The sequence below is a fragment of the Isoptericola sp. NPDC056134 genome (assembly GCF_042264825.1).
GTDB classification, from domain to species: domain Bacteria; phylum Actinomycetota; class Actinomycetes; order Actinomycetales; family Cellulomonadaceae; genus Isoptericola; species Isoptericola nanjingensis.
This window is the reverse complement of record NZ_JBHJVM010000007.1, coordinates 1-55,965: the sequence shown is the minus strand read 5'-3', so window position 1 is coordinate 55,965 and position 55,965 is coordinate 1. Positions and strand designations below refer to the sequence as shown.

Here is a 55,965-nt window from a genome sequence, read left to right as displayed (position 1 = left end):
ACTACCTCGGGTGGGTGGACTCGGTGGTGTCCCGCACCATCGAGGTCTTCCTCGTCATCCCGCTGCTGCTCGCCGCGCTGCTGCTCCTCACGCTGTTCCGCAAGGTGAGCGTGGGCGGCGGCACGTTCGACGTCATCCTGCTGCCGGCGGTGGTGCTCACCATGTTCGGCTGGATGGCGTACGCGCGGTACGTCCGCGCGGCCACGCTCGAGGCCAAGAACCTCGACTACGTGACGGCGGCCCGCGCGCTCGGCGCGTCCGACCTGCGCGTCATGGTGCGGCACGTGCTGCCCAACGCGATCGGCCCGGTCACGGCGCTCGTGCCGACGGCGATCGCCGGCGTGATCAGCACGGAGGCGGTGCTGGCGTTCCTCGGCATCGGCGTCCGGCCGCCCGCGATCAGCTGGGGCATCATGATCACGAACGGCGCGGACTGGGTGACCGGCGGGTACGCGTACCTGCTCCTGTACCCGCTCGGGTGCCTGGTCCTCACGGTCCTGGCGCTCGTCGCCCTCGGCGACGCCCTGCGCGACGCCCTCGACCCGAGGCTCCGGTGATCCCCGTGACCGAGACCCTGATCCCCCCGGCCGACGCCGAACGCTCCGCCGGCGACGTCCTGCTCGAGGTGGAGGACCTGGCGGTCGAGTTCCGGTCCGACGACGGCGCGGTGCGCGCCGTCGACGGCCTGAGCTACCGCGTGGAGGCGGGCCGCACCCTGGCCCTGGTCGGCGAGTCCGGCTGCGGCAAGTCGGTGAGCTCGCTGGCCGTGATGGGGCTGCTGCCCCCGACGGCGCGCGTCGTGCGAGGCACCGCGCGCTACCGCGGCACCGACCTGCTCGCACTGTCGCCGACCCGGCACCGCGCGCACTGCGGCACCCACGTCGCGATGGTCTTCCAGGACGCGCTCGCCGCGCTCAACCCGGTGCACACCGTGGGCTACCAGCTCACCGAGTCCCTGCGGTCGCGCACCGGGACGTCGCGGCGCGAGGCGCGACGACGCGCCGTCGAGCTGCTCGATCTGGTGAAGGTGCCGAACGCGGCGCAGCGGGTGGACGAGTACCCGCACCAGTTCTCCGGCGGCATGCGGCAGCGGGTGATGATCGCGTCCGCCCTGGCCCTCGACCCGGACGTGCTCATCGCGGACGAGCCGACGACGGCGCTCGACGTCACCGTGCAGGCGCAGGTGCTGCGGCTGCTCGCCGAGATCCAGGCGGAGCGGCAGATGGGGCTCGTGCTGATCACCCACGACCTCGGGGTCGTCGCGGGCGTCGCCGACGACGTCACCGTGATGTACGCCGGCCGCGCCGTGGAGCACGCTCCCGTGCGCGACCTGTACGCCGCGCCCGCGCACCCTTACACCAGGGCCCTGCTGCGCTCGGTGCCGCGGCTCGACTCCGGCGCAGAGGTGGCCGGCGGTCGGCTGCCCGTCGTGCCCGGCCGGCCCCCGGCGCCCGGCCGCGTCCCGTCGGGCTGCTCGTTCCATCCGCGCTGCGACATGGCCCAGGACCTGTGCCGCACCGTCGAGCCGCCGCTCGACGACGTCGCCCCGGGCCGGTCGTCGGCCTGCCACTTCGCCGCCGAGCTGCTGGGAGGCGCCCGTGCCTGAGACCGCCACCGGCCCCGCCGTCGCACCCACGTCGTCCGACGACGTCGTCCTCGAGGTGCGCGACCTGGCCAAGTCCTACCCGGTGCGCCAAGGCGTCGTCCTCAAGCGCACGGTGGGGCAGGTGCAGGCCGTCGACGGCGTCTCGCTGGCGCTGCGCCGCGGGCGCACGCTCGGCCTCGTGGGGGAGTCCGGGTCCGGCAAGTCCACGCTCGCGCGCGTGCTGGTCGGGATCGAGAAGCCGACGCGCGGGCAGGTGCTCGTCGACGGCGAGGACGTGTCCACGATGTCGCGTGGCGCCCGCCGCGAGCTGCGCCGGAACGTGCAGATGGTGTTCCAGGACCCGTACACGTCGCTCAACCCGCGCATGTCGGTGGGGGAGATCGTCGCGGAGCCGTTCCGCATCCACCGCGACGCGGTCCCCGCCGGCGGCCGGCGACGAGCCGTGGCCGAGCTGCTCGAGCTGGTCGGCCTCGACCCCGACCACGCGCACCGCTACCCGCACCAGTTCTCCGGCGGGCAGCGGCAGCGCGTCGGGATCGCCCGGGCGCTCGCGGTCAAGCCCCGGGTGCTGGTGTGCGACGAGCCCGTCTCCGCCCTCGACGTGTCCGTGCAGGGCCAGGTCATCAACCTGCTGGAGGACCTGCAGGACGAGCTGGGCCTGGCGTACCTCTTCATCGCGCACGACCTCGCCGTGGTCCAGCACATCGCCGACGAGGTCGCCGTCATGTACCTGGGCCGCGTCGTCGAGGAGGGCGACCGGCCCGCGGTGTACGACGACGCGCACCACCCGTACACCAAGGCGCTGCTGTCCGCCGTGCCCGTGCCCGACCCCACCGCCCACCGCGACGACGAGCTGATGCTCGAGGGCGACCCGCCGTCGCCCGCCGACCCGCCGTCCGGCTGCCGTTTTCACACCCGCTGCTGGCTCGCCCACCGGCTCGCGGCGGAGGAAGGGCTCGCTGGCGACGGCGCCGTGCCCGCCCGGTGCCGCACCGACGACCCGGTGCTCGTGCCGCTCGGCCGGTCCGACGGCGCTCGCGGGGGCGCGGCGACCGTGCCGCACGCCGCCGCGTGCCACTTCGCCCGGGAGGCCGCCGCGTTCGGCGGGCACCCGGCGGCGGGCTCCACCGCGGCGACCGACGGCCCGGCCGCGGTCGTCGAGCACGACGCCCAGCACGACGCCGCACCGGACGCCGACGACCGCCACCCGGGGGACGGCGGCGGCCCCGAGCCCGAGACCGTCCCCGACCGCCCCGTCCTCGAGAGCAGGGAGCGCTGACCGTGACCGACCGCCGACCGACCGTCGTCCTCGTCCAGAACTCCCCGCACAGCGGCCCGGGCCGGCTGCCCGGCTGGCTGGAGGCGGACGGCGCGGCCGCCGCCGTCGTGCAGGGCGCGGACCTCGTGGAGCAGGTCCCGTCGCTCGCCGCCGGCGGGGCCGCGGCGCCCGACGGCGTGACCGGCCTCGTGCTGCTGGGCGGCGGCCTGCTGCCCGACGAGGACGAGCGGGCGCCCTGGCTGCCGCACGAGCGCGCGCTCGTCGCGGAGGCGCTCGACGCCGGCGTCCCGGTGCTGGGCATCTGCCTGGGCGGGCAGGTGCTCGCGCACGTCACGGGCGGCACGGTGACGGGCCGGTCGGGCGAGACGGAGAAGGGGCTCTGCCCCGTGCGCCTGCTCGACGACGCGGCCGATGACGCCCTGCTCGGCCCGCTCGGGGCGCTCGCCGAGGGCGGCGAGGTCCGCATGGTCGAGAGCCACGTCGACTCGATCACGGGGCTGCCGCCTGAGGCCGTGCACCTCGCGACGAGCGATGCGTGCGGCGTCCAGGCCTTCCGCGTGGGCGACGTCGCGTGGGGGCTGCAGTTCCACCCCGAGGCGGCGCCGGAGCGCATCGGCACCTGGGACGCGGACGAGCTCGCCGAGCTCGGCTTCGACCGCGACGCACTGCTCGCCGCCGCCCTCGAGCGGGCACCTGAGAACGAGAAGCAGGCCCGCGCCCTCGCGTCCGCGTTCGCCGCCGTCGTCCACGCCCGCTGTGAGCGCGATCTCGGGGACCGTTCGCCGAGCGATAGTCCCCGAAATCGCGCCCACAACGATGCGGGGGTGCGGTGATGGTGAGCACGGGCACGCACTCGGACGGCGTCCCGGTCGTCGCGTACCAGGTGCGGCGGGCGGGCGGCGAGGTGCTCGCCGAGCGCGACGCGGACGCGCCGTTCTACGCCGCGTCGACCGTCAAGCTGGCCGTGCTGGTCGCGGCGGCCCGGGCGCTGGACGCCGGCGAGCTCACGCTCGACGAGGAGGTGGCCAGCACCGACACGTTCCGCTCCCAGGTGCCGGGCGAGCCCGACTACCGCATCGAGCCCGACGACCTCGACCCGGGCATGCCGCCGCCGGGCACCTTCATGCCCGTGGGGCTGGTGGTCGAGCGGATGATCGTCGTGTCGTCCAACGAGGCCACCAACATGGTGATCGACCTCGTCGGCCTCGACGCGTGCAACCGCGCCCTGGCCGACGTCGGCGCCGCCGGCAGCGTCGTCGGGCGCAAGTACAGCGACCTGGCGGCCGAGGCCCGCGGCGACTCGCACCGCACGACGCCCGCCGACCTGGCGGCGCTGATGTCCGGCGTCGTCACCGGGGAGCTCGCCGGGCCGGAGCGCACCCTCTGGATGATCGACCTGCTCGCGCGCCAGACCGACCGGCAGCTCACGGCCGCCGTGCCCGAGGGCGTGCCGTACGGATCCAAGTCGGGCTGGGTGGACGGCATCCGGCACGACGTCGCGTTCGTCGGGACGCCCGGGCCGGGCGCCCTGGTGATCGCCGTGTGCACCCGCGGCTACGACGAGGCGCATGCGGAGGAGGCGCTGCGGGCGCTGGGCTCCCTCGCGATCACCCTGGCGGAGGACCGCTAGGCGCCGTCGGCGGCGGGCCGGGCCGACGCCACCCACATCGCCGCGGCCATCGTGGCGAGCACGCCCGCGACGAGGGCCAGCGGCACCGTCCACCCGAGGGACGCCTCGTGCACGGCGCCCATCACGGTCGGGGCGAGCACCGCGCACCCGTAGCCCGCCGTCTGCACCACCGCCGACGACCGTCGCGCGACCGCGACGCCGGGGCTGCGCTGCGCCACGAGCGTGAAGATCACGGTGAAGTTGCCGCCCTGGGCGGCGCCCGCCAGCCCCACCCACAGCCACCACAGGCCGGGCGCCAGCAGCAGCCCGAGCGGCAGCGAGATCCACATCGCCGCCATCGCGACCGCGACCGAGCGGGCCGAGAGCCCGCGCGAGAACGCCGCCGGCACGGGGAACGACCCCAGCACCGCGCACAGCTGGAACGGGGCCGCCGCGCTGCCCGCGCCGGCGGCGCTCATGCCGAGCCGGTCGTGGAGGATCTCGGGCAGCCACGCCGTCACCGCGTAGTAGCCGAAGGCCTGCCCCGCGAACGCCACCGACAGCAGCACGACGAGGCGCCGGACGGCGGACCTGGCCTTCGGGTCGAGGGCGTCGAGCTCCGCGCGCGCCGACGGGGGCCGGACGCGGACACCGCCCTCCCCGCGCGGTGCCGCGGCCCGGCCCCGGGCGGCGAGCCGCCGCCCGGCGGGCACCCAGGCCGCGATCGCGACCACGGCGAGCACTCCCCACCCCGCGAGCGCCCACTGCCAGCCGAACGCCGTCGCGAGGGGCACGGTGAGCATGGTGGTGAACGTCGACCCGAGGTTCATCGTCGCGCTGTACGCGCCCGTGACCGCGGCAGCACGGCGGCGGAAGTCGCGGGTGATGACCACCGGCACCGCGACGTTGCCGATCGTGATCGCGACGCCCAGCACCGCGCTGCCGGCGAGGGCCGCCGGTACGGAGCCCCCCGAGCGCAGCAGCGTCCCGGCGAGGATCCCCGCCATCGAGACGCCGAGCGACAGCTCCGGGCCCGCCCGCGCGACCAGCACCGACGCCAGCGGCGTGCACAGCGCGAAGCAGAGCACCGGGACCGAGGTGAGCAGGCCCGCGCCCGCGGACGTGAGGCCGAGCGACGCCGCGACGTCGTCGACCACGGGGGGCAGCGACGTGATGGGGGCGCGCAGGTTGAGCGCGACGAGCAGCAGCGCCGCCAGCAGCAGGCCGGCGCGGGCGCCGTCGTCGCGGGCGGAGGGGGAGGGATAGGACGTCACGCGGCGGGCATCTCCGGGATCATTCGTCGAACTGTGCGACGACGGTGCGCAGCAGCGCGGCGAGCTGGGGGCGCACGGCGGCGGGCAGCGCGTCGAGCACGCGCGCCTCGACGTCGAGCAGGTCGCTCATCGCCGCGTCGACCCGCTGCCGGCCCGCGGCGGTGAGCTGCACGAGCACGCCGCGGCGGTCGGACGGCGCGCGGTGGCGCTCCACCAGCCCGCGCTCCTCGAGCCGGTCGATGCGGTTGGTCATGGTGCCGCTCGTCACGAGGGTCTGGGCGACGAGGACGCCGGGGGACAGGCGGTACGGCTCGCCGGCGCGGCGCAGCGCGGACAGCACGTCGAACTCCCACGTCTCCAGGTCGTGCCGGGCGAACGCCCCGCGCCGCGCGCGGTCCAGGTGCCGCGCGAGCCGGCTGACCCGCGAGAACACGGTCAGCGGCTCGACGTCCAGGTCCGGGCGCTCGCGGCGCCACGCGTCGACGATCCGGTCGACCTCGTCGGACCGTGCCTCCACATCCATGCGCCGAGACTACTCCCGGTCTCTCGACGTCAAGAATCTTGATGGGTGTGATCTCGTGCCGAGGATCGAACTACCTCGGCCCGGGCTTCGGGCGCAGGGTGAGGGCCGCGACGACGGCGACGACGACGGCGACGGCGGCGGCGACCAGGAACGCGGTGTGCACGCCCGAGACGTAGGCGCCCTCCGCGGCGCGGGCCGCGACGGCGTCCAGGCCCGTGGGCACGGACCCCTGCGCCAGGCCCTGGAGCGCACGGTCGTCGAGACCGAGCCCGGCGGTGCCGGCGTGGACGTTCGCGGCGACGACCGCGGACATCACGGCGGTGCCGAGCGCGCCGCCGATCTGGATGCACGTGGACTGGAAGCCACCCGCGACCCCCGCCAGGTGCACGGGCGCGGACCCGACGATCGCCTCCGCTCCGGCGGTGATCGTCATCCCGGTGCCCATCGCGAGGACGACGAACGCGACCGCCATGACGCCGTACGGCGAGCCGGCCGACGAGGTCAGCAGCACCAGCAGGCCCACGGCGGTGAGTCCGAGGCTCAGCGTGCCGGTCGCGCGCGTGCCGATCCGTGCGACGAGCAGGGCGCCGGCCGGGGCGGACACGATCGAGACGGCGGACATCGGCAGCAGCATCAGTCCGGCGTCCAGCGCGGTGGCCCCGCGCAGGTTGATGAAGAACATCGGCAGGATGAACGTCGAGCCCATCAGCACGAAGAAGTTCGCGGCGATCATCAGCCCGCCGGTGCCGACCGTCGTCCCGCGGAAGAGCGACAGCGGCAGCAGGGCGTCGCCGGTGCGCGCCTCGGTGCGGGCCTCCAGGGCGACGAACCCGACGATGACGAGGACGCCGAGCGCGAGCAGGCCGAGGATGCGCGCGTCGCCCCACCCCCAGGTCTCGGACTGCACGATGGCGAAGACCGTGGCGACCAGCCCGAGCGCCAGCACGACGACGCCGCGCAGGTCGAAGCGGCCCGTGACGGGGAAGCTCGTGCGCGGGAGCAGGCACAGCCCGTACCCCAGGCCGATGACGGCGACGGGAACGTTGACGAAGAACACCGACTGCCAGCCGAGCGACGCCTCGAGCGCGCCGGCGAGCGTCGGGCCCACGGCGATCGCGATCGAGGAGACGCCGCCCCAGATCCCCACGGCCATGCCGAACCTCTCGCGCGGGAAGGTGGCGCGCAGCATCGCGAGGGTCTGCGGCATGAGGATGCCGGCCGCGACGCCCTGCACGACGCGGAACGTGATGAGCCCCGCCGCGGTGGTCGAGAGGCCGATGGCGACCGAGGCCAGCGTGAAGAGCACGAGGCCGCTCAGGTACAGCGTGCGGTGGCCGTACCTGTCGCCGAGCTTGCCAGCCAGGATCAGGGTGACGGCCAGCCCGAGGAGGTAGCTGTGCGTCACCCACTGCAGCTGGACGAACGTGGTGCCGACGTCGGCGGCGATCGCGGGGTTGACGATCGAGACGACGGTCGCGTCCAGGCCGACCAGGAACAGCCCGAAGGCGACGCCGACGAGCGTCAGCGCGGGGCGTCCGCGCAGCGCTCGTCGCTCGGGCGGGGACGCGGTGGCGTCGGGGGCGAGGGCGGGGGCGCTGCTCACGGGAGCTCCTTGGGGTGGGTGCGTGCGCGGTCGGGGGCCGGACGGCGCGGGCAGAGGAACGCCCGGGGCGCGGCCCGGGCGACAAGTGATTATGAAACTATAACTATGTCGCCAGCCTAGGATCGGACCATGCCCGACGAGACGATCGTCACGCCCGACCTCGCCGACCTCGCCGACGTCCTCGTCGAGCTGGCCCGCCACCTGGACGTCCGTGCCCCGGAGCTGCGCGACATCGTGCCGCTCACCGGGACGGAGGTGGCCGTGATCCGCGAGGTCCACCGCACGCCGCGTCCGACGCCGTCGCGCATCGCCCTCGCGACCGGGCTCGCCCGCAGCAACGTCAGCGCCGCCCTGCGCACGCTCGAGGCGCGCGGGCTCGTGCTGCGCGAGCACACCGAGGGCGACGGGCGCACGGTCCGGCTGGTCGCGACCCCGCTGGCCGACGAGCACCTCGCCCGCATCAACGCGTTCTGGGCCCGCCGACTCGGAGCCGTGCCGGACGACGTCCGTGACGCCGCTCTCCGCGCGTTGCCGGCCCTCGGCGCGCTCGCCGAGGCCCTCGTCGAGCCTCGCGCGCAGGAAGCCTGAACTACCTCGGCAGGGCTGGTACTACCTCGGCACGGTTCGTACTACCTCGGCGTCAGGCGGGCTCGAGCCGGACGACGACGGCCTTGGACACGGGCGTCCGGCTCGTCTCGGCCGTCGCGCCCAGCGGGACGAGGACGTTCGCCTCCGGGAAGTAGGCCGCGGCGCACCCGCGCGCCGTCGGGTAGGCGACGACGCGTTGCCCGCGCAGCACGCGGTCGACGCCGTCGTGGTACTCGCCGTGCACGTCGACGGTGGTGCCGTCCGCGATCCCGAGCGCCGCGAGGTCGTCGGGGTTGACCAGCACGACGGAGCGCCCGCCCTTGATGCCGCGGTAGCGGTCGTCGCGGCGGTAGATCGTGGTGTTGAACTGGTCGTGCGAGCGGATGGTCTGCAGCAGCAGGCGCCCGGGCGGGCACTCGACGGGCGCGAGCTCGTTGACGGTGAGGTGGGCGCGGCCGTCGTCGGTGGGGAAGGTGCGCGAGTCGCGCGGGCCGTGCGGCAGGCGGAAGCCGTTCGGCCGCCGCAGCTGGGCGTTGTAGTTCTCGCAGCCCGGGACGACGCGGGCGATGTGCTCGCGGATCACGTCGTAGTCGCGCTCCATCGCCGCCCAGTCCACGGGGCGGTCCGGCGAGCCCTGCCCGCCGGGGCGGGCGCCGAGGACGGCGCGCGCCAGCCGCGTGACGATCGAGACCTCCGACAGCAGTCCCGGCGCGACCGGCTCGACCTTGCCGCGCGACGCGTGCACCGCGCAGACCGTGTCCTCCACCGACACGAACTGTTCCCCCGACGCCTGCCGGTCGACGTCGGTGCGCCCCAGGGTGGGGAGGATGAGCGCCTCCCGGCCGACGACGGCGTGGGACCGGTTGAGCTTCGTCGAGATCTGGACGGTGAGGTCGGCTCTGCGGACCGCCGCCTCTGCGGCGCCGGTGTCGGAGATCGCCCCGACCAGGTTGCCGCCGAGGGCGACGAGCGCCTTCACACGCCCGGCCGCCATCGCCTCCACCGTGCCGACGGCGTCGAGGCCGTGCTCACGGGGAGACGAGATGCCGAACTCGGAGTCGAGCGCGTCGAGGAAGGTGTCCGGCATCTGCTCCCAGATGCCCATCGTGCGGTCGCCCTGCACGTTGGAGTGGCCGCGGATGGGGGAGGCGCCCGCGCCGGGGCGGCCGATGTTCCCGCGCAGGAGCAGCAGGTTGACGATCTCCTTGATGGTGGGGACGGCCTTGGTGTGCTGGGTCAGGCCCATCGCCCACGTGACGATGACGCGCTCGGCGCGGAGGTACCGCTCGGCGAGCTCGTCGATCTCGGCGCTGGTGAGGCCCGTCGCCGCCAGCACGGCGTCCTCGTCGAGGTCGGCCAGGTGCGCGGTGAGCGCCTCGAGGCCGGAGGTGTGCTCGGCGAGGAACTCGTGGTCCAGGACCGTGCCGGGGGCGGCGGCCTCGGCGTCGAGCACCCGCTTCGACACCGCCTGGAGCAGGGCCATGTCGCCGCCGAGCCGGATCTGGAGGAACTGGTCGGCCAGCCCGGTGCCCCGGCCCGCCAGCCCGCGCACGGTCTGCGGGTTCTTGTACCGCTTGAGCCCCGCCTCGGGCAGCGGGTTCACGGCGACGATGGCGGCGCCGTTCTCCTTGGCCTCCTCCAGCGCGGTGAGCATGCGCGGGTGGTTCGTGCCGGGGTTCTGCCCCATGATCACGATGAGGTCGGCCTGGGCGAAGTCGTCGTAGGTGATCGTCGCCTTCCCGACGCCGATCGTCTCGCCCAGCGCGGCGCCCGTGGACTCGTGGCACATGTTGGAGCAGTCGGGCAGGTTGTTGGTCCCGAAGGCGCGCACGAACAGCTGGTAGACGAACGCGGCCTCGTTGGACGTGCGCCCGCTGGTGTAGAACGACGCCTGGTCGGGGGAGTCGAGGGCGTTCAGCCGGTCCGCGACGATCGCGAACGCCTCGTCCCAGGAGACGGGCACGTAGTGGTCGGACCCGGCGGCCTTGTGCACCGGCTCGACCAGCCGCCCCTGCTGGCCCAACCAGTGCTCGGTGCGGGTGAGCAGGTCGGAGACCGGGTGCTCGGCCCAGAACGACGGCTCGACGACGAGCGGCGTCGCCTCCCACGTGACCGCCTTCGCGCCGTTCTCGCAGAACTCGGCGGGCTTGCGCCGGTCCGGGTCCGGCCAGGCGCAGCTCATGCAGTCGAAGCCCTCGCGGTGGTTCATCGACAGCAGCAGGCGCGCCGTCCGCGTGGGCCCCATGTCGCGCAGCGCCGGGACCAGCGCGTGCACGATGCCGGGCACCCCGGCCGCCCAGGTCTTCGGCGGGCGGACCTCCTCGGGCTGCGGCTCCCGCGGCTCGCCCCCGTCCCGGACGTCCTCCGGCTGCGGTGTGGTCATGCGGCGTCCCCTCTCCGGTCGCGGCGCGCGCGAGCCTCGTCGTGCCCGTCGCCGGGCCCTGCCCTCCCTGCGTCCCCGTCCTGCTCGGCCCTGTCCTGCTCGACCACGCGGTGCTCGCCGGCGTAGACCACGAGCGTCGGGTCGCGCACGAAGCCGACGAGCGTCAGCCCCGCGGAGTCCGCGAGCTCCGCGGCGAGCGACGACGGCGCCGAGACGGCGGCGAGCACCGGCACCCCGGCCATGACGGCCTTCTGCGTGAGCTCGAAGCTCGCCCGCCCGGACACCACGAGCACCGTGCCGCGCAGCGGCAGCATCCCGGCCGCGGCGGCCCAGCCGACCACCTTGTCGACGGCGTTGTGCCGGCCGACGTCCTCCCGCACGACCAGGGCCTCTCCGGTCGCGGCGTCGAACAGCCCCGCCGCGTGCAGCCCACCCGTGCGGGCGAAGACGTCCTGCGCGGCGCGCAGCCGGCCGGGCAGGGCGGCCAGCAGGGCCGCGTCCACTCGGACCGGGTCGTCGGCGACGCCGAACGCGCTGCGGGTGAACACCGCGTCGATCGACGCCTTGCCGCACAGGCCGCAGGCGCTGGAGGTGAAGAACTCCCGGGCGAGCGCCGGGTCGGGCGGGGCGACGCCCGCGGCCAGCGCGACGTCGAGCACGTTGTACGGGTTCTCGACCGCGGCCGCCGGGCCGGGCGCGCAGTAGCGCGCGCCGGCGACCTGCGCGCCGTCGGTCACGACGCCCTCCGAGACGAGGAAGCCGGTCGCGAGCTCGACGTCGTGCCCCGGGGTGCGCATCGTCACCGCGTACGAGCGCCCTCCCACACGGATCTCCAGCGGCTCCTCGCCGGCGAGCAGGTCCTCGCGGCGCGCGGCGCGGCCGCCGATGGTGACGCGCCTGACGCGGCGTCGGACGGTGACGCGGGTCATACCCGCAGGCCTAGCAGACCCCCGCGCCGGGCACAACGGCAGCCGGGCGACGCGGCCCGTGCTCGACCTGCCGGGGACGCGCGACGCGCCTACGGTCGGGGGACCGGCTCAGACCGGGCCGGCCGTGTTCAAGGAGGAGCACCATGGCAGACACGAATCGCGCGGTCGCGTACAAGGGGCCCGGCGAGGTCGACGTCATCGACATCGACTACCCGACGTTCGAGCTCAAGGACGGCCCCGGGGTGAACCCGGCCAACGTCGGCCGGCAGGTGCCGCACGGCGTGATCCTGAAGACCGTCGCGACGAACATCTGCGGCTCGGACCAGCACATGGTCCGCGGGCGCACGACGGCGCCGAAGGACCTCGTGCTGGGCCACGAGATCACCGGCGAGGTCGTCGAGGTGGGCCGGGACGTCGAGTTCGTCCAGGTGGGCGACCTGGTCTCCGTGCCGTTCAACATCGCGTGCGGACGCTGCAAGAACTGCAAGGAGCGCAAGACCGGCATCTGTCTCAACGTGAACCCCGACCGCCCGGGCAGCGCGTACGGGTACGTCGACATGGGCGGCTGGGTCGGCGGGCAGGCCAACTACGTGCTGGTGCCGTACGCCGACTGGAACGTCCTGAGGTTCCCGGACAAGGACCAGGCGCTCGAGAAGATCATGGACCTGACGATGCTGTCCGACATCTTCCCGACGGGGTTCCACGGGGCGGTGACCGCGGGCGTGGAGGTCGGCTCCACCGTGTACGTCGCGGGGGCCGGGCCGGTGGGGCTCGCCGCCGCCACGGGGGCGCTGCTGCTGGGCGCCGCCGTCGTGATCGTCGGCGACATGAACGCCGACCGGCTGGCCCAGGCGCGCTCGTTCGGCTGCGAGACCGTGGACCTCACGAAGGGCGGGCCGGTCGAGCAGATCGAGCAGCTCCTCGGCGTGCCCGAGGTGGACTGCGGCATCGACGCCGTCGGCTTCGAGGCCAAGGGGCACGGGGCGGACTCGGACCACGAGGCCCCGGCCACCGTGCTCAACTCGCTCATGGACCTCACAGCCGCGGGCGGGGCGCTGGGCATCCCCGGCCTGTACGTGACCGGCGACCCGGGGGGCATCGACGAGGCCGCGCAGAAGGGCTCGCTCTCGCTCAGCCTGGGCACGGGATGGGCCAAGTCGCTCGCGTTCACCACCGGCCAGTGCCCGGTGATGAAGTACCACCGCGGGCTGATGCAGGCGATCCTGCACGACCGGGTGCAGATCGCGAAGAACGTCAACGCGAAGGCGATCACCCTCGACCAGGCCCCGCAGGGGTACGCCGAGTTCGACGCCGGCGCCGCGACGAAGTACGTCATCAACGCGAACGGCTACCTCGACGGCAAGTGACCTGTCAGGGCCAGAGCCACGTCTCCAGGGCTCTGGTCCTGACAGCTCGTCGGTCAGGCGTCGTCGTGGGCGCGCAGGAAGCCGTCGACCAACGGAGGAGCTGCGTGGCGCCCCGCGGGCGCTCGTCGACCTCGTCGCGGCGCTGTTGCGTGAACGGGGTGACGGCGCGGGGCCGGGGTCAGCGGGACTTCGTCAGCTCCGGCTTCTTCACCATCCCGGACAGCCCGTTCCAGGCGAGGTTGGTCAGGTGTGCGGCGACCTCGGCCTTGTCGGGGCTGCGTGCGTCGAGCCAGTACTGCCCGGTGAGGGCGACCATGCCGACGAGCATCTGCGCGTAGAGCGGCGCGGCCTTGCGGTCGAGGCCGTTCGCCTTGAACTGGTCGCCGAGGATGTGCTCCACCAGGGTGGCGACGTCGCCGATGAGGCTGGAGAACGTGCCGGTGGCCTGGGCGACGGGGGAGTCGCGCACCAGGATGCGGAAGCCGTCCTCCGACGCCTCGATGTAGCCGAGCAGGGCCAGCGCCGTGCGCTCCACCAGGACCTTCGGGTGGCCGCCCTCCTCGAGCGCGCCGGTCAGCGCGGACGTCAGGGCGCGCACCTCGCGGTCGACGACGACGGCGTAGACGCCCTCCTTGCCGCCGAAGTGCTCGTAGACCACCGGCTTGGAGACCTCCGCGCGCGCCGCGATCTCCTCGACGCTGGTGCCGTCGAAGCCCTTCTCGGCGAACAGGCCGCGGCTGACCGCGAGCAGCTGCTCGCGCCGCTGGCTCGCCGTCATCCGGGCGCGCGGCGGACGCTTGGACGCGCGGGAGTCGGTGGGCATGGGGTCATTGTGCCTGGGCGTGCCGCCGGGACGCGAGGACGGCGCGCACCGCCGGCACCGACCACGCGGCGGCGGCCGCCGGGAACGCCAGCACGACGGCGGACAGCAGCACCATCACCGGGTACTGCCAGACCAGCAGGTCGGCGAGCCAGTACGTCGCCAGCGCGACGACCGACGCCCAGGCGGCAGGGACCGTGAGCACGCCGAGGACCAGCGCGACGCCCAGGAGCGACTCCAGCAGCGGCATCACCACCCCGAACAGCCCGGGAGCCGCACCCAGGACCAGGTCCGTGAAGGCCTGGAAGAAGCCGGGCACCCGGGGGTTGCTCGCGGCGCCGTCGACGACGAACCCGATGTCGGCCGCGCCGAACCCGGCCCGGTACTTGACGAACCCCTCGTGCAGCCACAGCAGGCCGAGGGCCACGCGGGCCGCCCCGGCGAGGGCCGGGGCGACGCGCGCCGAGGTGGTGGTCGCCTCGCGGGGCACGGCGGCCGTCACATCAACGTCGCCGCGCCGAACACGGCCTTGGCCTTGTCGCAGTGCACGACGACGTCGGTGTAGCCGTCCATGCCGTCCATGCCGTCCCCGCCGTCCATGCCGTCGATCGTGAACGTCTGGTCGGCCTCGTCGAACGTGACCTCTCCCAGCTCCGTGCCGGCCTCGACGGCCGCCTCGTCCGTGCCCTTCGCGAGGTAGAGGTGCAGGTCGGGGCCCTCGTCGGAGGAGAAGTCGGAGAGGGTGACCGTGTCGCCCTCGACCGTGACCGTGCCCTCGACGCTCTTGTCGTTCATCCCGGCGAACGTCCCGTGCTGCGCCATGGCGCCGTCGGACTGCATGTCGTCGGACTGCATGTCGTCGGACTGCATGGAGTCGGTGGCGGCGGGCGTCATGTCGTCGCCGGAGCCGGCGCCGTCGTCGGCGCCGCACGCGGTGAGGGTGAGGGCCAGGGCGACGAGCCCGGTGGTCGCGAGTGCCTTCGCACGCATGAGGGTGTCCTGTCGTCTCGGGGATGGAACACCCCGAGACAAGCACCGCGACCCCGGCCGCGGGCCGTTTCTTTCAGAGGTGTAAGGACAGCCCGCGCGGTGCGGTGCCGTGCGTAGGGTCGGTCCATGAGCAGCGGCAGGGCGCGGGTGATGGTCGTGGAGGACGACGCGGCGGTGCGGACCGTCGTCGGTGACTACCTGCGGGCCGGTGGGTACGACGTCGACCTGTACAGCGAGGGCGAGAGCGCGCGCGAGGCGCTGCGGGCCGACCTCCCGGACGTGCTGGTCGTGGACCGCATGCTGCCCGGGGTCACCGGCGACGACCTGTGCCGCGAGGTGCGCCGCACCTCGGACCTGCCGGTGATCATGCTCACCGCGCTCGGCGCCGTCGAGCAGCGGATCGCCGGGCTGGAGCGCGGGGCGGACGACTACGTCACCAAGCCGTTCGCGCTCAAGGAGCTGCGGCTGCGTGTCGACGCGCAGCTGCGGCGCCGGGCGCCGGCCGCCCCGGCGGACGCGTTCACCGTCGGGGACTTCCGCATCGATCCCGGCCACCGCCGGGCGTGGCGGGGCGGCGAGGAGATCGCGCTCACGACCCGCGAGTACGAGCTCCTGCTGTACTGCGTGCAGCGCCCCGACCAGGTGCTCGCGCGCGACGACGTCCTGGGCGAGGTGTGGGGGTGGAGCTTCGGCGACGCGTCCACGGTCACGGTGCACGTGCGGCGGCTGCGGGAGAAGATCGAGCCCGAGCCCCGCTACCCCGTGTACCTGCGCACCGAGTGGGGCGCGGGGTACCGGTTCACGCCGCGAGGGGGACGCCCGATGACCGCCGGGCCAGGGGAGCGCTGATGTTCGACGGCATGCTCGGGCTCGCCGACGTCGGGCTGATCGTCCTGACCACGGTGGTGTGCACGGCCCTGGTGACCGCCCTCGCCCTGGTCGTGCTGCGCTGGAACCGGCGCGGGCCGGTCGCGTCCCAGATGGCCGTCGTCGTGGGAGCGGCGGTCGCCTCGATCGTCGCGTCGGTCGTGGCGGTCATGGTGGAGATGTTCATCTCGGCGCACGACCTGGTCGTGCTGACGGCGGTGATCGTCGTGGCCACCGTCCTGAGCCTTGCCGCGGCGTGGCTGACCACGAGCCGGGCCGTGCGCCGGTCGGTGGGGACGCTCACGCGGTCGGCGCGGCGGATCGCGGACGGCGACGTCGTCGCGCCCGCCGCGGCCGGCTGGAAGGAGTTCGACGACCTGCACGCCCAGCTCGTCGACACCTCCGAGCGGCTGGCCCAGGCGCGCGCCGAGATCGACCGGCTCGACGTCGCCCGCCGCCAGTTCTTCGCCTGGATCTCCCACGACCTGCGCACCCCGCTCGCGGGGATCCGCGCCATGACCGAGGCGCTCGACGACGACGTCGCGCCCGACCGGGACGCGTACGTCCGGGCCATCCGCGGCAAGGTCGACACCGTCACCGCGATGGTCGACGACCTCTTCGAGCTGTCGACCCTGCAGAGCGGCACGCTGCGACTGCAGCGCGAGCTCGTCGTCCTGCTCGACCTCGTCTCCGACGCCGTCGTCGACGTGCAGGCCGCCGCCGCGGGCCGCGGCGTGCGCATCGCGCAGTCCGGGATCGAGGGACACCTCCTGTGGGCCGACCCGCGCGAGCTGACGCGCGCGATCGGGAACCTGCTCGCCAACGCCGTCCGGCACGCCCCCGCGGGCACCGAGATCCTCGTCTCCGCGCACACGAGGGACGACGACCACCTGGTGGTCAGCGTGCTCGACCACGGCAGCGGCGTGGACGTCGCGGACCTGGGCCACCTGTTCGACGTCGGCTGGCGGGCGAACGACGCCCGGACCGCCGACGCCCCCGAGGGCGGAACAGTCGACGGGCAGGTCGGCGGCCACGGCGCCGGTCTCGGCCTCGCGATCGTGCGCGGCATCGTCGAGGCGCACGGCGGGTCGGTCACCGCGGCGCACGTGCCCGACGGCTTCGAGCTCGCCGTGACGTTGCCGCGCGGCGAGGCCCCCGCCGGGGCCCGCGCCTGAGCTCCTGCGCGTGCCGGGTGTGGCGCGTGCCACGGCGCCCGGGGACGCCGAGGGGCGGGACGCGTGCCGGGGCGGTGGTGCGGACCTGGCAGACTGAGGACGGACGCCCGACGGTGCCGCGCCTGCTGGGGCGTGAACCCGGCCCGGGGGCCCGATCCGCCTTGGTGTAATCGGCAGCACAGAGGTTTTTGGTGCCTTTGGTCCAGGTTCGAGTCCTGGGGGCGGAGCTCGGCACCATCGACAGAGCACACCCGAGAAGAGACGGAGCACTCGTGGTCTCGACAGGACCGGACGCCGCAGGTTCGACCGGCGCAGCACCCTCCCACCCCAGTCCGGCGGCCGTCGTCGTCCTCGCCGCGGGGCAGGGGACGCGGATGAGGTCCGCGACGCCGAAGGTGCTGCACGCCCTGGGCGGGCGGACCATGCTCGGCCACGCGATGACCGCGGCCCGCGAGCTCGACCCGCAGCAGGTGGCGGTCGTCGTCCGCCACGAGCGCGACCTCGTGGCCGCCGCCGCGGCGCAGATCGACGCCGCGGCCCTCGTCGTCGACCAGGACGAGATCCCCGGCACCGGCCGCGCCGTGCAGTGCGCGCTCGACGCGCTCGACGCCCGCGCGCACGCCGGGCGTGCCGCGCAGCTCGTGCACGACGACGCCGTCGACGACGAGCTGCACGCCGACCACGCCAACGGCGGCGACCACCCGCTGGGCGACGGGCTGGACGGCGCCGTCGTCGTCCTCGCCGGGGACATCCCCCTCCTCGACGGCGCCACGCTGGGCCAGCTGCTCGCCGCGCACCACGAGGACGGCAACGCCGTCACGATCCTCACGACCGAGGTCGCGGACGCCACCGGCTACGGCCGCATCGTGCGCGAGGCGGGCACGGGCGACGTGCTGGCGATCGTCGAGCACAAGGACGCGACGCCCGAGCAGCGCGAGATCCGCGAGATCAACAGCTCCGTCTACGTCTTCGACGCCGCGGTGCTGCGCCGCGGGCTCGGCGGCCTGGACCGCGACAACGCGCAGGGCGAGGTCTACCTCACCGATGTCGTCGCCTCCGCGCGGGCCGAGGGCGGTGCCGTGCGCGCCGTGCTCAGCGACGACCCGATGCTCGTCGAGGGCGTCAACGACCGCGTGGCGCTCGCGACCCTGGGCGCCGAGCTCAACCGCCGCGTGCTCACGGAGTGGATGCAGGCCGGCGTCACCGTCGTCGACCCGGCGACCACCTGGGTGGACGTCGACGTCGAGCTCGCCCCCGACGTCACGCTCCTGCCCGGCACGCAGCTGCACGGCGCCACCAAGGTGGAGTCCGGCGCGACGATCGGCCCGGACACCACGCTGACCGACGTCGAGGTCGGCCCCGGCGCGACCGTCGTGCGCACGCACGGCTCGCTGTCCGTCATCGGGGAGGACGCGTCCGTCGGCCCGTTCGCCTACCTGCGCCCCGGCACCGAGCTGGGCACGAAGGGCAAGATCGGCACCTTCGTCGAGACGAAGAACGCGCAGATCGGCGAGGGCTCGAAGGTGCCGCACCTGTCGTACGTCGGCGACGCGACGATCGGCGAGCACACCAACATCGGCGCCGCGTCGGTCACGGTGAACTACGACGGCCAGAAGAAGCACCGCACCGTGATCGGCTCCTACGCGAAGACGGGCGCCGACAATATGTTCGTCGCGCCGGTGACCGTGGGCGACGGCGCGTACACGGCCGCGGGCTCCGTCATCGTCAAGGACGTGCCGGCGGGCGCGCTCGGCGTCGCCCGCGCCCAGCAGCGCAACGTCGACGACTGGGTGGAGCGCCGCTGGTCGGGCTCGCCGGCCGCCGAGGCGGCCGCCCGGGCCCGCGCCGAGGGCTCGGGCGGGCAGCTCGGTGCCCAGGCGCAGCGTCAGCTCGCCGCGCACAATGCCCTCACCGGCGCCATCCCGGTGGTGCCCCCCGCCGACAGTTCCGACCCGACCGAAGGAAGCACGCAGCGATGAACAACTTCATCCCCGGCACCGGTGAGCGCACGCTCGTCCTCGCCACCGGTCGGGCGCACCCGGAGCTCGCGGAGGCCGTGGCGAAGGAGCTCGGCATCGAGCTGCTGCCCGTGTCCGCGTACGACTTCGCGAACAGCGAGACCTACGTGCGGTTCAGCGAGTCGGTGCGCGGCTCGGACATCTTCCTGCTGCAGAGCCACACCGCCCCGGTGAACCAGTGGCTCATGGAGCAGCTGCTCATGGTCGACGCGGCGAAGCGCGGCTCCGCACGCTCGATCACCGCCGTGGCGCCGTTCTACGCGTACGCGCGCCAGGACAAGAAGAGCCGCGGCCGCGAGCCCATCTCGGCCCGCCTCGTCGCCGACATGCTCAGGACGGCGGGCGCGGACCGCATCCTCAGCATCGACCTGCACACGCCGCAGATCCAGGGCTTCTTCGACGGCCCGGTCGACCACCTGTGGGCCATGCCCGTCCTGGTCGACTACGTCCGCACCCGCGTGGACGTGTCCAACGCCGCCGTCGTCTCGCCCGACGCCGGCCGCATCCGCGTCGCCGAGCAGTGGGCCGCCAAGCTGGGCGGCTGCCCGCTGGCCTTCGTCCACAAGACGCGCGACGTCACCCGCCCCAACCAGGCCGTCGCCAACCGCGTGGTCGGCGAGGTCGAGGGGCGCGACTGCGTGCTCGTCGACGACCTCATCGACACCGGCGGCACGATCGCCGAGGCCGTCAAGGTGGTCATGGACGCGGGCGCCCGCTCCGTCACCGTGGCCGCCACGCACGGCGTGCTGTCCGACCCCGCCGCGCAGCGCCTGCAGGAGTGCGGCGCCGCCGAGGTCGTCGTCACCGACACGCTGCCGATCACGGCCGACAAGCGGTTCGAGAAGCTCACCGTGCTGTCCGTCGCCCCGCTCGTGGCCCGCGCCATCCGTGAGGTCTTCGACGACGGCTCGGTGACGAGCCTGTTCGACGGCAACGCCTGAGCGACGCCGGAGGCCCGGGACGCGCGCCGTCCCGGGCCGCGGCGTCCCCGAGGGAGGCACGGTGACATGACGGTGGACGTGACCGTGGTGGTCCCCACCTACAACGAGGGACCGAACGTCGCCGAGCTGGTCCGTCGTCTCGCCGCCGTGCTCGGCCCCGACGGCGAGGGGCGCCGCGTCGCGCCCGGCGGCGTCGAGATCCTGTTCGTCGACGACTCGAAGGACGACACCCCCGCCGTCATCGAGCGGGTCGCCGCCACCGCCGCGCTGCCCGTGCGCATGATCCACCGCGAGGTGCCCGACGGCGGGCTCTCGGGCGCCGTCGTCGCCGGCCTGCGCGCCGCGACCGGCGAGCGCGTCGTCGTGATGGACGGCGACCTGCAGCACCCGCCCGAGATGGTGCCCGTGCTGCTCACCACCGCGCGCGAGACCGGCGCCGACGTCGTCGTCGCCTCCCGGTACACCGGCCGCGGCGACGCCGGCGGCCTCGACGGGCGGTACCGCCGCTGGGTCTCCAAGGCGTCCGGGCTGCTGGCCCGGTCCATGTTCCCCGTCAAGCTGCGCGACGTCTCCGACCCGATGACCGGGTTCTTCGTCGTCCGCCCCGGTGCCGTCGACCTGACCGGGCTGCGCCCGCGCGGCTTCAAGATCCTGCTCGAGATCCTCGCCCGGCAGCGGCTCGTCGTGGTCGAGGAGCCGTTCGTCTTCGGGGAGCGGTTCGCGGGCCGGTCCAAGGCCACCGTCGCCAACGGGCTGCGGTACGTGCAGCAGCTCACCCTCCTGCGGTTCGGGCGGCTGTCCCCGTTCGCGCTGATCGGTGCGCTCGGCGCGGTGCTCAACCTCGCGATCCTCGCAGGGCTCCAGGGGCTCGGGGTGCACTACCTGCCCGCCGTCGTCTGGGCCAACGCCGTGACGATCGTCATCAACTTCCTGCTGCAGGAGCGGTTCGTCTTCGCCGACCTGCGCGACGGCGCGCACGGCTTCTGGGGCCGTTTCGTGCGGTCCTTCGCCTTCAACGGGACGGAGGCCGCGGTCCGCACGCTGCTGCTGTGGTGGATCGTCGAGCGCGCCGTGCCGCACCCCGAGCTGGTGCAGGCGGTGCTCATCCTCGTCGCGTTCGTCGTGCGGTTCGTCTTCCAGGCGCAGGTGGTCTACCGCCCCCGCAGCGCGTCGCGGGCCCGGGCTCGCACGGGCGAGCACGCCCAACCCTGAGCCCGGGCCTGACACGCCCTGCCCCGAGGGGGCTATACTCGTCCGGTTGCCTCGGCGAGGGACGTCTGACGGGCGCCGGTCACCCAGGTCGTACAGGTCACGCACCTGCGACCCGGCCGCCACCCTCAGCGCAGGATCCGTCGGATTTCCGTGATCGACTGGGCGGCTGTCGGTGCACCGCGTTCTGCGGGTGCTCCCACGGCGCGCTCTCGATCGCGTCCGTCACGTGTCCCACGCCGACGCAACCGCAGTTCGCGGGGACCACACCCTCGTGGACAGCCGACGGCTCCCTCTGGCCGTCGGCACGCACAGACATCCCAGGAGTGATCCACGTGTCCGACATCAAGCTCGCCGCCGAGGCCCGCACCGAGTTCGGCAAGGGCGCCGCCCGCCGCATCCGTCGCGAGAACAAGATCCCCGCCGTCCTGTACGGGCACGGCGCGGACCCGCTGCACATCACCCTCCCGGGCCACCAGACGATGCTGGCGATGCGTCACAGCAACGCCCTGTTCTCGATCGAGCTGGACGGCAAGACCGAGCTCGCCGTCGCCAAGGACGTGCAGCGCACGCCGGTGAACAGCACCATCGAGCACATCGACTTCCTGATCGTGCGCCGCGGCGAGAAGATCGCCGTCGACGTCACCGTGAACGTCGTGGGCGAGTCGGCCCCGGGCACCATCCACTTCGTCGAGGCCCAGACCCTGTCGGTCGAGGCCGAGGCCACCCACCTGCCCGAGTCGGTCGAGGTCTCCATCGAGGGCCTCGAGGCCGGCCAGCACGTCACCGCCGGCGAGGTCGAGCTGCCGAAGGGCGCCACGCTGCTCACCGACCCCGAGGCCGCCGTCGTCCAGATCGCCGAGCCGCGCGCCGAGGCCGCCGCCGAGGACGAGGAGGCCGAGGAGGGCGAGGCCGCCGAGGAGACCACCGAGGCCGCCGAGTCCACCGAGGGCTGACACCACCTCACGCCCAGGGCGCCCGGTACCGTTCGGTTCCGGGCGCCCTTCGCGCGTCCGCGCCCTGTGACGTGCGCACCCGCCGCCGAACCCTGGAGAGAGAACGCCGATGACCGAGACCCCCTGGCTGGTGGTCGGGCTGGGCAACCCCGGCCCGAAGTACGCGGGCAACCGGCACAACGTCGGGCAGATGGTGCTCGACCTGCTCGCCGAGCGCACCGGCGCGCGCTTCTCGCGGCACGCCCGCGCCCAGGCGGCCGTCGCCGAGACGCGGCTCGGCGTCCTGCCCGGCGGGCGCCCCGGCCCCCGCGTGGTGCTGGCCAAGCCCACCACGTACATGAACACGTCCGGCGGGCCCGTCGCCGGGCTCGTGAAGTACTACGGCGTCGACCCGGCCCAGGTCGTCGTCGTGCACGACGAGGTCGACATCCCGTTCGACACCATCAAGCTCAAGTCCGGCGGCGGCGAGGGCGGGCACAACGGCCTGCGCGACATCACCAAGGCCCTCGGCACCAAGGACTACGTCCGCGTCCGCGTCGGCGTCGGCCGCCCCCCGGGGCGCATGGACACTGCCGACCACGTGCTCAAGGACTTCTCCGCCACCGAGCGCAAGGACCTGCCGATCCTCGTCGACGACGCCGCCGACGCCGTGGAGATGGTCTTCGCCGAGGGGCTCCTCGCCGCGCAGGGGAAGTTCCACACGAGGGTCTGACGCCGTGCGGATCCCGGCCTGACCGGGCTCTTCACCCGGGTGGAAAGGCCGCCACGGGGTCCTTTCCATGCCCCGGTCTCCTTACGCTCGACGGGCGGTCTCGACCGTCCGCACGAGGAGGAACCATGGGCCCGACGGTGGCACTGGCGCACGACTACCTGACGCAGCGCGGGGGCGCCGAGCGGGTGGCGCTGACGATGGCCCGGGCCTTCCCGTCGGCGCCGCTCTACACGACGCTGTACCACCCCGACGGGACGTTCCCCGAGTTCGCGGACGTGGACGTGCGCCCGTCGCGCCTGGACCGTGTCGGCGCGCTGCGGCGCCACCACCGCCTGGCGCTGCCGCTGCTCCGCGGTGCGGTCGAGAGCGAGCCCGTCGAGGCCGACGTGCTGCTCGCCAGCTCCAGCGGGTGGGCGCACCGCTACCGCGGCGCGCGGCGCACCGTCGTGTACTGCTACGCGCCCGCCCGCTGGCTCTACCAGCGCGACCGGTACCTCTCCGGGGCCTCGGGCCGGGCCTGGAAGGAGCGGTGGCGCACCGGCCTCGCCGGCGCCGCGCTCGACCTGCTCGGCCCCGGGCTGCGCGAGTCCGACGCGGCGGCCGCCGCCCGCGCCGACGTCTACCTGGCCGTCTCGACCGTCGCCCGGCGCGCCGTGCGCGAGGCCTACGGCATCGACGCCGAGGTCGTGGCGCCCCCGCCGGCGATGGAGCCGGAGGGCCCCGCGACCCCGATTCCGGGGATCGCCCCCGGCTACCTGCTCTGCGTGGCCCGGCTGCTGCCGTACAAGAACGTCGACGTCGTCGTCGCGGCCGCGCGGCGGCTCCGCCTGCCCCTCGTCGTCGTCGGGGACGGCCCCGACCGCGAGCGGCTCGAGCGTCTCGCGGACGAGCGGGTGCGGTTCGTCGGGAAGGTCGACGACGCCCAGCTGCGCTGGCTGTACGGCCACGCGTCGTTGCTGGTGGCCACGTCGTACGAGGACTACGGGCTCACGCCGCTGGAGGCGGCCGCGTTCGGCGTCCCGGCGGTGACGCTCGGCACGGGCGGGTACCTGGACACCGTGGTCGACGGCGTGACCGGGCTGTACGTGGACAGCCCGGACGCGGCGCCGGTCGCCGAGGGGATCGAGGCCGCGCTCGCCCGGTCCTGGGACCAGGAGGCCATCGGCGTGCACGTGAAGGGGTTCTCCAAGGACGCGTTCGTCGCCCGGCTGCAGGCCGTGGTGGCGCAGGAGGCCGTGGCGGCCGGGGTGCCGGGGACACAGGGGGAGGTAGGGGGCCGATGACCGTCCGGGAGTTCCTGCGGGTGATGTGGGAGGGCAAGTACCTCCTGATCGGGTCGGTCGTGCTCGCGCTGGCCGCCGCGTGGGTGTACGCCGACCGCAAGCCCGAGGTGTTCGAGGCGACCGCGACGGTCCAGATCAACGCCGTCGAGCTGGGCGACAGCACGTCGCCGGCGGCCACCACCACGAGCGTCGACACCGACCCTGGGCTCGTCGAGGCGCCCGGTGTGCTCCAGGTGGTCGCCAAGGGTGTGGCCGCGGGAACGGACCCGAAGGCGCTCGCCGCCCAGGTCTCGGGAGCGTTCGACGCCTCCACGCAGGTCATGGCGGTCACCACCACGGCGGGCGCCCCGGGCGACGCGGTCGGGCTGGCGAACGCGGTGGCGTCCGCCTACGTCGACAGCATGCCCGGGGTCATCGACGACCAGATCGCCGAGATCGACGCCCGCCGCGACGCGCTGCGCGGCCAGCTCGACGCGGTCGACAAGCAGGTGAAGGACAAGCCCAAGGACCCCCTGGCGGGCGCGGAGCGCTCCACCATCATCGACCAGTTCCAGACCCTGTCGGCCAGCAGGAGCACGCTCGAGTCGATCGTGACGCCCGCCCAGATCCTCACTCCCGCCACCGGCTCGTCCGCCGTGGTGGTGGGGCTGCCGCGGGCCAGCATCGTCCTCCTCGGCGCGCTCGCCGGGCTCGCGATCGGGGTCGGCCTCGCCCTCGCCCGACGGGCCCTCGACTCCCGGCTGCGTGGCCGTGCCGACGCCGCGGCCGCGGCCGGCGTACCGGTCCTCGCAGAGCTCTACGGGGTGACCCGGGCCGCCAAGTCGTACCGCCGCACCCCGGTGCTGCCGATCTCGAGCCGGGTCGCCTCCCCGTTCACCGAGTCGATCCGGGAGCTGCGCACCGCCCTGCACGTGGCGATGCAGGACCGCGAGCACGCCGTGGTCGTCGTGACGGCCACCGACCCGCACGCGCCGCGGCCGTTCATCGCCGCCAACCTCGCGGCGTCGTGGGCCATGAGCGGCCGAGCCACCGTCGCGGTGTCGGGCGACCTGCGTCGTCCGGACCTGGAGGACCTGCTGCCTCGCCCGAACGGTCCGGGCACCGATCCGGACGGGCTGCGTCCCACCCAGGTGCCCAACCTCCGCTTCCTCGCCCTCCACGACCCGACGATGGACCCCGCGGACTACCTCGCGACGGACCGGGTCCGTGCGACCGTGGAGGCGGCGCGGGACGCCGGCGAGGTGCTCGTCATCGACGCTCCGCCCGTGCTGGCGGCGGCGGACGCCACGATCCTCGGCGCCTACGCGGACTGCGTCGTCCTCGTCGCCACCGCCGGCCGGACCGCGCGGAGCGTCCTCGCCGAGGCGGCCGAGCGGCTGCGCATCAACGGCGTACCGCTCACCGGCGTCGCGCTGGCCGGGGTGAAGGGCGACAGCCGGATGGTCTACGCGTCGACCTACGGCGAGCCCGTCGAGTCGGACCCGTCCGACGCTCCGTCCGCTGCGGTGCCCGACCCGGCCGACGAGACGGCGGACCGCACCCCGAGCGGTCCGCAGGGCACGCCGGACCACGGTGCGCCCACCAGCTCGGACGACGACGCGGCCCCGGCCCCGGCGCGCGACGAGGCGAGCCCGGCGGGGGCCGTCACGCCGCCGACGCCGGTCCGTCCCCCGGCGTTCCCGCCCACGGGGGTCCGGGTCGCGACCGTGGCCGCCCCGCCGGCCGCGGAGCAGGAGCCGCCGACGCCGGCGCAGGTCGCGCCCACGATCGGTCGGCTGCTGCGGACCGCGCGCTCGTCGTGACCGTGCCCTCGGGCGGGGCCGAGCGGCCGCTCCGGGTCGTGGCCGTCGACCACACGGCGGCGCTGGGCGGCGGGGAGCTGGCCCTGCTCCGGCTGGCCGCGGAGCTCGACCCGAGCCGTGTCGAGCTCCGCGCGATCGTGCTGGACGAGGGCCCGCTCGTGGAGCGGCTGCGGGCAGCCGGAGTACGGACGGTGGTGGTCCGCGCCGGGGCGCGGTCGCGAGGCATGGACCGGCACGCGCTCGGCGGCTCCTGGCGCGCGGTGCTCGCGCTGGGCGAGACCCTCCGGCTCGGGGTCCGGGTGGCCGGCGTGCTCCGGCGGGCGGACGCCGACGTCGTGCACACCAACTCGCTGCGCGCCGACGTCGTGGGGCTCCTCGCGGCCCGGTGGTGTCGGCTCCCGGCGGTGTGGCACGTCCACGACCGGATCGCCGACGACTACCTCCCGACGCTCGCGGTCCGGCTCCTGCGCGCGCTGGCCCGCCGGGGCCCGCGCGCGGTCGTCGCGAACTCGGAGGCGACGGCCCGGACGCTCCCCGGGGTGCACGACCTCACCGTCGTCCACCCGGGCTACGCGCCCGACCAGGCGGTGCCGGCCTATGACGCGCGGGTGCCGCCGGAGCGCCCGGTGGTGGGCCTGGTCGGCCGCCTCAGCCCGACGAAGGGCCAGCTGGAGCTCGTGCGCGCCGCGCGGACCGTGCTCGACGACCACCCCGACGTGCGGTTCCGCCTGGTCGGAGGGGCGCTGTTCGGCGCGGAGGCCTACGCGGACGCCGTCGACGCGGAGATCGACCGGCTCGGGCTGCGCGGCGCGGTGGACGTGGTCGGGTTCAGCGACGACCCCGCCGGCGAGCTGGACCGGCTGTCGGTGTGCGTGCACGCCTCGCCGGTGCCGGAGCCGTTCGGTCAGGTGGTCGTGGAGGCGATGGTGCGCGGCGTCCCCGTGGTCGCGACGGACGCCGGGGGCGTGCCGGAGATCGTCCGGCCGGCAGGGGAGGAGCTGGGCGTGCTCGTGCCGCCCGGAGACCCGGATGCTCTCGCCGCGGGGCTCCTGGCGGTGCTGGACGACCCGGGGGCGGCCGACCGGCGCGCCCGGGCGGCCTACGACGACGCGACCCGGCGGTTCCCCGCCCGCGGGACCGCGGACGCCGTCACCGGGGTGTGGGAGCGGGTCGCCGGACGGCGTCGACGACGTCGGACATGAGGGCGACCTGGTGCGCCCAGGTGGGGATGGGCTCGAGGTCCGTGCCGGGTCGCCCCGCCGGCCCGCGCGTCGGCTCCGCGAGCGCGTCCCGGACAGCAGCGGCGAAGCCCTCCGGCGGGGTGACGGCGACCCGCGGGTCGGAGGTGTCCCGGAAGCCGGCGACGGGCGTCGAGACGACGGGGCGCCCCACGGCCCGGTACTCGTAGAGCTTGAGCGGGTCGAGGCTGTCCGTGAAGTCGTCGACGACGTGCGGGACGACGAGCGCGTCGGCGTGCTGGAGGTACGCCGGCACCGCGTCGAACGGTCGGGCACCGAGCACGACCACGCCCGCCCGGCGCAGCCGGTCGACGTCGGGCCGCTCCAGTGCGACCGGGCCCACCAGCACCAGGGAGCCCACACCCGCCAGAGCGCGGGCGGTGGCCTCGCACAGCCCGACGTCGAGCCGGTCGGAGTGCAGAGTACCGACGTAGACGGCCGTCGTTGCACCGTGCGGGAGGTCCGCCGGCCGGGCCGCGGGGCGCCGGTACCGCTCGACGTCCACGCCGTTGGTGACCAGCACGACCGACCGGGCGTCGGCCTTGCGGGACGCCAGGGTGGGGGAGCAGACGGTGACGGCCGCAGCGTGCTCCACCAGGTACCGGTCCGACTCGGCGACGCGACGTGACTCGGCCGGGCCGCGCGTGGCCGCCGTCCAGTCGTCGGTGACGTCGTACAGCGTGGGCCAGCCGCTGACGCGGGCGAGCGTGGCGCCGTACGGGTCGTTGACCCACAGCACCGGCCGCGCGAGCCCGAGGCGCCGGGCAGCCCGCAGGACGACGGCCGCGCGACGCTCGTCGCCGTGCGGCGCGACCCGCCGCGGCAGCAGCTTGGTCGGCTCGAGCAGCCACAGGCGGCGCGGGCCGACGCCCTCGACGTCCGGGGCGGGCCGCAGCCCTCGACCGGGCCGCGGCCAGGCGCCACGGGTCACTGCGTGCACAGGGTCGCTGACCGGCTCGACGAAGAGCACCCGGGCCGACGGGCGTTCGCGCAGGAGACCGGCGACGAGGTACTGGTTGCGCCGCCAGACGTCGTCCCACGGCTCGAGCGACATCACGACGAGGTCGGGGCCGGTGACGGTCTCGCGGTCCGGCGTCACGACAGCACCTGCCGGTACACGCGCTCGGTGGCGGCCGCCTGGCGTGCGACGGAGAACTCGGCCTGCTGCCGCGTCTGCAGGGCGGCGCCGTAGCGGTCGCGCCGACGGGGGTCGTCCGCGAGGGCGCGCAGCCGCCGCCCCGCGTCGTCGACGTCCCCGGTGGCGTACAGGCCGGGGCCGCCGGCGGGGCCGAGAGACTCGACGTGCCCGCCGGAGCCGTCGGCCACGACCGGGACGCCGCTCGCCATGGCCTCGAGCACGCTCAGCCCGAAGCCGTCGCCGGGGGTCGGGGCGAGGAAGAGCCCCGCGTCGGCCAGGAGCGCGGGCACGTCGTCGCGGTGGCCGAGGAGATCGACGGCCCCGTCAAGCCCGAGCTCGCTCACGAGCTCCTTGGTCACCACCTCGAGCGAGCCCGAGCCGGCGACCCGCAAGCGCCAGCCGCGGTCGGCGAGCCCCGACGCCGCGAACGCCCGGACACCGGAGTCGACCCGTTTCTCCGGCTCGAGCCGGGACGCGATCAGCACCACGGGCGACCGGAGCGCGGCGCCGCGCGAGTGCGGCCGCTCCTCGAGGCCTGCGACCACCACCCGGCTCGGGCCGTCGATGCGGTCCTGCACGAAGGCGCTGATCGCGATCTGGGCGGCGACGGTGCGACGGATCACCGGCGCGGCGACGCGGCCGGCGGCGCTGCGCCCCCGGACCAGGGCGAAGTGCCGCGTCACGACCAGCGGCACGCGGTGCAGGAGCACCCGGGGGACGAGGCACGCCGCGATCTCGCCCGCCGTCATGTGGGCGTGGACGACGTCCGGCTGTGGCCCACGCACGAGCGAGCGGCGCGCCCGCGCGACCGTCGAACCCGGCCTGAGCTCGACGTCGTCGCCGACGACGGCGCGCATCGGCTCCTCCGCACCGCCCACCACCGCGACGTCATGGCCTGCCCGCGCCTGCTCTCGGGCGAGGCGCGCGACGTGGGCCTCGACCCCGGCGTACGCGTCCGTCACGACGACGTGGGTGATCCTCATGAGCGGCCACCGGGGAGCAGGAGCTCCTCGCCCTGCGCCGGGACCGGTGGCTCCACCGGGGTCAGGGTGGCTCGCGCCGCGCGCCGACGGACGCGCGCCGGCCGGTCGTCGAGGAGGGGCGCGCCAGGCGCCTTCGCGAACCCTTCGGCGCCGAGGCAGACCCCCACGAGCAGGAAGGGCAGGGACACGATGATCGCGACCCAGAACTGGTCGAACTGGCTCGCCACGAGGCGCGACGCGAGCAGGGCGACGGCGAGCGTCCCGAACCGGCGGTCCATCCGCCACGCGACCACCAGCGTGCCCAGCATGAGGACCGCGAACCCGGCGAGGCCGACGATCCCGACCGAGGACAGCACCTCCGCGACGGCGTTGGGCGGTTGGAACCCGAGCTCGGGCCCCACGGTCCACCAGCGCAGCCCGGCGCCGAACCACAGGTGCTCCCGCCAGACGTCGAACCCGCCCTCGATGCCCACGGCGCGGAACGCCGTGGAGTTGAACGGGTCGTCGCCGGAGAGGTCGTCCTGCACCCGGCTCGCGACGAAGATGGCGGCGGGGGCCATGGTGAGCAGCATGAGGATCGGGGTCTGTCGGCGTCCGCGGCCGGCACGCAGCGCGAGGACGATGAGGCCGACGCCCAGGCCGACGATCGCCTGGCGTGACTGCACGGCCATGAGCGCGAGCACCAGCAGGTAGAAGGCCGGGACCCGGAACCAGGCCGGCCACCGCAGCCACGACTGGCGCACGAAGACGAGCAGGGCGACCGAGGCGAAGATCGGACCCGCGAGGTTCTTGTGCAGCTCGAACGGCCAGCTCGGGTAGACCGGCGACACGTCGCCCTGCGCGAGCTGCACGGCCGCGGTCGCACAGGCGTCGAGCGCGATCGCGAGCACGAACACGGTCAGGAGCGTCAGTCCGAGCGTCGCGTGCCCGGACCGGCCCACCGCCCAGCCCACGACCAGCGCCCCACCCACCAGCAGCCACGCGTGGAACCACTCGATCGAGTTCTGGGCGAAGGGGGTGGCGACGACGGCGAAGAGCGTCGCGAGCTGGTACACCGCCGACAGCCAGAGCATGGACCGCAGCGCAGGCGTGAACGGGCGCGGCGAGAAGAGGACGGCGACCCAGAACGTCGCGAACAGGGTCACGTCGCCCAGCGACATGTTCAGGGCGTCCCCGCCCACCCGCTCGGCCACGACGAACGTGGGCATCGCGATCACGGGGACCAGCGAGGGGTCGTAGAGCATCACGCAGGCCAGCACCGCGACGGACGTCACGGCCACCCCGAGGGTGAGGTCGTGGGCGAGCACGTAGGTCGCCGCGAGGACGACGACGCCGAGGACCGCCGCCCACGTCGCGACGCGCGTCGTCGACCGCAGGCTCGACGCGATGCCCGTCTGCGTGCCCGTCCGCGGCCCCCCGCCCGTCCGAAGGCGCAGGTGGTGGGCGCCGGGCCCGCCGGCGCTCACGACGGCACCGCTTCGCGGTCCTCCAGCGACGCGGGCCCGCCGAGGTACGCGCGCAGACGCCGCTGGGCGTGCTCCCGGCGAGGCCCGCGGAGCGCGGCGGAGCGCAGCACCGCGCCCGCGACGAGACCGGCACGGGCGGCGGTCCAGCCGGCCGCACCGTAGTGCTTGCGCAGGTAGCGCTCCTGCGACGCGTGGAAGTGCAGCTCGCGGACCCGGACGTCACCACCCGTGCCCGCGCCCTCGTGCACGACCTCGGTGGTGGGCACGAGGGCGTGCCGCCAGCCCTGCCGGTCGGCCCGGTACGCCCAGTCGGTCTCCTCGGCGTAGAGGAAGAACCGCTCGTCGAGCCCGCCGACGCCGCGCAGCGCGGCCGCGCGGATCAGCAGCGCGGAGCCGATGACGAAGGTGCGCTCGCGCGGCAGCCGGAGCCGGCCGAGACCGGCGGCCTCCAGCCATGCCCGCGCCGGAGAGGGGAACGGCCAGACGACGCGTCCCGGCCGGCCCGCACCGTCGACCTGCGCGGGGCCGACGCTCGCCAGCCCGGGGTCCCCGTGCAGGGCCTCGTGGAGCGTGGCGACGGTCTCGGGCCCGACGACGGCGTCGGGGTTGAGGAGGAACACGTCCGCTCCGGGGTCCTGCCGGTGCGCGAGCGCCACGTTGACGGCCGCCGCGAACCCGAGGTTGCGCCCGGGGTCGTGGTAGGCGGCGCCGAAGACCTGGGCGAGCGCGCGGTGCCGCGGGTCGGACGAGTTGTCGACCACGGTGATCGGGAAGGCTCCCGCCAGAGGCTCGAGCGCGGAGCGCAGCAGGTCGGGGTGGCCGTAGGCGACGACCACCACCTCGACACGGGGGGACGGTCGACGTGCTGCGCCGTCGTGCGCGGCGGAACCGTGGTCGCGTGCCGGCGCGCCGAGGGCCGCCTCGTAGACCGCGCGGTACCGACGGGCGACCTCGGGCCACGAGCACTCGCGTGCACGGTCGAGCCCGGCCAGGCGCAGCGTGCGCGCGGTCCGCGGGTGGGTCGCCTGCCGGATGCCGTCCAGCAGGGCCTCGGGTTCGTCCGGTGCCACGAGGACACCGGCGCCGGCGACGAGGTCCGGCACGGAGCCGACACGGGTCGCCACGACCGGGGTGCCGCACGCCATCGCCTCGACCACCACGCGGCCGAACTGCTCGGCCAGGCCCGGGGCGTGCCTCGACGGCACGACCAGGACGTCCAGCCCGCGGTAGAAGGCGGGGAGGTCGTCGGTGTCGAGCGGGCCGAGGAAGTCGACACGGTCGCCCAACCGGGCGGCGACCCGCCGCAGCCGCGCCTCCTCCGGACCGGCGCCCGCCACCACGAGGTCCAGCGCCTCGTCCCGGGCGACAGCCGCGAGGAGCACGTCCACCCCCTTCTGGGCGGTGAGGCGCCCGGCGTACCCGACGCGCACCCGTCCCGGCGTGCGCGGCCCGGCCGGCTGCGTCCCCAGCTCCGCGTCGTCGGCGGGAGAGAACACGGTCGTGTCGAGCCCGAGCGGGATCCGCTCGACCAGTCCCCGGGCGCCCTTGTAGCGCACGATGCGGGCGGCGTCGTGGTTGCAGGTGACGACGGCCGCGGCGCCGCGCAGCGCGGCCGCCTCGAGCGCCCGGAACGGCCACGGGTACCGCTTGAGGAGGTTCTGCGCGGAGTAGAGGAGGTAGGGCGCGGGGCGGGAGCGGCGCCCGCGCGCCGCGTCCACGAGCCGTCGCGCGGCGCGGACGCCCAGGATCTCCGCGGTCGCGAGCGCCACGGGCTCCTCGTGGATGTCGAGGACGTCCCACCGCTCGCCGAGCACCCGCCACAGGGCCCGCGGGTCGTAGAGGAACAGGGCGGGGTGCCGGCCGAACGTGCGCGCGGTCTCGAGCTCCTCGTCCGGCGAGGGCGCGGGGCGCACGTCGCGGCCGCCCTCGTCCCAGACGGCGGCCGTGACGACGCGGACGTGGTCGCCGCGCCGGCGCAGCTCGGCCTCGCGGCCGCGCCAGGCGTCGACCACCGCGCTGTGGGAGATGCGCAGGACCTTCATGGCTCCCGATCCTCGCCGCCGGGGTGCGGGCGCGGAACGTCCCGGGGGCGGAATCACCCGGGTGACGAGGCTTTTCACCCCGGGCAACCCTCACGGTGGGAGGAGGTCGCTGGTTAGCGTCGAGGCGGCGGTGAAGCCACCGGCTCGCGGGACTCCCTGCCCGCGGGACCGGCCGGACGACGACGGGGGACGGACCATGCGAGTGCTCGTCGATGGTGACCGCGGATACGTGGGTGCGGTGCTGGTGCCGTTCCTGCAGGCGGCGGGCCACGAGGTGGTCGGCCTCGACGCCGGCTGGTACGACGGCTGCGACTTCGGCCCTCCGGTGACGGGGTACGAGCAGCGCACCGGCGACGTCCGGGACGCGCGGCCCGAGGACCTCGCCGGCTTCGACGCGGTGGTGCACCTGGCGGCCATCTCCAACGACCCGCTCGGGCACCTCAACCCGCAGGCCACGTTCTCCGTCAACACGGACGGCGCCGTGCGGATGGCGCGGGCGGCCAAGGCGGCCGGGGTGGCGCGGTTCCTGTTCTCGTCGTCGTGCTCCCTGTACGGGGCGGCGGGCGACGAGCCCGTCGACGAGGGCGCCGAGTTCCACCCCGTCACCCCGTACGGGGAGTCGAAGATCCAGGCCGAGCGCGGTCTCTCCGCGCTCGCCGACGACGACTTCTCGCCCACGTTCCTGCGCAACGCGACCGCGTACGGCTCGTCACCGCGGCTGCGGGCCGACATCGTGGTCAACAACCTCACCGGCACCGCGTACACGCGCGGCGAGGTGCGGCTGCAGTCGGACGGCTCGCCGTGGCGGCCCCTCGTGCACGTCGAGGACATCGCGCGGGCGTTCCTCGCCGGGCTCGAGGCTCCCCGCGAGGTGGTGCACGACCGGGCGTTCAACGTGGGCCGCGACGAGGACGTCGTCCAGATCCGCACCGTCGCCGAGCAGGTCAGCGAGGTCACCGGCGCCCCCGTGACCTTTGCCGCGGGGGCGGGAGCCGACACCCGCAACTACCGGGTCGACTTCACGCGCATCCGCACCGAGCTCCCGGCCGCCGCGCCCCGCTGGACGGTGCGCGACGGGATCCGGCAGATCTGGCAGGACGTCCACCGGTTCGGCCTCACCGCCGCCGACTTCGAGGGCCCGCGCTTCGTGCGCCTGCACCGCGTGAGCGAGCTCGCCGCCAGCGGCGCTCTCGACCTGGAGAACCTGCGCACCACGGCGGTGCCGGCATGACCGCCGTGTCGGCGGCGCGGCACGCCGCCGGCGCGCCCGAGGGGTCCGCGGTGCCCGCGCCGTCGTGCCGGCTGTGCGGCGCACCCCTGACCCGTACCTTCGTGGACCTCGGGATGTCGCCGCCGTGCGAGACCTACCCCACCGCCGAGCAGGTCGACGGCCCGGAGGTCTTCTACCCGCTGCACGTGCGGGTGTGCGAGCAGTGCCTGCTGGTGCAGCTGCCCGCCTACGTGCCGGCGGAGGACATCTTCGACGACTACGCCTACTTCTCGTCCTACTCCGCGTCGTGGGTGGAGCACGCGCGGCGGTACGTCGACGACGCGGTGGACAGGCTCGGGCTCGCCCCCGAGCGGTCGTTCGTCGTCGAGGTCGCGAGCAACGACGGCTACCTGCTGCAGCACGTCGTCGACCGGGGGATCCGCTGCCTCGGCGTCGAGCCGTCGGGCAACGTGGCCGCGGCCGCGGTCGAGCGGGGCGTGCCCACGGTGGTGGAGTTCCTGGGCGAGGAGACGGGCCGGCGCGTGCGCGCCGAGCACGGCCCTGCCGACCTCGTCGTGGCCAACAACGTCTTCGCGCACGTGCCGGACATCGTCGACTTCTCGCGCGGGCTGCGGCAGCTCGTCGCCGACGACGGGCGGGTGTCGATCGAGATCCCGCACCTGCTGCGCCTCGTCGAGGGCAACGAGTACGACACGATCTACCACGAGCACTACAGCTACCTGTCGCTGCTCACGACGCAGCGGGTGCTGGCCGCCGCCGGGCTCACCGTGGTGGACGTGGACGAGCTGCCCAGCCACGGCGGCTCGCTGCGCACGTGGTCCGTGCCGACGCCCGACGGCGCACCAGCCGGCGGTGGGCCCGCGCCGTCCGCCGCCGTGGCGCGCGTGCTCGCCGCAGAGGCCGCCGCCGGCCTGCACACCGTGGAAGGTCACGCCGGCTTCGCCGAGCAGGTCGCCGCCGTGCGCGACGACGTGCTGCGCTTCCTGCTCACCGCCCGCCGCGAGGGCAGGCGCGTGGTGGCGTACGGGGCGCCCGGCAAGGGGAACACGCTGCTCAACCACTGCGGCGTACGCCCCGACCTGATCGAGTTCGCCGTCGACCGCAACCCGTACAAGCACGGCCGGTTCACGCCGGGCATGCACCTCCCCATCCACGCGCCCGAGGCGCTCGACGCGGCCCGGCCCGACTACGTCGTCGTCATGCCGTGGAACCTGCGGCGGGAGATCTCGGCCCAGCTCGCGCACGTCGCCGACTGGGGAGGCCGGCTGGTGACGTTCCTGCCGCGCCTCGAGGTCTTCGAGCCGGGCACGTGAGCGCCGTCGTGCCGGGCTGGCGCTGCCGGTGGTGCCAGTCGGACCGCGCCACCGTGGTGCTCGACCTGGGCTCCCAGCCTGCCGCCGACCTGTTCCCCGAGCCGGAGGCACCCGCTCCTGACCCCGTGCACCCGTTGCGCATGGTGATGTGCGACCGGTGCCGACTGGCCCAGCTCGAGGAGGACCCGACAGGTCCCGAGGAGCCGCTCGGAGTGGAGCCTGCCGCACTCGTCGCGCAGGCGCGGGCGGGAGTGGCCGACCTCGTCGGGGGCGGGCTGCTGGGCCCCGGCACGTGGGTGGGGGAGATGCGCTCCCCGCACGGGGGCTCCTGGCTGGCGCGGGTGCAGGAGATCGTGCCGGACGCCGTGCTGCTCGACGGCCCCGGCACGGTGCCCGGGCTCGCCGCGGACCTCGTCGTCGACTCGCTCGGGATCATGCACGAGGCGGACCAGCGCGCGGCCTGGGACCTGCGGCTCGACTCCCTCGCCCCCGACGGCGTCCTCGCGCTGCACGTGCACCCGCTGTCCGTGATCCTGCGCGACGGCACCTGGAACGCGCTGCGGCACGGGCACTTCGCGTACTACTCGCTCACGGTGCTCGTGGAGATGGCGCGCAGCACTGGGCTCGTCCCGGTCGGGCTGTGGCGCTATCCGCTGTACGGCGGGACGCGGCTGCTCGCGCTGGCGCGGGAGGGCTCGCAGCCCGCCGGTCGGCACGCCCGCGCCGCGGGCGACCTCGTCGCCACCGAGCTGGCGGCCGAGGCCGCGGCGGGGATCACGGAGCCGGCGGCCGTGGCGGCGCTCCAACGGCAGGTGGCCGCGTCGGCCGCGGCCCTCCGCGACTGGCTCGACGCGAGCGAGGGGAAGGTGGTCGCCTACGGCGCCGCGTCGCGCGCGGTCGCGTTGTTCGCGCTCGCCGGCGTCACCGCGGACGACGTCCTCGCCGTGGTGGACGCGTCGCCCGCGAAGCGGGGCAGGTCCATGCCGGGCGGCCCCGGGCCGCGGGTGCCCGTGCTCGGGCCCGACATCCTTGCCGAGATCCGCCCCGACAAGGTGCTGCTGCTCGTGCCCGACCTCCTCGACGAGGTGCGGTTCGCGCACCCCGAGGTGGAGGCGCTCGGGGGTCGCTGGGTGATCGCCGAGCCCGAGCCCGTCGAGGTCGAGCCGCTCAGCCGGGACCGCGGCGGTCAGCGATGAGCGGGACGCCCGGCGCCTGAGCCGCCGAGCGACCGTGGCGGTCGGTGAAGTGCCACGTGCCGCCGTCGCGACGCATGGTGATGCCGAGCGCGTCGACGCGGTCGTGATGGTGCCAGCACAGCAGGGCGGAGTTGTCGACGGACGTGCTGCCGCCGTCCGCCCAGTGGGCCACGGCGTGGTGGACCTCGCAGCGTGCAGGTGGCTCGTCGCAGCCGGGCCAGGTGCACCGCCGGTCCCGGGCGACGACGGCGCGTCGCAGCTGGCCGGTGACGGTGCGCCGGGCACGCCCGACGTCGAGCACCTGCGACTCCGGGCCGAGGACCACCCGTGTCACCTCGCTGTCGCACACGATGCGGCGGAGGAGGGACGGGGGCAGCGGGCCGCGGCCGTCCACGAACTCGGCGGGGTCGACTCCCAGCGACTCGGCCCATCCCGCGACGGGAGGGCCGAGCTCGGTGGCGCGACCGTGACCGGCAGCGAGCAGGCGACGGAGTTCGGTCAGGGAGATGGTGACGGTCAGGTGCGGGCGCACGGCGGAGCCCGACCCCACGGTCCCGGAGTCGAGGGCGACGCGTGCGAGGTCGGCGAGCGCCTGGGCGCGTCGCTGCGCGGGCGTGCGGGTCTCCCCGGCGGCGGGCCGGCCGGCGACGGCGTCGAGGGCGGCGCGCAGCGCCTGGCCGTGCTCCTCGGTGAGGAACCCGGCGAGGTGGTAGCCGTCCCACGTGGGCGACAGGTCGACGAACTCTTTCTCGCGGGCGTGCGCGTAGCCCTGCTCGTCCGACTCCGGGTCCGTCACGTACGCGAACCGCTTGACGAGCCGGCGGAACTGCGCGGGCGTGTACCAGGAGCCGGTGGCGAGCAGGTGCTCCTCGCCGGTCGGCGCGGCGAGGCCGGCGTCCGGCGCTTCCGGGTTCTCGTCGTCCGTCGTCCCGCTGTCCGTCGTGCGGTTCATCTCGCTCGCGGTCGGCGCGGGAGCGAGGAGCGCGTCTCGGCGGGCCTCGGAGGTCGGGGCGACGTCGACGATGGCGCGCAGGTGGTCGGCGCCGAGCCGGCCGGCGAGCGCGGCGGCACCGGTCGCCGGGAGGACGTCGCGCAGGGCGTGGGCCGTGCGGACGTCGCGGCGCGCGGTGGGCAGCCCGACGTTCTCGGCACGGGCGAGCCAGTGCGCGAAGGTGCGCGACCCGTCGAGCGACCACCGGCCGTCCGCCTCCAGCGCGGGCAGCACCCGCCACCGCGCGGCGTCCACCCGGGAGCCGACTCTCCGGAGCCGGGCCGACGCCTGCTCGAGGACGTCCCGGCCGACGTCGTGCAGGCCGATCTCCTCGACGGCCCCCGCGAGCGCGGCGACCCCGCCCTCGAGGGCGGCCAGGGCGTCGAGCAGCCGTGACACCGTGCCGGTCGCCGGGTCCGGGCCGGTGGGCGGCACGGGTGCAGGGGCAGTGGTGGCGGGCATCGTCCCTCCTCGGTCGGCGCGCCATGACACGAAGGACGCTATCGAACGCATGTTCGATCGATCAGGGAGTCGACGAGATCTGTGGAGAAGCAGCTCGTCCCCAGGGGGAACGGCAGGCTCGACGCGGCGCGACGCCGTCGGCCGCCCTGGGACGACCTCGTCGGCGTCGGGCTACAGCACGTCCGCGCCGGGCCCCGACGCCGCCCCGCCGAGCTGCTGGACGAGCGCCACCCACGGCCCCGCGGCGGCGTCGCGGTCGCTGACGAGCGAGACGGGCAGCGGCCACCGCACCCCGAGGTCGGGGTCGAGGTGGTGCACCGCGACGTCCTCGGACGGGTCGTGCTCCGCGTCGATGCGGTAGCAGACGTCCGCGGTGTCGGTGAGCGTCTGGTGTCCGTGCAGGCAGCCGCGCGGCACGTACAGGACGTGGAAGTCGACGTCGTCGAGCCGGAACGCCTCCCAGCGCCCGAACGTCGGGGAGCCCGGGCGGGCGTCGACGACGACGTCGTGCACGGCACCGTGCGCCACCCGCACCAGCTTGGCCTCGCCGCCGCCCACCCGACCGTGCAGCCCCCGCACGACGCCGCGCCGCGAGCGGGACTGGCTGTCCTGCACGAACGCCGCCGGGTCGAGGCCCGCGTGCGCCGCGGTGGCGGTGTCGAACGTGCGCGTGAACAGCCCGCGCTCGTCCCGGTGCGGGGTGGGGGCGAGGATCAGCACGCCGTCGAGGGTCGTGGGCAGCACCTGCATGCTCCACACGGTACGGAGAGGGTCCGGGGAGCGGTCGGGTGAAGTCGGTGCGGGCGCCGGATGAAAAGCCCTGCGGGCCCTTCATCCGTGCCGTGCCGCGCCGCAGACTGGCGGCGGGACCGGCCCCCTGCCGGCCCCACCAGACTTCACGACCCACCTCCCGACCGCACCCGGGGGCACCATGACGCAGCTGACGCAGCACGCGACGCATCCCGACCCGTCGCAGCCCGCGGACCCCGCCCGGTCCTTCGACCGGTCGACGGCCGCGCAGGCCCGGCTGCACCGTCTCGTGCCCGGGGGCGCGCACACGTACGCGCGCGGCGCGGACCAGTACCCGGAGCGCATGGCCCCTGTGCTGGCGCGGGGCGCGGGCGCCCACGTGTGGGACGTGGACGGCAACGAGTACGTCGAGTACGGGATGGGCCTGCGCAGCGTCACGCTCGGCCACGGCTTCCGGCCCGTGGTGGACGCCGTGACGTCGGCGATCGCGGACGGCGTGAGCTTCTCCCGGCCCAGCCGGTGGGAGCTGGAGGCGGCCGAGGCGTTCTGCGCGCAGGTGCCGGGCGCCGACATGGTGAAGTTCGCGAAGAACGGCTCCGACGTCACCACCGCGGCGGTGCGGCTGGCCCGCGCCGCGACAGGCCGCGACCTGGTCGCCGTCTGCGCCGACCACCCGTTCTTCTCCACCGACGACTGGTTCATCGGCACCACGCCGATGGACGCCGGGATCCCGCGGGCGATCGGCGACCTCACGGTCCGGTTCCCGTACGGCGACCTGGCCGCCGTCCAGGAGCTGCTCGCCCGGCACGAGGGCCGTGTCGCCGCCCTCGTGCTCGAGGCCGCGACCGCGCACGCGAGCCCCCCGCCCGGCTACCTCGAGGGGCTGCGCGCCCTGTGCGACAGCACGGGGACGGTGCTCGTGTTCGACGAGATCATCACCGGGATGCGGTGGTCCGCCGGAGGCGCCCAGACCGTGTACGGCGTCGTGCCGGACCTGTCGACGTGGGGCAAGGCGCTGGGCAACGGGTTCGCCGTCTCGGCGCTCGCGGGCCGGCGCGAGCTCATGGAGCTCGGCGGCCTGGCGACGGACGCACGGCGGGTCTTCCTGCTCTCGACGACGCACGGCGCGGAGACGGCCGGGCTCGCGGCGTGGCTGGCGGTGCACCGCGAGTACGCCGCGCGCGACGTGCCCGGCGCGATGGCCGCCCAGGGTGAGCGGCTGCGTGCCGGGGTGCAGCAGGTGGTCGACTCCGCCGGTCTGACGGGCTCGGTGACGGTGTCCGGGCACCCGGCGTGCCTGGTCTTCGGCACCCGCGACCACGACGGCGCGCCCTCGCAGGCGTACCGCACCCTGTTCCTCGCCGAGCTGCTGCGCCGCGGCGTGCTGGCGCAGTCGTTCGTGATCTCCGCCGCGCACACCGACGCGGACGTCGACCGGACGGTCGAGGCCGTCGCCGGGGCGCTGCCCGTCTACGCCGCCGCTCTGGACGCGGGCGGCACCGACGGCTTCCTCGTCGGCCGGCCCGTCGCCCCCGCGCTGCGGGAGCGGGCCGCGCCGCGCCGTGTCCGTCACACGCCCGACGACGGGCAGGCCCTGGGAGGGACGTCATGAAGGTCGTGCTGTTCTGCGGCGGGCTGGGGATGCGGATGCGGTCCGGCCCCGACTCGCTGCCCAAGCCGATGATGCCGATCGGGTCGCGGCCCGTCCTGTGGCACATCATGAAGTACTACGCGCACTACGGGCACACGGAGTTCGTGCTCGCGCTGGGGCACGGCGCGAACGCCGTGAAGGACTACTTCCTCCACTACTCCGAGACGCACTCCAACGACTTCGTCCTCACCAAGGGCGGCGAGCACGTCGAGCTGCTCAGCAGCGACATCAGCGAGTGGCGCATCACGTTCGTCGACACGGGGATCGACACGGCGATCGGCGAGCGGCTGCGGCGCGTGCGCCGGTTCCTCGACGACGACGAGGTGTTCCTCGCCAACTACGGCGACGTGCTCACGGACGCGCCGATGGACCGGATCGTCGACGACTTCCTCGCCACGGACGCCGTCGGGTCGCTCATGGCGGTGGCCCCGCAGGACTCGTTCCACGTGGTGCGCTACGACCCCGACGGCACGATGCGCGACCTGGAGCCCGTGGCCGACATGAGCATGTGCATCAACGGCGGGTACTTCGTGCTGCGGCAGGGCATCTTCGACTACCTGGGCGAGGGCGAGGACCTCGTCATGGACGCCTGCGTGCGCGCCGCTCGCGCCGGCCGGTTCCGCGTGCACCCGCACACCGGGTTCTGGGCGCCGATGGACACGCTCAAGGAGCGGTCCGCGCTGGAGGAGATGAACCGCGTGGGCGACCGGCCGTGGGCGGTGTGGGACAGCGGCGCGCGCCCCGTGCCGCGGCGCGTGCCCGAGGTCGAGGTCGGCGAGGTCGTGGGTCCGGCTCGTGCCGGCGCGTGAGGTCCCGGTGCACGAGGTCCCGGTGGGCGAGGTGAAGGTGCACGTCGGGCTGCTGGGCGAGTTCGGGGTCCACAACTTCGGGAACGAGGCCTCGCTCGCCGCGATGCTGGGCGTGCTGCGGGCCGACGACCGGGTGGTCCCGGTGGTGGTGGCCGACCGGTGCGAGGCGGTGACGGCGGAGCACGGCGTGGCGGCCGTGCCCCTGCACCATCCCGGTGCCCGCCGCGGGGGAGCGGGCGGCCTGCTCGGCAAGCTGGCCGACGCGCGGCGCGCGTGGCGCACGGTCGGCGACCTGGACGCCGTGGTCGTGCCCGGCACCGGGATCTTCGAGGGGCTGGCGATCGCCCCCGGGGGGATCCCGCTCACCCTCTTCTGGTACGCGTTCGCCGCCCGCCTCCGAGGGCGGCCCTTCCTCGCCCTGTCGGTCGGGGTCGACGCCGCCTTCCACCCCGTGACGGCGCGACTGTTCCGCTGGACGCTCTCCGCCGCGACCCTCGTGACGGTGCGCGACGACGGGTCGGCGCGCGCCGCGCGCCGGCTCGGGGTGCGACGCCCCCTCGACGTGGTGCCCGATCTCGTCCTCGGGCTCCCGGCGCCCGCCGCCCCTCGCCGTGAGCGGCCGCGGGTCGTCGTGGGAGTCATCGACTACCGGGGCCTCGGGACGGCGGAGGGGGAGGCGGACCGCGCCGCCTACGTCGCGCGGATGGTGCGGGTCGTCCAGCGGGTGGCGGCGTCCGGCGCCGACGTCGTCGTGCTCGGCGGCGCGCTGCCGGACGCGCCGACCGCCCGCGAGGTCGCGGCCCGTGCGGCGTCGGCCGGCCCAGGCCGGGTCGAGGCCGTGGAGGCGGGGTCGTTGGCCGACGTGGCGCGGGAGACGGCCGGGTCACGGGTCGTCGCGGCGGCCCGGTACCACCATCTGGTGACGGCGCTGCGGCTGGGGGTCCCGGCCGTCTCGCTCGGCTACGGCGCGAAGCAGGGACGGCTGCTCGAGCAGTTCGGCCAGGGGGAGCAGGTGCACACGGTCGACGGCTTCGACCCGGACGAGGTGGCGGACCAGGTGCTCGCCCTGCTGCGGGAGCCCGCGCAAGACACGCGGCCGGTGCTCGCGGACGCGGCCCGACGGCTGGCGGCTCAGGAGGAGCGGCTCCGCGACGTCCTCGCCTCGACGGTCCCCGGGGCCGCCGCCAGCAGCTCGCACGAGAGGTCGGGGGCCGCCCGATGATCGGCCTCGCGCTCCCCGACGGCCCGCTGCGGGTGGTGTGCCTCGCCGCGCACCCGGACGACGTCGAGATCGCCTGCGGCGGCACGCTGCTGGCGCTCGCGGCGCGGGGTGGTGTCGAGGCGGCGTACCTCACGCTCACCGGCGACCCGTCCCGCCAGGACGAGGCGCGCACCGCCGCGGAGGCCTTCCTCCCCGGCGCGACGAGCGTGTTCGGCGGGCTTCCGGACGGGCGCCTGCCGGACCGGTGGGGAGAGGCGCGGGCCGCCCTGCACGAGCACGCCGAGCGGGTCCCGGCACCGGACCTGGTGCTGGCGCCGCGGCCCGACGACGCGCACCAGGACCACCGGCTGGTGGGGACGATGGCTCCGACGGTCTGGCGGGACGCCGTCGTGCTGCACTACGAGATCCCCAAGTGGGACGGCGACATGGGGCGCCCGTCGACCTACGTGCCGGTCCCCGACGCGCTGGCGCGGCGCAAGGTCGAGCTGCTCGACGCCTGCTACGCCTCCCAGAAGGCTCATGACTGGTGGGACCACGAGGTGTTCCTCGGGCTCCTGCGCCTGCGCGGGATGGAGTGCCGCAGCCGCTACGCCGAGGCGTACACCGTGACCAAGAGCGTGCTGTCGCTCGGCCGGGGGACACCGTGACGCGGGGCGCGCCGGCCCCCGTGCTGTCCTTCGGGCTGCCGGTGTACAACGGCGAGCGGTTCCTGGAGGGAGCCCTCCGGTCCCTGCTCGCGCAGGACCTGGAGGACCTCGAGGTCGTCGTCTCCGACAACGGCTCGACCGACGGCACCCAGGAGATCTGCCGTGCCGTCGCCGCGGCGGACCCCCGCGTGCGGTACCTCCGCGCGGAGGCGAACCGCGGTGGGACGTGGAACTACCGGCGCGTCCTCGAACGGTCCTCGGCCCCCCTGTTCAGCTGGGCGGCCGTGGACGATCTCTGGCTCCCCACGTTCGCCTCCTCGTGCGTGCGTGCCCTCGACGAGCGCCCCGACGCCGTGCTCGCGATGACGCGGGCCCGGCTGGTCGACGGCGACGGCACGGTCACCGACGGCCTCGGGGATGCGGACCTCGGGTTGGACGCCGACGCCGCGCACGAGCGGCTGCGCCGCCTGTTCCGGTCGCAGGCGTCGCACGTCATGTACGGCGTGATCCGGCGCTCGGCGCTGGCCCGCGCGCGCCCGCTGCGCCCGATGGTGGGCGACGACATCGTGCTGCTGACCGAGCTGCTCTGCCAGGGACCGGCCGTCGTCGTGGACGACCGGGCGTTCCTGCAGCGGCGGGTGCCCGAGCAGCTCTCGCTGCAGGGCCAGGAGCAGGTGAAGTGGCACGCGCCGTCCGCGCGGGTCCGCTTCGCCTTCCCGCAGACGCGGCTCAACCTCGAGCTGTACCGGGCCGTCGCGACGACGGGCCTCCCGCTCCGGGAGAAGGCGCGGTGCTGGTCGCGGATCGTGCCGGGCTGGGTGCTGCCGAGGTGGCGGGGGATGGCCCGCGACGTCGCGACCGCTGCCGGGTTCGCGGGCTGAGCGGGCGGCGTCGTGGTGCGGGAGAGGTCGCACAGGCGGAGACGCCGGGTCGTCGCCCTCGTGGCGACGACGGCCGTCGTCGCGCTCGCGGTCGCCGGTGCCGCATGGTGGTGGGACCGGGAGCACCAGGGGCAGGCGAGCCGGATCGGTGGCACGGCCGGGCCGGTCGCCGCGGAGCTGCCCGTGACGCCGCCGCCGGCGCCCGAGACGCCGGACGGGGCACACCTCGTCACGGGCATCGGTCCGGATGGGCGGTACTTCGTCGACCAGGACGGCGCGCCGGTCCTGGTGCGCGGAGACTCGCCCTGGTCGCTGCTGGTCGACCTGTCGCCCGAGGAGGCGCTGACCTACCTGGACGATCGGCAGGGGCGCGGGGTCAACGCCCTGATCGTCTCTTTGCTGGGCGCGACGGCCAACGGCGGGCCGTCCGACGACGGCGCGACCGCGGACGGTCTGCTCCCGTTCGTGGACGGTGACGTCCTGTCCTGGGTGCCGGAGTACTGGGACCGGGCGCACGCGACCCTCGCGGCCGCGGCGGAGCGCGGCATGTCGGTGTTCCTCTACCCGGTGGACGGCTGGACGGTGGGCCGCGCGTTCTCGCCGTCCTCGCAGCAGGAGTGCCGTACCTACGGCGAGCGGGTGGGCGCCTGGGCAGCCGACCTGCCCGGCGTCGTCTGGATGACGGGCGGGGACTACTTCCCCGCAGCGGACGACCCGGCGGCCGGCAGCGACGTCGACCGGTGCTTCGACCAGGTGGTGCAGGGCATTCGCGACACGGGAGACCACCGGCCGTTCTCGATCCAGCTGGGCTACCCGCGCTCCGTCTCCACCGACGACCGATACTGGGCCTCCCGGGTGGACTTCACCTTCGTCTACTCCTACCCGCCCGCCTACGACGCCGTCCGGCGGGCCTACGACCGCGAGCCCGCCGTCCCCGCGCTCTTCGCCGAGGGCGGCTATGAGGGCGAGAACAACGACGGCGGGCCGCCGACGACCCCCGAGTCGCTGCGACGGCAGGCCGCGTGGGCCCTGACGTCGGGATCGCCGGGGGACGTCTACGGCAGCGACGACTGGGAGTTCCTCGACGGTTGGCAGGGCCGCCTCGACGCGCCGGGCCTCCGGCAGGTCGGCGTGGTGCGAGACGTGGTCGAGGCGCTGCCCTGGTGGGAGCTGCGCCCCTCCGACGACCTCGTCCGCTCCGGCGCCGGGGCGGCGCGGACCGGTGACACGACGGACGTCCTCGACGGTGACCGCGCGACGGCGGCGGTCACGGCGGACGGTCGCGCCGCAGTCGTCTACGTCCCGACGGAGCGCGAGCTCGGCCTCGACCTGGCGGTGCTCGCCTCCGCGGGGAGGGCGCGCTGGGTGGACCCGTCGTCCGGCGCGGCGACTCCTGTGGCGCTGACCGACCGCATGAGGACCCCGGGCCGCAACGCCGACGGCGGGGGCGACTGGCTGCTGGTGATCGGGCCGGGCTGACGCCGGCTCAGGCCGCGGGCATCCCCGCCGGCCTGACGGACGTCAGGCCGAGGTCGCCGAGGACGACGTCGAGGGTCCGCCGCGCCGCGCGCCAGTCGTGCGCCCGCGCGTGTCGCAGGCAGCGCTCACGGGTCGTGGCCAGCAACGCGCGGTCGTCGGCGAGCCCCTCCAGAGCGGCGGCCAGGGCGTCGGGAGACCCGGGCGGCACCAGCACCCCGGCGTCGCCGGCCGCCTCGGGGATGCCTCCGGTCCGTGCGGCGACGACAGCGGCGCCGGACGCCATCCCCTCCAGCACGGTGAGGGCGAACGGCTCGGCCCACCGGGAGGGCACCACCACGACGTCGGCGGCGCGCATCAGGGCGGCCACCTCGTCCCGGGGCCGGAACGGGAGCCAGCGCACGGCGTCGCCGAGCGGCCGGGCGGCGGCCCGCAGCTCGCGCTCGTACCGGGTGAGGGGCGCGCCGGGGGCGAAGTGCGGCGTGCCGACGACGGTGGCGACCACGTCCGGCCGGCGGAGCCGGAGCAAGGCGTCCACGAGGACGTCCGGCCCCTTGTCGGGCACGGTGCGCCCGACGAACACGACCCGCAGCGGCTCCCCGGCGACCCGGTCCGCGTCACCGGGACGGAAGAGCGCGGTGTCGACCCCGTTGTGCACCACTCGCACGCGGTCGCGCAGCCTTGGGGGCAGACGGTCCGCGGTCCGCTCGGCGACGTAGCCGCTGACGCAGACGACGGCGCCCGCGGGGTCGAGCACCCGGGCCGCCTCCCGCGGGGAGTACGTGCGCAGCAGCTCGTTGTGCGCGTAGAGCACGGCCGCGTGCCGGTCGGCGTCCACGAGCGGGACGAGCTGGGGGAGGTTGTGGCCGAGGACCACGGAGGCGGGCCACCGCGCCTGGTCCGCGAGCGCGGCGGCGAGTGGCCGCCGGGCGCCGGTCCGGGGCAGGCCCAGGCGCGCCGCCGCGGCGTCGCGATAGCGGTCGGCGCGCTGCTGCGGCACGGGGTCGTACTCGACGACGTCCGCGCTCGGGTAGCGGTCGGGGTAGGTGCCGCGCGCGACGGCGACGACCGACCGCGGGGCTCCGGGCGGGGTCGCGGCCGCGAGGCCGTGCACGACCGAGGGCAGGGCGCTCCCGGTCGACGGGGAGAAGTGGTCGCCGGGCGTGATCACGTGCAGGTGGCTCCCGGCCGGGACTCCGATGGCCATGCCGTCGAGCCTAGGTCGGGAGCGGTGTCCTCCCGGGGGTGAAACGTGCCCGCGCCCGGCTGAAAAACCGCTCCAGCCCTCGGAATGCCGGCTGTCGTCGGAAACGATGGCCGGTGTGACAGCACACGTCGTCCTCCTCCGCGCCGACCGTCCGGCGGCGGCCCGGTGCGTGCGATGAGCACGGACGAGAAGTCCGTCCCGCCGGCGCCGGTGCCGAGCGACGACACGCCCGGCGAGGCCATGACGCGCGGCGAGCTCCAGGACCGGGCGATCCGAGGCGCCCTGTGGACGCTGGTGCACGTCGCCGTGATGCTGCCGCTGGCCTTCGCCGTCAACATCGTCGTCGCGCGGGTCCTCGGGGTCGTCGACTACGGGCGCCTCGCGTACCTCTCGACCGTGCTCGCGCTCGTCCTCACGACCATCGACCTGGGCGTCGGGACCGGCCTCGTCCAGTTCGGGTCGAAGGCGCACGCCGCGGGCCGGTTCTCCGAGGTGCGGCACATGCTCCAGGCGGCGCAGGGCTACAAGATGCTCGTGGGCGTGCCCGTGGTGGGGACGGCGGTGCTGCTGCTCATCGACGCCGACCCCGTGCTCACGGTGATCGCCCTCGTGTTCGGCGTGCTGGTGCCCCTGACGTTCTCCGGGGCGGGCGACGCGCTCGCCATCGAGAACAAGACGGCGCAGAACGCGCAGGCGGCGATGGTCGTCAACCTCGTCGCGCAGGTCCTGGTGGTGGTCGCGGCCACGACGGTGGGCACCGCGGACGCCATCTGGGCGGTGCGCCTCGTCGCGGCCGGCCTGGGCGCGGTGGCCTACCTGTACTTCGTGGCTCCCATGTACCGCAGGGTCCTGCTGCGCCCGCGCCTGCGCCGGTTCCCGCCGGGCTTCTGGGCGTTCGCGCTGCCGGCCGGCGCGGCCGGCCTGGTCGAGGCGTTCGTCTCGTCGCGCAGCGAGGTGCTGGTGCTGACCTGGATGTCGGAGCCGGAGGCCGCGGGAGTGTTCGCCCTCGCGATCGGGCTCGGCGTCCACCTGTTCGCCCCGGCGCAGTCGCTGCTGGGGCCGCTCGTGCCGGCGATCTCGGGGCTGCGCGAGGTGGACCACGAGGCGGTGGCGCGCGCGCTGGGCCGCGCGCTGCGTGCGTCGTCGACCGCGACGGCGGGCGTGGTGGCGGCGGCGACCCCGGCGTTCGCGCTGCTCGTCCCGACGATCTACGGTGCCGAGTTCTCCGCCGTGCCCCCGGTGCTCGTCGTCCTGAGCGTGGCCGGCGGCCTGCTCGTGATGGCCGGACCGCTCAAGGCGTTCCTCATGGCACGGCTCAAGGGCACCTGGCTGCTGTGGGCCAACCTCGCCTGCCTGGTGGTGGACGTCGGGCTGACGGTGGCGCTGATCCGGCCGCTCGGGGTCTGGGCCGCGGTGCTCGGCAACGCGACGGCGGCGGTGCTGCTGTTCAGCGGCCTGCTGATCCTCGAGGCGCGGTCGCTGGACCTGCCGGTCCGGCGGGCGCTGGCCATGGTCCAGCCGTTCCTGCTCGGCGCCGCGATCTCGGTGCTGACGTGGTGGGGCGTCGACGCGGTCGGGGCGCCCCCGGTGCCGTCGGCGGTCGTGGCCGCCGTGCTGGGCCTCGGGCTGTTCGTGGGCGCGGTACGGCTCACCCGGTCGGGCCTCACGCCCGCCGATGCCGACGCGGTGGCCCGGTCCGTGCCGGCGCGGGTGCGCGCCGTGGCCGTGCCGCTGCTCAGGGTCGTCTCCGCGAGCCGGGCATGACGTCGAACGAGAGGGACGAAACGTTGGAAGCCAGGGCCGTCGCCTTCTACCTGCCGCAGTTCCACCCGATCCCCGAGAACGACGCCTGGTGGGGGCCGGGGTTCACGGAGTGGACCAACGTGGCACGCGCCCGGCGCCTCTACCCGGGGCACCGCCAGCCGTTGGTGCCCGCGGACCTCGGGTTCTACGACCTGCGGCTGCCCGAGGCGCGGGCGGCGCAGTCCGAGCTGGCGCACCAGTACGGCGTGGAATCTTTCGCCTACTGGCACTACTGGTTCGGCAACGGGCGCCGGATCCTGGAGCGCCCGTTCGCGGAGGTGCTCGCCTCCGGCGCGCCCGACGTGTCGTTCTGCCTGGCGTGGGCGAACCAGACGTGGAGCGGCATCTGGCACGGCGAGGCCGACCGGATCCTCGTGCAGCAGCACTACCCGGGCGTCGAGGACTACACGGCCCACTTCGAGGCCGTGCTGCCCGCGTTCCGCGACCCCCGCTACCTGCGCGTGGGCGGCCGCCCCGTGTTCTACGTCTTCCGGCCCGAGGAGCTGCCCGACGCCGCGGACTTCGTCGACCTCTGGCAGAAGCTGGCGCGCAGGGCTGGCCTGGAGGGCCTGTACCTCGTCGCGGAGATGAGCGACCTCCTCGGCGGCGGGCCGCGGTACGACCGGGTCAAGGAGGACGGGTTCGACGCCGGGGTGTACATGCGGATGCCGGCGGGGACGTCGCGGTCGGAGCTGCTGCGGATGCGCGCCTTCCGCAAGGTCGCCGGCGGGCCGGAGGTCTTCCCGTACTCCACCGACTGGGCCGGGCAGAACCGCACCGGCGACCTGGTCCAGCCGTGCGTCTACCCCAACTGGGACAACACGCCGCGCTCCGGCCGCGGGGGCGTGGTGCTGCACGGCGCGAGCCCGGAGAAGTTCGGCGAGAACGTGCGGCAGGCGGTGGCGTCGATCGCGCACCGGCCGGCCGAGGAACGACTGCTGTGGGTCAAGTCGTGGAACGAGTGGGCCGAGGGCAACCACCTGGAGCCCGACCTGCGGCACGGTCGCGGCTGGCTCGAGGCGCTGCGGGACGGCCTGCGATGACGGCCGAGGCCGCCGGTGCCGTCCGCCCGCTGCGGATCGCGATCGTCTCCTACTACCTGCCCAGCACCAGCAAGCAGGGCATCGGCTACCAGGTGCACGAGCTCGCGACCGAGCTCGCACGGCGCGGCCACGACGTGACGGTCCTCAGCGACTGCCCGGCGGTCGACGGCGCCGTCTACGGGCACCGGCACGTGCGGATGACCGGCTCGCTGCGCACGTTCCGGTTCGCGCTCGCGCTGCGCCGCGTCGACCTCTCGTCCTACGACGTGCTGCACGCCTGGGGCGACGACTACTGGCTGTGGCGGCGGCGCGTGCCCCGGCACGTGCGGACCCTCGCAGGGTCGTGCTTCGAGGAGGCGCGCACCATCAAGGGCGTCAAGGAGAAGACGCGGATGGTGCTCCTCGGGCTGTCCGAGGTGCTCGCGTCCCTCGTCGCGGACCGCACCGTCGTCATCTCGCCCGAGACGCGCCGCTGGTACCCGTGGGTGCGCGACGTCGTGCCCTGCGGCACGGACGTGAGCCGGTTCCGGCCCGACGCCGCGCGGCGGGCGGACCACCCGGTGGTCCTGTTCGTCGGCTACTGGCGCGGACGCAAGCGCGGCGAGGAGCTGGCGCGCCAGTTCCAGGAGACGGTGCTGCCGAAGCACCCCGACGCGGAGCTGTGGATGGTCAGCCAGGACGTGCCCGACGACGTGGGCCCCGGGGTCCGCGCCCTGGGACGGCTGACCGACGACGAGCTGGCGCTCGCCTTCCAGCAGGCGTGGGCGTTCTGCCTGCCGAGCGACTACGAGGGCTTCGGCATCCCGTACGTCGAGGCGATGGCGTCGGGCCTGCCCGTGGTCGCGACCCCGAACCCCGGGGCGCGGTACGTGACGGACGGCGGCCGCACCGCCGTCGTCGTGCCGCTGGAGGACGTCGGCACGGCGCTCGCCGAGCTCCTGGCGGACGACGCGCGGCGGGAGGAGCTCGCGGCCTCGGCGCTCGAGCGCGTCCAGGAGTTCACGCTGGAGCGCGTCGTCGACCGGTACGAGGCGCTCTACCGCGCCTGACCCGTACCCCTCGGCACGCCCGACGGCGACGGTCAGGGCACCGGCTGCGGGGCGCAGCCGGTCAGCGCGACGCTGAACGTGGTGGGCGTGTCCGGCGTCTCGATCATGGCGCCGTCCTCGTCGCCCTCGAGCTCGATCGTGTAGACGTCGCCGGGGGACAGGTACGTGGGCCGCCACGTGTCCGTGCCGCGCTCCCACTCGATCACCAGCACGTCGCCCTCGAGCACCTGGATCCGGCAGCCGTCGGCCCACGACCCCATGTAGGGGTGGATGACCTCGCCGTCGAGGTCGCGCACGGTGCGTGAGTTCGAACCCTCGCGCGCGTTCGTGGGGTACGCGGCCCACTCCGGCCAGGCGAGCGCGCCGCCCACCCACGGCGTCCAGCCGTCGTCCGCGCACGTCGCGTAGGCGTCGCAGTGCCAGAGCGCGAGCGTCGAGCTCATCACGACGGCGTCCGCGGGGACGGTGGGCGTGGGCGTGGGCGTGGGCGTGGGGGTCGGCGTGGGGGTCGGCTCGGGGTCCGGGGTCGAGCCGTCCCCGGGGGTGTGCACGTAGGTGAACGACGAGTCGTCGTTCTGCACCGACAGCACCTGGTCGGACGGCAGGCCGGTCACCGTGTGCTGCTCGCCGGCGGACAGGCGCGCGATGCTGCGGTGCGGCCCCGTGGGCGTGCCCGCGTACAGGGTCGCGGAGCCGGTGAGGACCGCGACGGTGTCGCCGTTGGCCGCGGCGGCGGGCAGGTAGACGGCCTCCGACGTCGTGTACCCGTGGCGGGTCGTGATCGCGCCGGACGTCTCGGGCCAGGCGATCGCATGGCCCGACGTCGTCTCTCCCCACGGGCACGGCTCGCCGGTGCAGCGCCACGTGACCGGCAGGGACGCTGCGTCCTGGCCGGGCGTGGGCGTCGGAGTCGGCGTGGGCGTCGGCGTGGGCGTCGGGGTGGGCGTCGGGGTGGGCGTCGGCTCCGGGGTGGTGGCGTCTCCGGCGGTGTGGAGGTAGCGGAACGGACCGTCGTCGTTCTGGACGGACAGCACCTCGCCCGCCGGAAGGCCGGTGACGGTGAGCTCGTCGCCCGCGGAGAGCTGGCCGATGCTCCGGTGCGGTCCGGAGGGCGTGCCCGCGTAGAGCCGGGCCGACCCGGAGACGACCGTGATGGTGTCGCCGTTCGCCGCCTCGGCGGGCAGGTAGACGGGCTCGGACGTCACGTAGCCGTGCCGTGCGGTGATCGCCCCGGAGCCCGCGGGCCACGCGACGGCGTGGCCGGTCGTCGACGCACCCCAGGGGCACGGGTCACCGGTGCAGCTCCAGGTGACGGGACGCGACGCGGCGCCGGCGCTCTCGCTCGGCCCGGGGGTCGGCTCGGTGGACGGCGTGGGCGTGGGCGTCGGTTCGGGGTCGGGCGGGGCCTCGCCCCCGGGCGTGAACGCGTAGGCGAAGGTCGCGCCGTCGTTCTGGAGGGACACCACCTCGCCGTCGGCGAGGTCGCCGACCGTGAACGCGTCGCCGGCCGACAGCGCGGCGAGGTGGCGGTGCGGGCCGTCGAGCTGGCCGGCCCACACGCCCGCCGAACCCTCGACCACGGTGATCGTGGCGTCCTCGGCCGCGTCGTCGGGCAGGTAGATGGCGCCCGACGTCGTGTAGCCGTACCGCTCCGACAGCGCGCCCGAGCCGTCGGGCCACACGGCGGCGTTCCCGGTGGTCGTCTCCCCCCAGGGGCACGGCTCGCCGGTACAGGTCCAGGTCACCGCCCGGGACTCCGTGCGCGCGGGCGCTTCTCCGTCCTCGGCCGCGGCCGGGGAGATCGAGCCGGCGGCGAGGACGAGGGCGGGGGCCAGGAGCCGTGCCGCGCGGCGGCGTCGCGTGGTCATACGGTGACGCTATGCCGCGTCCCGCGCCCGCAGGGCGGCGACCTGGGTGAACTTGCCGTCGACCCGGGGTGAAAGCGCTCCGGGGAACGCGGCGGAGGCCGCCGAGGCGGCAGCCCCGACGAGCAGGAGCGACCCCAGGACGTCGACGGGGCGGTGGGCGAACGCGACCACGTTGACCACGCAGGCGACCAGCACCGCGGCGACCGCCACCTCGCGCACGACGACGTGCCCGGCCCTGGTACGGCCGGACCAGAGGACGACGAGCGCGATGGCGAGCGCCGCCGTCGCCGCGACGTGCGTGCTCGGGAACGTGTTGTACGGGTAGCCGAGCGCGACCTCGTGCACGGGGCGCGGCAGGACGGCGCCACGCAGCACGAGGGCGAGGACCGCCGCGGCGGCGAGCACCAGGCAGGCCGCCAGGGCCCGCCATCGCCGGTCGCGGACCGCGCGGACGGCGAGCGCCGCGACGACGACGCCGAGCCCCAGCACCAGGACCTCACGGGCGACGGCTGCGACGGGGTGCAGGATCGCGCCCGCGCCGGTCAGGACACTGAACGCCACCGCGTCGACCCACTGTCCCCACGGCGTGACGACCCCGGCGCCGTACAGCAGCACGAAGCCTGCGGCCAGCGTTGCGGCCTGCGTGGCGTGGTCGCGGCGTCCCCGCTCCCGGCGTGACATGCCATCGATGGTTCTCGCTCGCGTGCGGGCCGGTCGAGGGCGCGGGCGGATGAAGTTCGAGCGGGCGGGCAGGCGCGCCGGGCGCACTTTCACCCCGGTACGGGCCCTGTTCACCCGGTGCGGACGGTCTCCGCGCCCCTCTTGCTGATTAGCGTGGTGGCGTCCCAGAAGGGGAGTGCCGCCGGGGGACGGCGCTGATTCGGCGCACAGAAACGGTGAGCAAAATGCCTCGAGCACTGATTACCGGGATCACCGGCCAGGACGGTCTCTACCTCTCCGAGCTCTTGCTCTCGAAAGGTTATGAGGTCTGGGGTCTGATCCGCGGGCAGAACAACCCGAAGCTCGACCTCGTGCGGCACACCGTGCCGGACGTGCGCCTCGTGACCGGCGACCTGACCGACCTGTCGTCCCTGCTGCGGGCGCTGGGCGCGGCGCGGCCCGACGAGGTCTACAACCTCGGCGCGATCTCCTACGTCGCCTACTCGTGGGAGAACGCGACGCTCACCAGCGAGGTGACCGGCAAGGGCGTGCTCAACATGCTCGAGGCGGTCCGGCTGCACGCGGGCGACGACCCGGGCGCCGTGCGTTTCTACCAGGCGTCGAGCTCGGAGATGTTCGGCAAGGTGCAGGAGGTGCCGCAGCGCGAGTCGACCCTCCTGTGGCCCCGGTCGCCGTACGGCGTCGCGAAGGTGTTCGGGCACTACATGACGATCAACTACCGCGAGTCGTACGGGCTGCACGCCTCCAGCGGCATCCTGTTCAACCACGAGTCGCCGCGCCGGGGGCCGGAGTTCGTCACCCGCAAGGTGTCGCAGGCGGTGGCGCGGATCAAGCTCGGCCTGCAGGACTCGCTCACCCTGGGCAACCTGGACGCCCGCCGCGACTGGGGCTTCGCCGGCGACTACGTCGACGCGATGTGGCGGATGCTCCAGCAGCCGCAGGCCGACGACTACGTGGTCGCGACCGGCCGCACCCACTCCATCCGTGACCTGCTCGACGCGGCCTTCGGGTGCGTGGGCGTCGAGGACTGGAGCGGCTACGTCGCGCAGGACCCCCGCTTCATGCGGCCCGCGGAGGTCGACCTCCTCATCGGGGACCCGTCGAAGGCCCGCGACGTGCTGGGCTGGGAGCCGCGCGTCGACTTCGAGCGGCTGGTCGCGATGATGGTCGAGAACGACCTCGACGAGCAGGCGGAGCTGGCCGGGATGCGCCCGTGACGGTCGCCCTCGTCACCGGCGTCGCGGGCCAGGACGGGTCGTACCTCGCCGAGCGGCTCGCCGCCGAGGGGGCCGAGGTGCACGGTCTGGTGCGCGCCGGCGAACGCCCGGTCGGGCTGCCCGGCGGGGTGCGCCTCCATGGGGGCGACCTCCGCGACGCCGAGGGCCTCGCGGAGCTCGTGCGTCGCACGGGGCCGGACGAGATCTACAACCTGGGCGGGATCAGCTCGGTCGCGTACTCGTGGCGGCACCCTGTCGAGACGGGTGCCGTCTCCGGGCTCGGCGCGGTGGCCCTCTACGAGGCGGCATGGCGCCTGCAGGAGGACTCGGGGCGTGCGGTCCGGGTGCTCCAGGCGTCGAGCGCGGAGATCTTCGGCGTGCCCGACCGTGCGCCGCAGGACGAGGGCACGACGGTACGGCCGTCGTCGCCCTACGGCGCCGCCAAGGCGTACGCCCACCAGATGGCCGCGGTGTTCCGGGTGCGCGGGCTCGGCGTCTCCACGTGCGTGCTCTACAACCACGAGTCGCCGCGCCGCCCGGAGACGTTCGTGACCCGCAAGATCACCGCCGCCGCGGCCCGGATCGCGCACCGCGGCTCCGGCACCCTGGCGCTCGGCAACCTCGACGCGCGCCGCGACTGGGGCTGGGCGCCCGACTACGTCGACGCGATGGTGCGGTCGGTCCGGCACCCGGTCGCGGACGACTTCGTCGTGGCGTCCGGGACGACTCGTTCGGTGGCCGACTTCGTGGCCGCCGCGTTCGCCGCGGCCGGCGTCCACGACTGGGAGCCGCACGTCACGGTCGACCCGCGGTTCGTGCGCCCTGCCGACCCGACGGAGCAGGTGGGGGACGCCCGCAGGGCCCGGACGGTGCTGGGATGGGGCGGCACGCTCGCGTTCGAGGAGATCGTCGACCGCATGGTGCGGCACGACCTCGCCCTGCTCACGGCCTGACCGCGCTCACTCCTCGACGAGCAGGCCGCGGTCGCGGAGCGCGTCCACGAAGGCCTCGGCGTCGCGCCGCGCGACGTCGGCGGGGATGTCGTACTCGACGGCGAGCGCGTCCGCGAGGTCGCCGGTGGTGCGGTCCTCCTGCAGCAGCTTCGCCGTGAAGGCGCCGGAGCCGTTGGTCGTGAGGTACGTGGACGACGCGAGGTCGAGGATGACCAGCTCGCCGTCGATCTCCTGCCAGGTGACGCCGTCCTCGCGCAGCCTCATCGCCGTGCCTCTCGTCGCGGTTCTCGGGTCGTGCCGCCCCGAGAATAGGCCGATCCGGGGCACCGGGTGGGGGCGGGACGGAGGTTTCACCCGGCGTCGGGTGAAAGGCGTCCGGGAGCGGGGTGACTTCGGCCCGAAGCCCTTGACCGGTCGTTGCACGCGGCGCGACGTTGGGCGCGTCCTGCACGAACGAGGAGAGGGGAGTGCTCCGATGTACGAAGCACCGCGCATCACCGAGGTGGGCTCGGTCAAGGACGTCACGCTCGAGCAGCAGTTCGCCTTCGACTACGACGGCGACCTGTTCCACAAGGGCAAGGCGTCCTGAACCCACTCAGGGACAGGGTGCCGGGCGGTCCCCCCCCCGAACGGCCCACACCCCCCGTTCCCTCCCCACACCCCCCCCCCACCCCCCCCAGCAGCCCCGAACAACAACACAACCCCTCTCCCCCC

The 55,965-nt window shown here is 74.8% G+C and carries 50 protein-coding genes and 1 tRNA gene (1 of these 51 only partly in view); 33 read left to right on the top strand and 18 right to left on the bottom strand.

Translation table 11 applies throughout. From position 1 onward, the window contains the following. The 5 genes in view from ACFCZN_RS08945 to ACFCZN_RS08925 are tightly spaced (at most 5 nt apart) and all read left to right on the top strand, a layout consistent with a single transcriptional unit that may run on beyond the window. Positions 1–557, top strand: partial view of an ABC transporter permease gene (locus ACFCZN_RS08945; protein WP_430556538.1) — the 3' portion only. The gene continues 391 nt to the left of window position 1, outside the view; only the last 557 of its 948 coding nucleotides appear in the window; its start codon lies beyond the left edge, outside the window; its stop codon occupies positions 555–557. A gap of 5 nt (positions 558–562) precedes the next feature. Further along, entirely contained in the window at positions 563–1,606 is a 1,044-nt protein-coding gene (locus ACFCZN_RS08940; protein ID WP_429764446.1) for an ABC transporter ATP-binding protein, read from the top strand. Continuing rightward, complete coding sequence (locus tag ACFCZN_RS08935; RefSeq protein WP_430556537.1) at positions 1,599–2,885, top strand: ABC transporter ATP-binding protein; 1,287 nt, start codon at positions 1,599–1,601, stop codon at positions 2,883–2,885. The genes ACFCZN_RS08940 and ACFCZN_RS08935 overlap by 8 nt, the downstream gene beginning before the upstream one ends. A gap of 2 nt (positions 2,886–2,887) precedes the next feature. Continuing rightward, on the top strand, positions 2,888–3,718 hold the full coding sequence (locus tag ACFCZN_RS08930) for a type 1 glutamine amidotransferase (protein ID WP_430556536.1): 831 nt from the start codon (positions 2,888–2,890) through the stop codon (positions 3,716–3,718). Next, entirely contained in the window at positions 3,718–4,515 is a 798-nt protein-coding gene (locus tag ACFCZN_RS08925) for a serine hydrolase (protein WP_429764646.1), read from the top strand. The genes ACFCZN_RS08930 and ACFCZN_RS08925 overlap by 1 nt, the downstream gene beginning before the upstream one ends. Here the strand turns inward: ACFCZN_RS08925 and ACFCZN_RS08920 are convergent. From ACFCZN_RS08920 to ACFCZN_RS08910, 3 genes are all read right to left on the bottom strand, one after another. Next, positions 4,512–5,768, bottom strand: coding sequence for a CynX/NimT family MFS transporter (locus ACFCZN_RS08920; RefSeq protein ID WP_430556535.1), 1,257 nt, complete (start codon positions 5,766–5,768; stop codon positions 4,512–4,514). The two genes, ACFCZN_RS08925 and ACFCZN_RS08920, sit on opposite strands and share 4 nt — an antisense overlap. 19 nt (positions 5,769–5,787) lie before the next feature. Continuing rightward, positions 5,788–6,291, bottom strand: coding sequence for a MarR family winged helix-turn-helix transcriptional regulator (locus tag ACFCZN_RS08915; protein ID WP_429764450.1), 504 nt, complete (start codon positions 6,289–6,291; stop codon positions 5,788–5,790). 70 nt (positions 6,292–6,361) lie between these two features. Continuing rightward, the gene (locus ACFCZN_RS08910; protein ID WP_430556534.1) at positions 6,362–7,894 is read right to left on the bottom strand and encodes an MFS transporter; all 1,533 of its coding nucleotides are present in this window, start codon (positions 7,892–7,894) and stop codon (positions 6,362–6,364) included. Positions 7,895–8,023: 129 nt separating this feature from the next. On the opposite strand from ACFCZN_RS08910, the gene ACFCZN_RS08905 reads away from it, so the two are divergent. Beyond that, positions 8,024–8,482 carry a MarR family winged helix-turn-helix transcriptional regulator gene (locus ACFCZN_RS08905; RefSeq protein WP_429764452.1) on the top strand — a complete coding sequence of 153 codons (459 nt, stop codon included), beginning with the start codon at positions 8,024–8,026 and terminating at the stop codon, positions 8,480–8,482. A gap of 52 nt (positions 8,483–8,534) precedes the next feature. On the opposite strand, the gene ACFCZN_RS08900 is transcribed toward ACFCZN_RS08905, so the two are convergent. Next, a complete protein-coding gene (locus tag ACFCZN_RS08900) occupies positions 8,535–10,865 on the bottom strand; it encodes an FdhF/YdeP family oxidoreductase (protein WP_430556533.1) in 2,331 nt (776 codons plus the stop codon). Next, positions 10,862–11,794, bottom strand: coding sequence for a formate dehydrogenase accessory sulfurtransferase FdhD (gene fdhD / locus ACFCZN_RS08895; protein ID WP_430556532.1), 933 nt, complete (start codon positions 11,792–11,794; stop codon positions 10,862–10,864). Before fdhD ends, ACFCZN_RS08900 begins: the two co-directional genes overlap by 4 nt. Positions 11,795–11,937: 143 nt before the next feature. On the opposite strand from fdhD, the gene fdhA reads away from it, so the two are divergent. Beyond that, positions 11,938–13,161 carry a formaldehyde dehydrogenase, glutathione-independent gene (gene fdhA / locus ACFCZN_RS08890; RefSeq protein ID WP_429764455.1) on the top strand — a complete coding sequence of 408 codons (1,224 nt, stop codon included), beginning with the start codon at positions 11,938–11,940 and terminating at the stop codon, positions 13,159–13,161. 178 nt (positions 13,162–13,339) lie between these two features. Here the strand turns inward: fdhA and ACFCZN_RS08885 are convergent, their stop codons facing one another. Genes ACFCZN_RS08885 through ACFCZN_RS08875 form a run of 3 tightly spaced genes read right to left on the bottom strand, consistent with a single transcriptional unit; the run spans position 13,340 to position 14,971 of the window. Continuing rightward, entirely contained in the window at positions 13,340–13,939 is a 600-nt protein-coding gene (locus ACFCZN_RS08885) for a TetR/AcrR family transcriptional regulator (RefSeq protein ID WP_429764647.1), read from the bottom strand. Between the two features lie 49 nt (positions 13,940–13,988). After that, a complete protein-coding gene (locus ACFCZN_RS08880; protein WP_430556531.1) occupies positions 13,989–14,483 on the bottom strand; it encodes a hypothetical protein in 495 nt (164 codons plus the stop codon). After that, positions 14,480–14,971, bottom strand: coding sequence for a DM13 domain-containing protein (locus tag ACFCZN_RS08875; RefSeq protein ID WP_430556530.1), 492 nt, complete (start codon positions 14,969–14,971; stop codon positions 14,480–14,482). The genes ACFCZN_RS08880 and ACFCZN_RS08875 overlap by 4 nt, the downstream gene beginning before the upstream one ends. A 126-nt stretch (positions 14,972–15,097) precedes the next feature. Here ACFCZN_RS08875 and ACFCZN_RS08870 point away from each other — a divergent pair, with 126 nt between their 5' ends. The 11 genes from ACFCZN_RS08870 (at position 15,098) to ACFCZN_RS08820 (ending at position 27,136) form a co-directional block, all read left to right on the top strand. Next, positions 15,098–15,820: a response regulator transcription factor gene (locus ACFCZN_RS08870; RefSeq protein WP_430556529.1), complete on the top strand. Its 723-nt coding sequence runs from the start codon at positions 15,098–15,100 to the stop codon at positions 15,818–15,820. Beyond that, positions 15,820–17,013 carry a sensor histidine kinase gene (locus tag ACFCZN_RS08865; RefSeq protein ID WP_430556528.1) on the top strand — a complete coding sequence of 398 codons (1,194 nt, stop codon included), beginning with the start codon at positions 15,820–15,822 and terminating at the stop codon, positions 17,011–17,013. Before ACFCZN_RS08870 ends, ACFCZN_RS08865 begins: the two co-directional genes overlap by 1 nt. A gap of 155 nt (positions 17,014–17,168) precedes the next feature. After that, positions 17,169–17,240 (top strand) — tRNA-Gln (locus tag ACFCZN_RS08860). A 147-nt stretch (positions 17,241–17,387) separates the two neighbouring features. Beyond that, on the top strand, positions 17,388–18,992 hold the full coding sequence (glmU, locus tag ACFCZN_RS08855) for a bifunctional UDP-N-acetylglucosamine diphosphorylase/glucosamine-1-phosphate N-acetyltransferase GlmU (RefSeq protein ID WP_429764460.1): 1,605 nt from the start codon (positions 17,388–17,390) through the stop codon (positions 18,990–18,992). Further along, the gene (locus ACFCZN_RS08850) at positions 18,989–19,972 is read left to right on the top strand and encodes a ribose-phosphate diphosphokinase (RefSeq protein ID WP_429764461.1); all 984 of its coding nucleotides are present in this window, start codon (positions 18,989–18,991) and stop codon (positions 19,970–19,972) included. The genes glmU and ACFCZN_RS08850 overlap by 4 nt, the downstream gene beginning before the upstream one ends. Positions 19,973–20,044: 72 nt before the next feature. Beyond that, positions 20,045–21,184, top strand: a complete 1,140-nt coding sequence (locus ACFCZN_RS08845) for a glycosyltransferase (protein WP_429764648.1) — start codon at positions 20,045–20,047, stop codon at positions 21,182–21,184. A 332-nt stretch (positions 21,185–21,516) separates the two neighbouring features. Further along, positions 21,517–22,137, top strand: a complete 621-nt coding sequence (locus tag ACFCZN_RS08840) for a 50S ribosomal protein L25/general stress protein Ctc (protein ID WP_429764462.1) — start codon at positions 21,517–21,519, stop codon at positions 22,135–22,137. Between the two features lie 109 nt (positions 22,138–22,246). Beyond that, a complete protein-coding gene (gene pth, locus ACFCZN_RS08835) occupies positions 22,247–22,849 on the top strand; it encodes an aminoacyl-tRNA hydrolase (protein ID WP_430556527.1) in 603 nt (200 codons plus the stop codon). A gap of 125 nt (positions 22,850–22,974) precedes the next feature. After that, positions 22,975–24,132, top strand: a complete 1,158-nt coding sequence (locus tag ACFCZN_RS08830; protein WP_429764464.1) for a glycosyltransferase — start codon at positions 22,975–22,977, stop codon at positions 24,130–24,132. Next, positions 24,129–25,934 carry a hypothetical protein gene (locus ACFCZN_RS08825; RefSeq protein WP_430556526.1) on the top strand — a complete coding sequence of 602 codons (1,806 nt, stop codon included), beginning with the start codon at positions 24,129–24,131 and terminating at the stop codon, positions 25,932–25,934. The genes ACFCZN_RS08830 and ACFCZN_RS08825 overlap by 4 nt, the downstream gene beginning before the upstream one ends. Continuing rightward, on the top strand, positions 25,931–27,136 hold the full coding sequence (locus tag ACFCZN_RS08820; protein WP_430556525.1) for a glycosyltransferase: 1,206 nt from the start codon (positions 25,931–25,933) through the stop codon (positions 27,134–27,136). Before ACFCZN_RS08825 ends, ACFCZN_RS08820 begins: the two co-directional genes overlap by 4 nt. Here ACFCZN_RS08820 and ACFCZN_RS08815 read toward each other — a convergent pair. The 4 genes from ACFCZN_RS08815 to ACFCZN_RS08800 are packed head-to-tail and all read right to left on the bottom strand — an operon-like array spanning position 27,084 to position 32,801. Further along, positions 27,084–28,271, bottom strand: coding sequence for a glycosyltransferase (locus ACFCZN_RS08815; RefSeq protein WP_430556524.1), 1,188 nt, complete (start codon positions 28,269–28,271; stop codon positions 27,084–27,086). The genes ACFCZN_RS08820 and ACFCZN_RS08815 overlap by 53 nt on opposite strands. Next, the gene (locus tag ACFCZN_RS08810) at positions 28,268–29,293 is read right to left on the bottom strand and encodes a glycosyltransferase family 4 protein (protein ID WP_430556523.1); all 1,026 of its coding nucleotides are present in this window, start codon (positions 29,291–29,293) and stop codon (positions 28,268–28,270) included. The genes ACFCZN_RS08815 and ACFCZN_RS08810 overlap by 4 nt, the downstream gene beginning before the upstream one ends. Then, a complete protein-coding gene (locus ACFCZN_RS08805; protein WP_430556522.1) occupies positions 29,290–30,759 on the bottom strand; it encodes an O-antigen ligase family protein in 1,470 nt (489 codons plus the stop codon). Before ACFCZN_RS08805 ends, ACFCZN_RS08810 begins: the two co-directional genes overlap by 4 nt. Beyond that, entirely contained in the window at positions 30,756–32,801 is a 2,046-nt protein-coding gene (locus ACFCZN_RS08800; protein ID WP_430556521.1) for a glycosyltransferase, read from the bottom strand. The genes ACFCZN_RS08805 and ACFCZN_RS08800 overlap by 4 nt, the downstream gene beginning before the upstream one ends. 196 nt (positions 32,802–32,997) lie before the next feature. On the opposite strand from ACFCZN_RS08800, the gene ACFCZN_RS08795 reads away from it, so the two are divergent. The 3 genes from ACFCZN_RS08795 to ACFCZN_RS08785 are packed head-to-tail and all read left to right on the top strand — an operon-like array spanning position 32,998 to position 36,541. Continuing rightward, positions 32,998–34,032, top strand: coding sequence for an NAD-dependent epimerase/dehydratase family protein (locus tag ACFCZN_RS08795; RefSeq protein WP_430556520.1), 1,035 nt, complete (start codon positions 32,998–33,000; stop codon positions 34,030–34,032). Beyond that, positions 34,029–35,345, top strand: a complete 1,317-nt coding sequence (locus tag ACFCZN_RS08790) for a methyltransferase domain-containing protein (protein WP_430556519.1) — start codon at positions 34,029–34,031, stop codon at positions 35,343–35,345. Before ACFCZN_RS08795 ends, ACFCZN_RS08790 begins: the two co-directional genes overlap by 4 nt. Next, entirely contained in the window at positions 35,342–36,541 is a 1,200-nt protein-coding gene (locus tag ACFCZN_RS08785) for a methyltransferase domain-containing protein (RefSeq protein WP_430556518.1), read from the top strand. Before ACFCZN_RS08790 ends, ACFCZN_RS08785 begins: the two co-directional genes overlap by 4 nt. Here ACFCZN_RS08785 and ACFCZN_RS08780 read toward each other — a convergent pair. Beyond that, positions 36,513–37,994, bottom strand: coding sequence for a DUF222 domain-containing protein (locus ACFCZN_RS08780; RefSeq protein ID WP_430556517.1), 1,482 nt, complete (start codon positions 37,992–37,994; stop codon positions 36,513–36,515). The two genes, ACFCZN_RS08785 and ACFCZN_RS08780, sit on opposite strands and share 29 nt — an antisense overlap. 171 nt (positions 37,995–38,165) lie before the next feature. Beyond that, a complete protein-coding gene (locus tag ACFCZN_RS08775; protein ID WP_430556516.1) occupies positions 38,166–38,744 on the bottom strand; it encodes a dTDP-4-dehydrorhamnose 3,5-epimerase family protein in 579 nt (192 codons plus the stop codon). Between the two features lie 181 nt (positions 38,745–38,925). On the opposite strand from ACFCZN_RS08775, the gene ACFCZN_RS08770 reads away from it, so the two are divergent. From ACFCZN_RS08770 to ACFCZN_RS08745, 6 genes are read left to right on the top strand one after another with little or no spacing between them, the layout of a single operon-like run. Continuing rightward, positions 38,926–40,356: a glutamate-1-semialdehyde 2,1-aminomutase gene (locus tag ACFCZN_RS08770; protein ID WP_429764476.1), complete on the top strand. Its 1,431-nt coding sequence runs from the start codon at positions 38,926–38,928 to the stop codon at positions 40,354–40,356. Further along, positions 40,353–41,204, top strand: coding sequence for a sugar phosphate nucleotidyltransferase (locus ACFCZN_RS08765; RefSeq protein WP_430556515.1), 852 nt, complete (start codon positions 40,353–40,355; stop codon positions 41,202–41,204). The genes ACFCZN_RS08770 and ACFCZN_RS08765 overlap by 4 nt, the downstream gene beginning before the upstream one ends. After that, positions 41,191–42,426, top strand: coding sequence for a polysaccharide pyruvyl transferase family protein (locus ACFCZN_RS08760; RefSeq protein ID WP_430556514.1), 1,236 nt, complete (start codon positions 41,191–41,193; stop codon positions 42,424–42,426). The genes ACFCZN_RS08765 and ACFCZN_RS08760 overlap by 14 nt, the downstream gene beginning before the upstream one ends. Then, positions 42,423–43,073 carry a PIG-L deacetylase family protein gene (locus ACFCZN_RS08755; protein WP_430556513.1) on the top strand — a complete coding sequence of 217 codons (651 nt, stop codon included), beginning with the start codon at positions 42,423–42,425 and terminating at the stop codon, positions 43,071–43,073. Before ACFCZN_RS08760 ends, ACFCZN_RS08755 begins: the two co-directional genes overlap by 4 nt. After that, on the top strand, positions 43,070–43,954 hold the full coding sequence (locus tag ACFCZN_RS08750; protein WP_429764480.1) for a glycosyltransferase family 2 protein: 885 nt from the start codon (positions 43,070–43,072) through the stop codon (positions 43,952–43,954). Before ACFCZN_RS08755 ends, ACFCZN_RS08750 begins: the two co-directional genes overlap by 4 nt. Positions 43,955–44,014: 60 nt before the next feature. Further along, the gene (locus ACFCZN_RS08745; RefSeq protein WP_429764481.1) at positions 44,015–45,433 is read left to right on the top strand and encodes a DUF4038 domain-containing protein; all 1,419 of its coding nucleotides are present in this window, start codon (positions 44,015–44,017) and stop codon (positions 45,431–45,433) included. Positions 45,434–45,440: 7 nt separating this feature from the next. Here the strand turns inward: ACFCZN_RS08745 and ACFCZN_RS08740 are convergent, their stop codons facing one another. After that, positions 45,441–46,637: a glycosyltransferase family 4 protein gene (locus tag ACFCZN_RS08740; RefSeq protein ID WP_429764482.1), complete on the bottom strand. Its 1,197-nt coding sequence runs from the start codon at positions 46,635–46,637 to the stop codon at positions 45,441–45,443. Between the two features lie 174 nt (positions 46,638–46,811). On the opposite strand from ACFCZN_RS08740, the gene ACFCZN_RS08735 reads away from it, so the two are divergent. The 3 genes from ACFCZN_RS08735 to ACFCZN_RS08725 are packed head-to-tail and all read left to right on the top strand — an operon-like array spanning position 46,812 to position 50,532. Then, a complete protein-coding gene (locus tag ACFCZN_RS08735) occupies positions 46,812–48,401 on the top strand; it encodes a lipopolysaccharide biosynthesis protein (protein ID WP_430556512.1) in 1,590 nt (529 codons plus the stop codon). A gap of 23 nt (positions 48,402–48,424) precedes the next feature. Beyond that, positions 48,425–49,483 carry a glycoside hydrolase family 99-like domain-containing protein gene (locus tag ACFCZN_RS08730; protein ID WP_430556511.1) on the top strand — a complete coding sequence of 353 codons (1,059 nt, stop codon included), beginning with the start codon at positions 48,425–48,427 and terminating at the stop codon, positions 49,481–49,483. Next, on the top strand, positions 49,480–50,532 hold the full coding sequence (locus ACFCZN_RS08725; RefSeq protein WP_429764485.1) for a glycosyltransferase family 4 protein: 1,053 nt from the start codon (positions 49,480–49,482) through the stop codon (positions 50,530–50,532). The genes ACFCZN_RS08730 and ACFCZN_RS08725 overlap by 4 nt, the downstream gene beginning before the upstream one ends. A 32-nt stretch (positions 50,533–50,564) precedes the next feature. Here the strand turns inward: ACFCZN_RS08725 and ACFCZN_RS08720 are convergent, their stop codons facing one another. Continuing rightward, a complete protein-coding gene (locus tag ACFCZN_RS08720; protein WP_430556510.1) occupies positions 50,565–52,400 on the bottom strand; it encodes a hypothetical protein in 1,836 nt (611 codons plus the stop codon). A 9-nt stretch (positions 52,401–52,409) separates the two neighbouring features. Next, complete coding sequence (locus ACFCZN_RS08715; RefSeq protein ID WP_430556509.1) at positions 52,410–53,081, bottom strand: hypothetical protein; 672 nt, start codon at positions 53,079–53,081, stop codon at positions 52,410–52,412. A gap of 224 nt (positions 53,082–53,305) precedes the next feature. Here ACFCZN_RS08715 and ACFCZN_RS08710 point away from each other — a divergent pair, with 224 nt between their 5' ends. Next, on the top strand, positions 53,306–54,298 hold the full coding sequence (locus ACFCZN_RS08710) for a GDP-mannose 4,6-dehydratase (protein ID WP_429764488.1): 993 nt from the start codon (positions 53,306–53,308) through the stop codon (positions 54,296–54,298). Further along, entirely contained in the window at positions 54,295–55,251 is a 957-nt protein-coding gene (locus tag ACFCZN_RS08705; protein WP_429764489.1) for a GDP-mannose 4,6-dehydratase, read from the top strand. Before ACFCZN_RS08710 ends, ACFCZN_RS08705 begins: the two co-directional genes overlap by 4 nt. Positions 55,252–55,257: 6 nt before the next feature. Here ACFCZN_RS08705 and ACFCZN_RS08700 read toward each other — a convergent pair whose 3' ends face one another. Beyond that, positions 55,258–55,515 (bottom strand): PqqD family protein, encoded by a 258-nt coding sequence (locus tag ACFCZN_RS08700; RefSeq protein WP_429764490.1) that lies wholly within the window; start codon positions 55,513–55,515, stop codon positions 55,258–55,260. 211 nt (positions 55,516–55,726) lie between these two features. Here ACFCZN_RS08700 and ACFCZN_RS08695 point away from each other — a divergent pair, with 211 nt between their 5' ends. Further along, positions 55,727–55,840, top strand: coding sequence for a lasso RiPP family leader peptide-containing protein (locus ACFCZN_RS08695; RefSeq protein WP_176168750.1), 114 nt, complete (start codon positions 55,727–55,729; stop codon positions 55,838–55,840). The last annotated feature ends 125 nt before the right edge of the window (positions 55,841–55,965 follow it).

What these genes read in the sequence shown, in the direction of transcription:
- ACFCZN_RS08800 (WP_430556521.1), bottom strand. Translation starts at nt 32,801, where the DNA reads ATGAAGGTCCTGCGCATCTCCCACAGCGCGGTGGTCGACGCCTGGCGC.
- ACFCZN_RS08865 (WP_430556528.1), top strand. Translation starts at nt 15,820, where the DNA reads ATGTTCGACGGCATGCTCGGGCTCGCCGACGTCGGGCTGATCGTCCTG.
- ACFCZN_RS08700 (WP_429764490.1), bottom strand. Translation starts at nt 55,515, where the DNA reads ATGAGGCTGCGCGAGGACGGCGTCACCTGGCAGGAGATCGACGGCGAG.
- ACFCZN_RS08755 (WP_430556513.1), top strand. Translation starts at nt 42,423, where the DNA reads ATGATCGGCCTCGCGCTCCCCGACGGCCCGCTGCGGGTGGTGTGCCTC.
- ACFCZN_RS08765 (WP_430556515.1), top strand. Translation starts at nt 40,353, where the DNA reads ATGAAGGTCGTGCTGTTCTGCGGCGGGCTGGGGATGCGGATGCGGTCC.
- ACFCZN_RS08720 (WP_430556510.1), bottom strand. Translation starts at nt 52,400, where the DNA reads ATGACCACGCGACGCCGCCGCGCGGCACGGCTCCTGGCCCCCGCCCTC.
- ACFCZN_RS08795 (WP_430556520.1), top strand. Translation starts at nt 32,998, where the DNA reads ATGCGAGTGCTCGTCGATGGTGACCGCGGATACGTGGGTGCGGTGCTG.
- ACFCZN_RS08875 (WP_430556530.1), bottom strand. Translation starts at nt 14,971, where the DNA reads ATGCGTGCGAAGGCACTCGCGACCACCGGGCTCGTCGCCCTGGCCCTC.
- ACFCZN_RS08870 (WP_430556529.1), top strand. Translation starts at nt 15,098, where the DNA reads ATGAGCAGCGGCAGGGCGCGGGTGATGGTCGTGGAGGACGACGCGGCG.
- pth (WP_430556527.1), top strand. Translation starts at nt 22,247, where the DNA reads ATGACCGAGACCCCCTGGCTGGTGGTCGGGCTGGGCAACCCCGGCCCG.
- ACFCZN_RS08790 (WP_430556519.1), top strand. Translation starts at nt 34,029, where the DNA reads ATGACCGCCGTGTCGGCGGCGCGGCACGCCGCCGGCGCGCCCGAGGGG.
- ACFCZN_RS08830 (WP_429764464.1), top strand. Translation starts at nt 22,975, where the DNA reads ATGGGCCCGACGGTGGCACTGGCGCACGACTACCTGACGCAGCGCGGG.
- ACFCZN_RS08915 (WP_429764450.1), bottom strand. Translation starts at nt 6,291, where the DNA reads ATGGATGTGGAGGCACGGTCCGACGAGGTCGACCGGATCGTCGACGCG.
- ACFCZN_RS08885 (WP_429764647.1), bottom strand. Translation starts at nt 13,939, where the DNA reads ATGACGGCGAGCCAGCGGCGCGAGCAGCTGCTCGCGGTCAGCCGCGGC.
- ACFCZN_RS08710 (WP_429764488.1), top strand. Translation starts at nt 53,306, where the DNA reads ATGCCTCGAGCACTGATTACCGGGATCACCGGCCAGGACGGTCTCTAC.
- ACFCZN_RS08825 (WP_430556526.1), top strand. Translation starts at nt 24,129, where the DNA reads ATGACCGTCCGGGAGTTCCTGCGGGTGATGTGGGAGGGCAAGTACCTC.
- ACFCZN_RS08905 (WP_429764452.1), top strand. Translation starts at nt 8,024, where the DNA reads ATGCCCGACGAGACGATCGTCACGCCCGACCTCGCCGACCTCGCCGAC.
- ACFCZN_RS08900 (WP_430556533.1), bottom strand. Translation starts at nt 10,865, where the DNA reads ATGACCACACCGCAGCCGGAGGACGTCCGGGACGGGGGCGAGCCGCGG.
- ACFCZN_RS08775 (WP_430556516.1), bottom strand. Translation starts at nt 38,744, where the DNA reads ATGCAGGTGCTGCCCACGACCCTCGACGGCGTGCTGATCCTCGCCCCC.
- ACFCZN_RS08850 (WP_429764461.1), top strand. Translation starts at nt 18,989, where the DNA reads ATGAACAACTTCATCCCCGGCACCGGTGAGCGCACGCTCGTCCTCGCC.
- ACFCZN_RS08725 (WP_429764485.1), top strand. Translation starts at nt 49,480, where the DNA reads ATGACGGCCGAGGCCGCCGGTGCCGTCCGCCCGCTGCGGATCGCGATC.
- ACFCZN_RS08695 (WP_176168750.1), top strand. Translation starts at nt 55,727, where the DNA reads ATGTACGAAGCACCGCGCATCACCGAGGTGGGCTCGGTCAAGGACGTC.
- ACFCZN_RS08740 (WP_429764482.1), bottom strand. Translation starts at nt 46,637, where the DNA reads ATGGCCATCGGAGTCCCGGCCGGGAGCCACCTGCACGTGATCACGCCC.
- ACFCZN_RS08735 (WP_430556512.1), top strand. Translation starts at nt 46,812, where the DNA reads ATGAGCACGGACGAGAAGTCCGTCCCGCCGGCGCCGGTGCCGAGCGAC.
- ACFCZN_RS08810 (WP_430556523.1), bottom strand. Translation starts at nt 29,293, where the DNA reads ATGAGGATCACCCACGTCGTCGTGACGGACGCGTACGCCGGGGTCGAG.
- ACFCZN_RS08925 (WP_429764646.1), top strand. Translation starts at nt 3,718, where the DNA reads ATGGTGAGCACGGGCACGCACTCGGACGGCGTCCCGGTCGTCGCGTAC.
- ACFCZN_RS08770 (WP_429764476.1), top strand. Translation starts at nt 38,926, where the DNA reads ATGACGCAGCTGACGCAGCACGCGACGCATCCCGACCCGTCGCAGCCC.
- glmU (WP_429764460.1), top strand. Translation starts at nt 17,388, where the DNA reads ATGAGGTCCGCGACGCCGAAGGTGCTGCACGCCCTGGGCGGGCGGACC.
- ACFCZN_RS08780 (WP_430556517.1), bottom strand. Translation starts at nt 37,994, where the DNA reads ATGCCCGCCACCACTGCCCCTGCACCCGTGCCGCCCACCGGCCCGGAC.
- fdhA (WP_429764455.1), top strand. Translation starts at nt 11,938, where the DNA reads ATGGCAGACACGAATCGCGCGGTCGCGTACAAGGGGCCCGGCGAGGTC.
- fdhD (WP_430556532.1), bottom strand. Translation starts at nt 11,794, where the DNA reads ATGACCCGCGTCACCGTCCGACGCCGCGTCAGGCGCGTCACCATCGGC.
- ACFCZN_RS08715 (WP_430556509.1), bottom strand. Translation starts at nt 53,081, where the DNA reads ATGTCACGCCGGGAGCGGGGACGCCGCGACCACGCCACGCAGGCCGCA.